A 57,671-nucleotide genomic window follows, 5' to 3' on the forward strand; every position below is an offset into this window, starting at 1 on the left:
TCAACTTGGTCTACCACTGCCAATTTAAAGGCAAGAGAATAATTTCGTTGGGTACGTTTACTGGTTGTTTTCATGACACTCTCCAATTTCATGTTGGATATGTGTCAACCTTATTTAGGACGGTACAACAATAATAAAAAAGGCGCTGGTGAGCGCCTTTTATCAAACCATGAAACCTAAAACCTAAGGAGGACTTAACTCCAATAGCTTAGCGTTAGCGCTGGCTAAGTCTAAGTAGCCGAAGAAGGTTGTGTCGGTATCACCCCAAACAGCTTGAGATTCAAACGAGCCCGCATCTACATCTGCCGCTAAAACAGGGACAGGTGTATTACCACTAGACTTAACAATGATTAAGCCTCCTGGGATCGGCTTAAATACCCAACCGTTTGGTAATAACTCTAGTGTTGTAGTTGTTACTTCCCATCCAGCTGCATCGAACTGGTTAACTAGGTACCAAGTTCTCGGATTACCTTCATCATCAAAAATTAAACTTTCATTTAAGGCTAAACGGTTATAGTCCCCTAGATTAGGAATTACCGAACTGTCAATTTCCGCGTAAGTTTTGCCTGCATCAATGGCTGTGCGCACTTGCCCAGTTAAATCCACAACATCAAGGCTTCCCCATTCAGGGTATTCGTGACCCAACCAAATACCGGTTGCACCTTTTTCCCACACTCGAACACTTTGGCCAATATTTTCATCATTAGCCGTAAATGCGTACTCATCTAATGGAATGTGCTGGTATTTACCGTAGTTAATCGACAAAGTGTCACTAATTTGGGTTTGTGTCGCTTGCCAGTTTTGGAACTCAATAGCTTCACCATCCAAGTCCGGCTGAGCATCATCTTTAGATGCATTTATAACCAAACGTTTTCCGGTAAGCTCTGTAACAACTTCCGCATTAACAACTTTCTTGGCTTCAGTATTTTCAAACCAATAATCTGTCAACATGTAAGGTGCATTCCACACATAATGCGAATACTCTTCAAAATTCTCCGTATCCGACATCAACATTGGGCCAGCAGTAGTTTCTACATTAGAAAGCGTACCATCTTCACAGATCGCAACCAAAATTGAGCCTACATCTAAGCTATCATTAATTTCAAAAGCAATTAACGACACTTTTTGACTGCTTAGTAGAATAGAGTTCGAGTAATCCCATTCCGTGTTAGGAACTAAGTCAACTTGGTCTCCATACCAATATAATGGGTTATCAGCATAAAATCTTAAGCTCTCATCTTCAGATGTAAGCTCAAAATTGAACACCTGCTCAGCGTCAGTAAATACTTTAGCTTGATACGTATTGTTCCCTACGTACTCGAATAATGTGCCATCTACAGAGGATGGGTTACCTGTACTGCGCAAGAATAGCTGCTGCTGAAGCGGCCCCAAATCATCCAATGGTTCCAAGTCACAACTTGCGTGATTAACATTCAGCCCAGCATAGTCAACTTCTATACTATCGATTTTAGTTTCCGCTAGGGCATACTTACTACGCTCGAATCTAAGAGGGCTTTGCGCAAATACTGAGCCATCTTTATTCACCACATCAAACTCAAAACAGCCGTAGCCCACTTCTGTGTATATATCAACATTGAACACCGCGCCCAACGCATCGACTGAACTAAATGCAATTGTCTCACCGGCTGCATTTCTGTCGGAATAGTCTTTGGTTAAGCTTTGGCAATATCCAGCATTTTCAGCTCGCAGGCTATAGCTTGCATATAGCGCTTCTAATTCGCTTTGGTTTAAGCCAGTGGTTTGCTCGCTAGGAAGAGTAAACAGCACGCTCACTCGTTCCCGTGGCATCGCAGCTTCTCTAGCTGCTTCCTCGGCAATAAGCGCATCCAATTTAGCTTGGGCGGCTGCTTGATTTAAATAACCATAAAAAGTTTGCTCAGGATCCCAATACATTTGAGATTCGAAGTACCCCTTATCAACATCAGCATCAATCAAAGGCACTGGGGTATAATTATCACGAGAGTAATAATCATCACTGTCTTCCAATTTTACGACCATTCCACCAGGTACAACATTAAAGCGCCAGCCATTCGGTAGTTGCTCTAAACCTGTCTCTTGCAGCTGCCATTCTCCTTCAAATTGGTTGACTAAGAACCACGTTCTCACATCGCCATTTGCTTGGTAAACAAAACTATCGCTAAAACGCAGTACGTTATAAGCACTCAAGCCTGCAACCACACTTTCATCAATTTCAGCGTAAGATAAGCCACTATCTAAGGCGGCTTTAATTTTACTATCGAGACCTTCTATTTCGGCAGAGTTCCATTCCGGATAGTCGTGACCAAGCCATAAACCCGAATCACCCTTCTCCCAAACTTTAACTGCTTGGCCAGGCTCTTCTTTAGTAAATGAATAGTTATCTAAGCCGTAGTGGTGATATTCATTAAACTCGAGGCTTAAAGTTTCGGATAGATCGGTAGTTGTATACTTCCAATCCTGAAACTTAATAGCTTTACCATCCTGCCCAAGTTCAGCCATTCCAGTATCATAACTGTATACGTAACGCCCACCAGAACCTTCCGATACCTTTAAACCATCAACTACTTTGCTTGATTCTTGGTAATCTTCCCAATAATTAGTAAGCTCACCTCTATCCCAACGGTATTGCGCATACTCTTCAAATACACCATTGATGCAACAAGTATAAACACTACCTCGCTTAGTGAACTCTCTTTCACCATTTGGCGTTAGCGTTTCTTTGGTGTAATCATTGATCGTTCCATCTGCGGAAGAATCTCTAAGCTCTTCATTTGAAACAGAGCCGTCAGCAAAAGTGGTCGTCACTTGGGTTCTTCTAAAGTAAGGCTCTAGTTCTTCTTTATCTAAAGACTCACTGATTCTCGTTTTTACTTGTTCACCACTTTCTAAGGTTTCAGACGAATGCGTCACTCTTTGAACCCATTCGATTTGAGAGAGGTTTCCAGCATTAACTGCTGCTTCAATATCTATATTGTCAAAGCTTTCATCATCATCATAGCCACCTTCGTCAATTGAAGAAGACTCATCATGGTAAGCAACATAGGAAAGTTGACCAGCTTCATCATGAGTTCCGACTCGGTAAACGCGCCCTTTAAACGTTCTAAGGTTGTCTTGGTTTAAATCGGTTTCCCAATAAAAATGGGCTGAATAAGTTCCATCAGCCAAATAGTTTTCGGTCCAGGATTCTTTTTCAAAAATCAGCGCTTCCTGATCCCCATCTAGCTTTCTTTTATAGTTAGCATCGGTGAGGTAACTGACGGACTCAGCCGCTACTTTTTTTGTACCGTCATCCAATAAGGTAGTAATTTTGCTTTGTTCAACTAGGAAGTAATCTTCTTTCCCAGCAATCCAATTTTTTCGACTGCTTCGCCGGGTGGTAACTTCTACCGTTTGGTTGTCTTCCAAATCCTGTTTAAGCTCTTGCTCTTTTTTAGCCGCTTCTTGACGTTCAGTAGTACGGTCAATCGCTTCTTTTGCTAAGGCTGCTTTAATCGCTTCACCTACCTCATCAGAAAGAAAGTCACCTAAAATAACCTCAACACCACCGTCTAAACCTAAGTCAGCTACCACCTTGGTTTTAGCCGCCATTAGCTCTTGATTAATTTGCTCAGCACTGACTGAACCGCTAGCCAGCAAGGTTAAGCTTTCTTTTAATTCATCAACAACTAGAGAAGTAAAAGGAGATATCGCTGCGCCGGTAGGATCTTCATTCTCGTCTAATTCAAACAGAGGAGGAGCTGACAACACAACTGGATTAGTAGAGAAATCTTCACCGGTATCCAGGTCAATGGCTCCATCACCCAATAGTGCGCGAATAGGGGCCGACTTCAAACTGGTAATATCAGCGCCCTTCAAAGCTAGAGTGTATGCGCCCGTGTTATCACTTATTGCACTGGGCTCATTTTCGTCTAACTCCCCATTGAGATTTAGATCCAAAAACACCACTGCGCCAGATACGTAACCATCAATAACTTTACCGCTCAAGGCTAATACACGGCTTACCGATAATTCAAATGGAGCCAATGAAGCAGTCTCCTTGCCATCGCTCACGCTAATAACGATGTCTGATACTGAGCCAATATCTTCGCGCGCGGGAGTACCAGATAACACCCCAGTTTGCTCATCAAAAGACGCCCAAGTAGGTTTATTGGTAATTGAAAAACTCAGGGTGTCATTATTTTCGTCAGAAGCGACAGGGGTAAAATTAAATGCCACTCCTTCATCTATACTCGACTGCGGCGTACCACTAATCGTTGGCGCGACATTCTTAGGGCTAGAATCACCACCTCCAGCGCCACAGGCGGTTAAAGAAAGTGAGATCGCGATCAACGACGCCAATTTTGACTTGGCATACTTCATATTAAGAGTCCTTTCCTAAAGCTTGCTGTTAATTTGTTTATAATTAGATTTTTTGGCCTACAAAAAGGCCATAAACATCAACATACTACAAATAACAAATGGCTTAACAAGCATACAAATAGGAAAAGAATCGATTATTAGTGACAAGTCAAAAAATAAGACAAATAAACTAATATAAAGATGATTTACCGCAATTGAGGGATAGAAACAACATCAAAATAATGCCACAGTCTCACACCGCGGCATTATTGATTACTTTAATATTATAGGGGTTGAGCCACTGTTATAAAGGATTATCTGGACAGTTACCACTAATGTAAAGCGGTACACCAACACCCGGGTCTATTGGAATAAGCTGAGGGCCGTTAGTAGCTTGCGAGCCCCAATATTCAGCAGGCAAGTTAGCACGTAAACCTTGGGCGAGGGTATAATCACAGAAGCCATTGGTATCTTGTGGCGGATGTTGAGCATAACCCGCCAAGCTTGATAAGGCTTCAAACAACGCAATTCGGTTTATCCAAATCTGTTTGCTGATCAAGCTAGGTTCAGGCAAACCAGGGTTCACCCCTATCACCGCTTGTCCATCTACCAACGCAACCACGTCTCCGCGAAGATCTTTAGTAAAGTTAACCGTTTCCCAGCCTCCGGCTGCTGCACCAATGAATTGATAATTGCCAGTAGCACCGCTACTTATATTACCAGCACCTAACTGTACCTGAGAAAAACGGCCAGTTGAGCCTACAAACAACCTATCGACTCGCTGCATCACTTCCACCGCCAAGCTTTGTACTAACTTTTCTTGCTGAGAATCAGGAATAGCATCGGCAAAGGGGCTTAATAAACGAAAGTTGCCCTGGTGTTCTTCACTTAAGCAATCAACAGTGGGTAACACACCAAGTACTTGCGCGGGCTGAATGGTTCTAAAATCTAGCTGGCAATCGGTTTTTTGCAGGTCTCCGTGTAAATCTAGCACCGTGTGGGGCTGAAACGCCAATGCTGCTGCCACCATGGCTTGGCTCTCTACTGGGCGAATGGGCTTATCAAGCTTCACATGGTGATAACGGTTTAAATCGTAACCACGACCAACAATGCCAATAAAACCTGCTTCAGAGTTTTCAGCAAATCCACCACCGGCTTGCGGATCAAGGTTTTGCCTAATGAGGGCACAGTTCTCGTCAATCACCGTGCCGGGAGTGGGATTGAAGTTACAACTCTGTGGATCTGGCTCCCCGCCATCAGGGTTCGCCCTTAATATAACCAATATATCAAGCTGCTCAAGAATACGCCTGCTGCTGTAGCCAAACCCAGCGCTTAACCAGCGCATAACAGTAAGTGCAGCTTCGGTACCGGCGGGTTCGTTGCCATGTTGCTGAGTAATAATCATCACTCGCTTGCCACTAGGGTTGCCCATTCGTATGCCTAGTAGCTCTCGCCCTTGGGTAGACCACCCAATATGCTCAGGGTTGGTATTACCTCGACCACCGTCGTCTACCGTGCAAACTACCGCCTGGCGAATACTTTGCGGCTCAACCTGCTCGCCACAAACTTGATAATTGATATCAAGATCTGTCGGTAGCGCTTGGTCGATATTCACAATACCTTGGTTATTATCGTTAATAATCAATGCCCCTGTTTGCACTGGCACTCGTGCGAAGTAAGGCATAAAACGCAGCTGAGTGCGCAGGTCTTGGTAGGTTGAGAGTCGCCAATAAGGGTTGTCGTGAACTGTCGAGTGAAACCTGGCAGAGGCAGTAGCACTTAAACCTAACAGCAAAGGCAGCAAAGGCAGCAAGCAAATTGAGCTAAATTTCATTGATCATCCTTGATAAGTGAGAGCTAGAGCAAACAAAGCTCAACTCATAGTCAAAAATAAATCATAGGGCTTTGGCTGTTTAATTAGTAATTAATTAATAATACTAATTATCAATTTGCTGTAATTTTTCCTTTGCAGTAAGTAGCTTAGCCATTTATTCATCGGCAGACAGCATACGAATTTCGCGCTGAGGAAAGGGTATTTGCACGCCAGCTTGTTGCAAAGCTTTAAACACAGCAAGGTTGGCAGAGAATTTTGTTTGATGGAATATCGGAGTGGGTACCCAAAAGCGGTAACTAATGTTTATGCCGCTATCGGCGAACGCATCAATGCCCACTTTAGTAGCTGGTGCGCTTTGCACCTCAGCAATGGTCGCCAAGGTGTTTTCAATCAAGGCGATGACTTGCTCGGGGTCACTGCCATAAGCCACGGCCACCTCACCTTCTACTAAACTATTTTGCTCAGTATTTTTAAGAATTTCCCCAACAATATGGCGATTAGGAATGGTCACGCGTTCGTTGTCTTCGTTCACCAACACCGTCGTCGCCAAATTAATTTCTTCTACGATACCGGTGTAGCCTTTTACGGTGATAGTGTTTTTAAGCACGAAAGGCCGCGTAAGAATAATCGCCAAACCCGCACCATAGTTAGATAAGGTACCTTGAATGGCTAAACCTGCGCCAAGAGAAACAGCACCTAATGCCGCCACAAATGGCGTAATACTTACCCCAAGTTTACCCAAGGCAATAATCACCGTCATGCTAATCAGCAATATCTTCACCACATTAGCGATAAAGTTAGCCAAGGTAATGTCTAAACCTTTACTGTCTAAGGTTTTGAATAACCACTTAGCGACTTTAGAGGCAAACCACAGCCCCAATAGCACAATAATAATTGCGCCCACTAGCTGGAAGCTATAGCGCACCATAAAGTCGACAATAGTTTGATATACCGATTCGAGCTGGGCGAGTTCTTGGTCAATCATTTAGCATTCCTTGCAGGCAGAACAAACAGTGAGCAGACTTGCTGATTAATCATGCTCTTAGTCAAGTTTACTCGTTAAATATTAGCTTGATAGGATAATTTTTGCATGTCACTTAATCATTTACTGAAGCGCGCAACGGGATGTGAAAAATCGCTCTCGATCTAGTTTGCCCTCTCTACTCGCGGTAAGCTGGTTTTTATGGCTAGCGATTAAAAATACTTAATGACAGAAACTCTCTCTCTTCAACAAGCTAGAAAACTGGTACTGCACGCTCAGCTCTTGCCGCCAACAGCAGCTCGCGGCAGCGCAATAGATGCCAGCCTAGCCGCCATTGAGCAACTCGCTTATGTACAGATAGATACTATCTCAGTGATTCAACGCGCTCATCATCACACTCTGTGGAACCGCAACCCTCGTTATCAAGTAGAGCACCTAGATCGATTGGTTAAAGATAAAAAGGTCTTTGAATACTGGTCGCATGCGGCGGCTTATTTACCCATGCGTGATTACCGCTTTAGCTTGCCACGTAAACATGCCTTTGCCAGCGGTCAGCAAAAACACTGGTATAACAAAAACACTCAACTGATGGACGCGATATTAAAGCGCATTAGCGAAGAAGGGCCATTAATGGCCAAAGATTTTGAGCACCATGGTAAAAAAACCGGTGACTGGGCCAGCAAACCAGCTAAACAAGCGTTGGAGTGTTTGTTCATGCAAGGCGATTTAATGGTGCCTTACCGTCAAAACTTCCATAAGGTGTATCAGCTTACCGAACGAGTCCTACCAACAACTATCAACACATCTGTTCCCAGCCAAGAAGAACATAGCCGCTTTTTAGTCACCTCTTACTTACGCGCCAATGGGTTAGGCCAAGCGTCTGAAATGGTGTACTTGTTAAAGAACAATAAAAAGGCAATAGAGAGCACCTTAAACGAAATGCTGAATAGCGGCGAAGTCGATAGGTTTAACGTTAATGGGCATCACTATTTTGCATTGCCTGCATCGCTAACCTTACTGAGCAAACCGCTAGCACGCAGCAAACTTAAAATTTTGTCTCCCTTCGACAACTTGCTGATCCAGCGTAAACGTATGCAAAAGCGGTTTGATTTTGACTATTTAATTGAGTGTTACGTGCCTAAAGCTAAACGCCAATACGGGTATTTTTCTTTGCCTATATTATGGGATGGTCGCTTAGTAGCGCGAATGGACTGCAAAGCTCAGCGTAGCAGCCAAACCCTGCATATTTTCAACTTGGTATTAGAGCCTTGGCTAAAAAGGCTCGACGCCTTTAGTTTGGCTTTAGTGAAAGAACTGGCGATGTTTATGCGCTTTAACCAGTGTACTGCTCTGCACTTATCTATTAGCCAAGCTAACGCCAAGCATCTGAATACTACTTTAATCAGCCAGCTAACAGCCTTTGGTACAATTTAATAAGCTATCGGCTTCCAATGGTTAGCCACCAACATTTAAAGCAGCGGGATTACCTCGCCCAAATGCGCTAGAATATGCTTGGCTCGGCGCTTAACCTCATCATTAGCTTGCAACATATCTGGAATCATTATCGCCTGGCAACCTGCGTCTAACGCCGCTTGCATACCGTTATTCGAGTCTTCTAATACCAAGCATTCGGCTGGCGGTAATGCCAAGGCTTCACAAGCCAACAAATAACAATCAGGGTAAGGCTTGCCACGACTCACATCTTCCGAAGTAATCACGCGTTCAAATTGCTCTAAAATGGGAGAGCCGGAAAAATAATGCTTAACCTCCGCCACACCAGAGGAGGTCACCAAAGCACAACGAATGGCTCGTTGCTGTAAATAGCCAAACAACTCGGTAAAACCAGGTTGGTAAGTTACCCCGGCAGCACACAAAGCGTGAAAGTGCTTATCTCTTATCGCTTGGTATCGCTGCAAATCCAGTTCAGCACCAAGGTGTTGCACTAACATTTGTTCACAGGCTGCATCAGGCACGCCAATAAAATACTGATACAAAGCATCGCTCAGCTCTAAGCCTTGCTCTTTAGCGGCATATTTCCAACTGGTTTTATAGATGCTTTCGGTATCAAAGATTAAACCATCCATGTCAAACAACACTGCGTTAATCATAAGTGAAAACTCCCACAACCAAAGAATGTCGATAAAGCATCATTATTGCTCGAACCTTTCATTACCAATACTAAAACGCCAAAGAAAAAACACTACAAAAATGTAATTTAACTACAAAATAGCCATGCTAGGCTCAATAAACGAACCGAAACAGCTCAACAAATGAACTAATCAATACCTAAACTAGGCTTGGAATTTAATTTATGAGATATAGATCGCAATCAATCCACCAAGCACCCACTAGCAAAGGGTGATACGCATCACCTTAATATTTACTTAAAAGTCACTTAAATTGGCTTGTAAGTTACCAACGCACAAATGACGTGACGTTAATCACTAATTATTCTGGTTACACCCAACCAAAAAGAGACCTGTATCACAAAAACCCACTGAGAGTAGGCAAAATGAAATCTTATGCTAAATTTACATCAACTTGAGAGACACCCAGCGGTCCTTCAAGGACCGACAAACAAATTCATTAAAGGGACAATTCTATGCTATCCCCAGATGCAAAGATTAAAGTACAAAACTTTGGACGCTTCCTCTCCAACATGGTGATGCCGAACATTGGCGCCTTCATCGCTTGGGGTTTTATTACTGCACTATTCATCCCAACCGGTTGGCTACCAAACGAAACGCTAGCCTCTATGGTTGGCCCAATGATTACCTACTTGCTACCACTATTGATTGGTTATACCGGCGGTAAAATGGTTGGCGGCGATCGCGGCGCGGTTGTGGGTGCTATTACAACTATGGGTGTAATTGTAGGTACCGACATTCCAATGTTTATGGGTGCGATGATTGTTGGCCCACTTGGTGGTATCGCCATTAAGAAATTTGATGCAGCGGTTCACGGTAAAGTGAAAAGCGGCTTTGAGATGTTGGTAAACAACTTCTCTGCCGGCATTATCGGTATGATTTGTGCCATTCTTGCTTACTTAGTGATTGGCCCAGCGGTTAAATTGCTGTCTGCGGGTTTAGCTGCAGGCGTTAACGCCATGGTTGAAGCGGGTGCGTTACCACTAGCCTCTATCTTTGTAGAGCCAGCCAAAATCCTATTCTTGAATAATGCGATTAACCACGGCATCTTCTCGCCACTGGGTATTCAGCAGTCAGAAGAGTTTGGTCGCTCAATCTTCTTCTTGATTGAAGCAAACCCTGGTCCAGGTCTTGGCTTACTTATCGCTTACATGGTGTTTGGTAAAGGTAACGCTAAGCAGTCTGCAGCGGGTGCGTCTATCATCCACTTCTTTGGTGGCATCCACGAAATTTACTTCCCTTACGTGTTAATGAATCCACGTCTTATCTTGGCGGTTATTGCCGGTGGTATGACAGGTGTATTCACACTGACTGTATTTGACGCAGGTCTGATTTCTCCAGCATCACCAGGGTCTATTTTTGCGGTACTACTAATGACACCGAAGTCAGGCTTTGTAGGTGTGATTCTATCGGTAATCGCTTCTGCTGCAGTGTCATTCATTGTTGCTTCGCTGCTGCTTAAAACCCAAGCTGATACTGGCGAAGACGATTCACTTGAACAAGCAACAAGCCAAATGCAAGGCATGAAGTCATCTTCTAAAGGCCAATCTGGTGAAGCAGTAACTGCAGACATGGCGTTGGTTAACAAAATCATAGTAGCGTGTGATGCCGGTATGGGCTCTAGCGCGATGGGCGCCAGCTTACTGCGTAAGAAAGTTGAAGCTGCCAACCTCAATATTGAGGTCACCAACTTAGCCATTAACAACCTGCCAAACGACGCAGACATTGTGATTACTCACAAAGACCTAACCGACCGAGCGCGAACTCATGCGGCGCAAGCACAGCATATATCTTTGAATAACTTCTTAGACAGCGCACTTTACGACAACTTAGTCAGCGAACTAAGCACTGCACAGGCGGCTCCAGCAAAAAAGGCTGAAACGCCAGCAGACACAAGCTCTAGCGAATCAGGAACGCTTAAGCTTTCAAAAGAAAACATCTTTTTGGGAATGGAAGCAAAAACCAAACAAGATGTGATCCAGTTTGCTGGTGAACAACTCGTGAAGCTGGGCTACGTGGAGGCCGATTACGTGCCAGGCATGTTAGCTCGCGAAGAACTAGTCTCTACCTATCTTGGCGAATCTATTGCTGTTCCACATGGAACAATTGAAGCAAAACAATTCGTTAAAGCCACTGGCATCGTGTTCTGTCAGTTCCCAGAGGGCATCCGCTGGGGTGAAGACGAAGACGATATTGCCAAAATGGTGATTGGTATTGCAGCGCAAGGTGATGAACATATTCATGTGATTACCGCCATTACCAACGCATTGGACGACGAAGAAGCAATTGAATGCTTAAAAACAACATCAAACCCGGATGATGTGCTTCGAATCCTAAACGGCAAGTAAGCCTCATTCTTTTTTAATACCTACGGAGGCCAAAAACAATTTTGGCCTCCTGTTTCAGTTTTACAGTACTATTTTCGGGACATTTATTATGAAAGCATTACATTTTGGCGCCGGTAATATTGGCCGCGGCTTTATTGGCAAATTATTAGCCGACGCAGGCATCGCCGTTACCTTTGCCGACGTAAACGAAACCGTTATTTCCGCACTACAACAACGTGGCGAGTACCAGGTTAAGGTAGTGGGCGAACAATGCACTTTAGAGCCAGTAAGCAAAGTTACCGCGGTAAATTCAAGCAGTGCAGAAGTGGTTGATTGCGTGGCAGAATCTGACCTTGTGACCACCGCGGTAGGGCCAACAGTATTAAACATTATTGCTAAAACCATTGCCCAAGGCATTGAGAAACGCTTGCTAACCGGTGTCACTCAGCCAATGAACATTATCGCCTGCGAAAACATGGTACGCGGTACTAGCCAGCTAAAAGCGGAAGTACTTAAACACTTACCCCCTGCTTTACATGCGCAAACAGAGCTTTTGATCGGTTTTGTTGACTCAGCAGTGGACCGCATTGTGCCACCAGCAGAAGCCGGTGAAAGCGACCCATTAGCGGTAACCGTAGAAACCTTTAGTGAGTGGATTGTTGACCAGACCCAATTTAAGGGCAACATCCCCGACATTAAAGGCATGGAATGCACCGACAACCTAATGGCCTTTGTAGAACGCAAACTGTTCACTTTAAACACCGGCCACCTCATCACCGCTTATTTAGGTGTAATGGCGGGTCACGAAACCATTAAAGATGCCATTGAAGACCCAGCCATTAGAGCTGACGTTAAAGCCGCCATGCAAGAAAGTGGTGAAGTGCTGATTCGCCGTTATCAGTTTGACCCAACGGCGCATGCTGCTTACATAGAAAAAATTCTTGGCCGCTTTGCCAACCCTTATTTGCGTGACGAAGTAGACCGCGTAGGCCGCCAGCCTATTCGTAAACTCAGCCCACAAGATCGTTTGATTAAGCCACTAAACGGTACTTTGGAATATCAGCTACCCAACAGCCACCTAATTAAAGGCATAGCGGCTGCGTTCCATTATCAAAACGATGACGATCCACAAGCAGTAGAACTGCAAGCAATGTTCAAAGAAAAAGGCTTCTGCGACACACTTGCGCATTATTCAGAGCTGAATAGTAGCGACGAAGTTGTTAAACTAGCCGAACAAGCGTATTTAGCGTTGAAATAATGAATCAGCCAAGTGCCACTAATGTGGCACTTTGTTATTACCGAGACCCTATGCCTATTCACCCCACAAATGAAGCTGAGCTATTAGAAGCTATTGCTGAAGCAAGCAGTGCTAGCGAGTGTTTAATGGCGGCGTACGACGCCCTTGATGACACCGTAGACACCCTGCTAAAAAGCATCTTCAACAAAGACGACTATGCCGTTAAGTTTGCAGTAGACCCCTTGTTGAAAAATGATGGCCCGCTGGGCGATATTATGCTGCGTGCAAAGCTAATTTTGGGTTTAGGAGTGATTTCTCAGGAGATTTACGAAGACATCGAAATTTTTGTCACCCTAAGAGAGTGGACAAAAATTCAAGATGAGAAGGTAAGTTTTACTGAAATAGACATTCTGTTCGAACTTAACAAAGTGCACGCTATTCAACGGATTATGCCCATTGAAGAAGACCTTGCCAGGCTTAACAAACTTAGCGGTCCAATGTACGACATGCATCTTGCTCGTCATAATCAAAAAGTGCGGTCAACCATCGTTTTAGCCATTACCGACATGGTTGCCTATCTATGTCGCGACAATGTGTTAATGCAAACCATGATGCGCTAACCCTCACTTTGTAACAGGCAGGGATGCCTAGTCTCTCGCGCAATTACCAGGCAACACTCTCAAACCCGTGCCGCTAGAAACGACGATTTAAACCTGCAATAAATTGGCGTCGGTCTCCACCAAAGCCAACATACTCCACCATTACCGACCAATACGCATTAACGTTGAAGTTACCGCCGACCAGTCCTTGCCATTTATCTTTGTTCTCTTGGCGAATCTTATAGTCTATGGATAAATCAGTACCAGGAACCGGCTGATTACCCTCAATACGTAACTCGCTGTCTAAATAGCTCACGCCACCATACAAGGCCAAGCTGCGATCGTCTTCAAACTGGAACAATTTTCCCACTCGCGGCACCGCGCTAAATACCACACCGTCGCTGCTGGTTCGATCCATATCTGCATAGGTAAAAGTAAGTGGTACAGCCACAAAGTAGCTTCGCCAACCACCAGCTAGCACGGTGCCAATGCTATAGCTGTAACCCGATACATCTACATTTACATTAAATGGTACCGTTTCTTTTCCTTCTAGAACGCGACACACTGGGTGGCTAATAATGCCTGAACAGTCAATCTCTAGCTGCTCTAATAAATCGTCACCATTGAGTGCAAAATTAACGTTGGCGTCACCGCTTATCCGGCCAAAGGTGCCAAATACGTTCATGAAAGGAAACAGCCAAGCATCCACTTTAATTTGCGGAGTAGAGGTGCTGTTATCATTGTCGCTAAAGGCCACGAAATCGATCGGTACTTTATTTCCACCGCCACCTGGGCCAACTTCTAATTCATCAAGATCCATGTGCTGGTAAGTATCTACGTAAATCAAACTAATGCCGATAGGCATGGGTAAGTCGTAACCTAGGTCTACGACACGCTGGCCGTAAAAGGGCAATACACGGTCCCATTTTCTTGGCGCATGTTGCTTTTGAGTGCCGCGAGATTGGCTGTCTTTCATTGGCAGAGTGATTTTGTTTAAGCCGCTATCGGTAAGTTCTTCATTACGCGAAACGTTCACTAACATCGCTGAGCCAGACAGGTTTGCGCCGCCATCATTCACCACGTAAGCAGGTACGTCATACTCGTTTACATTCATTGTTGTAGCAAACGTTTGGCCGCTTTCACCCAATCGCCATTCTGCCGACACTCCTGTGCCCCAACCGCCTTGATCAAAGGCATCTAAACTTTGTTGGTTTTCAAATAAGGCTATAAGGTAGTAATTACTGAGGCCTAAACCTAAGCCAACATCGTAACGTTCCACATCCATGTAACTAATGCTGTCGTCTTGATTATTATACAAAGCACCTAGTCCCTGAGACTTGCCCAATATAGGTACTTTAAAGCTGGATAATTCAGAACTAAAGTAACCAGCAGAGTTAGCGACTTCTTGCTCTAGCTCAGGTTGTAACTCAAGCAAGCGCTGCAGACCTACGTCGGCACTTTGCTCGACTTGTTGGCGAACTTCTTCACGCTCACCTGAGGGGATAAGGGTTTTGGTGGAGCATGCGCTTAAGCCCATGACTAACAATAAACTCAGGCCGAACGACGGGGTTAATCTCATTACAATCCTTATAGGGAATGAAGTGCTTCCTGCTGCTTCTACTCAAACTATCTCACTAATTACTTTAGCGGAACAAGCTGCTCTTGAACATAATCGCCATCAATTTACTGATTGAAAAAACAGCTAATTAAGTAGAACTATGAGGCAAATTGGTAGTGAAACATTGCTAGCCAACTGGGCTAGTGATGCGCATACAGGTAAATGGGGCAGGATAATGACAGGTGATTAAATCTCTTCAAGGTAAATTTTAAATATTTGTTCATTGCCAGATAGCGTAATCATTCCATCGTTATATTTAGGTGGCCCAAAACGCCCTTTAACATTGTTGCTAATACCAACGGCTTCACGAGGAATACCAAGCCAATTGGTATCTAACTTACCATTGGCATTCTCGTCATAATAAACACTAATGGCACACTCTTCTGGCAGCGAGCCACTAAAGGTAAACCTAAGCTGGTTATTGCGAATGTTACTAGCAGCATTGGTTTTTATAATAAAAGCGGTTTTAAGATAGCTGTCTTCTGAGTCCCATACGCTGACCACTATTTGCCCTTTTCCTGCCTTAATCCCCAAGATATCTATGTGGACATCTGCGGCGACCACAAAAAATGGAACAAAACTTAATAGATAAATTAGGCGCTTCATAAGGCTTATATTGAACGATATAGATAACGCCAATGATAAGCCTCTACGACTAATTTGTAATGCTGATTTCGCAGCTACCCGCTTACTTGCGTTGAATGATTACCCTACAGCTTGGTTCTATTCAGCCTCAGCACAGCCAACATCAATAGCAGGCCAAAACCTACACTACCGCCACCACTGTCTGAATCCGGTGTGGGCTCAGGATCAGGAGTCGGTTCTGGGTCCGGCGTAGGATTTGGGTCCGGCGTAGGGTCTGGGTCCGGCGTAGGGTCTGGGTCCGGCGTTGGGTCTGGATCCGGTGTTGGCGCTGTTGTTTTATCTTTTATGCTTACCGTTACAGAATCATTAGTGCCTGCAAGGGCATTAATCAGCGTTCCCATGCTAATCACTAGCGTTTCGTCACCTTCAATCAGCTCGTCTGCTAGTACTCGAAAAGTTAAAGAGCCTTCAGTGCCAGCGTTAATCACTAAGCTACCAGCAACCAAGTTGTGGTCACTGCTATCGGCAGTGCCGCTCAAGGTATAGGGAATGGTCACTGGGTAAACCCCTGCGTCACTAGACAGCATAACAACAATTGTTACCTGTTGATTCTCTTCAACCTCCAAACTGCTAACACTAAAGCTAGCCAGCGGCACTTCTACCGCAGGATTTACACAATCTTCTCCAGGAAGCCCATAACAACCATTACCGGTTGGGCCTAGCTGTCTATCCCAGGTTATGCCCGCTATCCAGTTTTCGTTATCTCCACCTTTCTCGTAAGCGCCAACATCAGGGTTACCATCGGTAACATCGTCGGTAATACCCGCAATAACACGGCCAGCATCAATAGGGGCAGAGCTGGCTTTTAAGCGAAAATCGCCATTGGCATAATCGACAAAAGGAGATTCGGCCGTGGTTAAGTTGTTCTGCTTGTCTGATTGCGGTTCCCACGAGTCTTTATCAGACAAGTTGTTCCAAACATTCACATTAGAAAACGCGGTACCGTCTTTATGCCACGCCCCCATAGTGGCACTGCCATTCCATAGAGTGTTGTTATAAATGTTTATGTCGGTACCATTCCAATTAATTTGAATATTCGACCACTCGGTATTCCAAATCACATTGTGGTGAACCTCAAAACCTTCGGCGTCGTTATCTAAATAGATACCAGCCGCTTTGCTTTTACTACCCGATGAATAAGCATCGTGCAGCCAGTTGTGGTGGATCTCGGTATTGCTAGGGCCGCCCACGGTGTAAAAAAGGCCGCAATCATCGGCAATCAAATTACTACGAGAAATGTCGTTAAACGCATATTCAGCATTGTTATTAAAGGCTTGCATAGCATCTCGGCCACCACGGGTAATGGTGTTTCTTAGTACCTTGGTATTGTTGCCACCACGAGCGTTAATAATCGCGTCGTAATTGCCCAAGTAGTTAAAATCGTGAATATAAGAATCGAGAATTTGGGTATTTTCACCAGAATCATAAATACCAGTACCAGAGCCAAAGCCAATCTCACTTTTCTCTATCACGTTGTTTACGCTGTTAAACTGGTTCCAGTCACTACGAATATTAACGCTTTGATTATCTGACGAAAAACCCGACACCACCCCTAGAGTGTAGTTGCCGTACAAACTGGTCACGCCATAAATATGGTTGTGCGAAGCACCACTAGTAATCTCAATTGAGCCACCAAATACCGCAAGATTTTTAATATGAATATAACTGCGTGCAGATAAATCGATAGTGGTTTCACGCTTGCGCATTTGCACTTGGTTTTCACTTGGCATCACGCCATCAGGCAGCTGCACATAAAGTTTGTTATTATCGCCATCAACATACCATTCGTTTTGATAATCTAATGCTTCTTTAATCCCTTGCAGGAAAAAGTCACCGCCATCGGCAGGGGCATGAAAAGTGCGGATCCAAGTGGGATTTTTGTCTAGGCTAAAACTCACTTGAGTGGTGGTATTGCTGGTAATAAAGGCGCGCCAAGTTGTCCAGCCAGAGCCCGGTTTATCACCGTAAAAATAAACAGAGCCCCCCTTCGACCAATCCGCATCGGGGATCCCCGGTGAATAGTCTAAATAAGCATTATCAGCTACCTCAGCGACACTACCACCCGTGTTTCTTAGCGAGTTTTGAGTAAACGGGTCGCCGTCGATATTGTTCGGCCAGCGCGCTAAATCCATGGCAGTATTGCCTTGCATCACAAAGTTCGATTGGCCTAAATCCCAAGCAACATCGGCAACATAAATATTTGCCGAGTCTTCGGTCCAGTTATTTACCGCTTCCATGGCGGTAATGACTACTTTTTCATCTTGATAAGACTGAAACACAATCGGGTTTGACTCTACCCCTGAATGACTCGGCCGTAACACCTCATGATAAACACCTTCTCGAATGTTCACGGTATCGCCAGCAACCGCTATTTGCGCAGCTTTAGCCAAGCTTAGAAAAGGCGTAGCAATAGAGCCGTCGGCGGCATCATCGCCGCTTGGCGCAACAAAATAGTCAGCAGCATGAGATAAATGTGAAAGCGTGATTAAGGCGATAAATGTCGATATGTGACTTAGCTTAAAGGACACTGATAGATTCCCGTCTTTATTGTGTTCCATGTTAATTGGCGAAACAATATACTAAATGGAATCGACTATCAATTTATTATAAAACAAAGACTTAAATATGATCAGCAACTATTAAGAGTTTAATATTGACGGACAATAGTAACTATTCAAAAGTCGCCATACGCTGGCTAGATTTTTAGACATGGCTAAGTAAAGGTTTGATCGGCGAAGGCCGTATTGGAGTTTCCGTATTAGCAACAATGTGGAGGGTAAAATTACCGCCTTTACAATGGGCAGCAAAATCGAAATTTTTCTGTATAGCCGCAGGCGACACCGATTGGATTGTTATGTGTTATTGCACTTTCTAATTCTATTTACTTCGATTAACTCTCCGCTCATTGATACAAAAAATAAATTGCCATTTTTATACATGACTTCTAGCTTAGAGCTAAACATACCTGCATGAACCACATTCTCAGGAATTGGCTCAGCGGAAAAATAGCTCTCAGTGTCTTTATCCTGAACAATTATACAGCCGCCCCAGCCCCATACTAATTTTGTACTATTGCCACTACTAGCAACCCACGATTTATTTGGATTTGAAGTAGCAAAAATCGTTATGTCCGATACCGCTTGGTTTTTCAATGAGGCATACAGCATTGCTGGGCAGCCTGTTAAATTCATTGCAAGAACTAAAACAATAATTACTCTAATCATATCTACAACTGACCATATAGCTCCTGACTAACCCGCACGGTACCTTCGCGTATACTTTTCAAAGCAAAAATGCCAAACGTTGAGTGTCGAGTTAAACGCCTTGATAAATATTTAGTGCGACAAACTCATATATTTTTCAAATTTCGAGTTAATAGTTCTGAGTTGTGTATTAAACCATTTTTTGTAAGGAACCAAGTTCTGACCATTAGATTGAGCTTTTCCATCTTCAACCCATTCATTCGCGTCTACTGTACGAGTCCAAATTTCATCGACATAAGCTTTGATTTCATCATCAAACAAAAATTCAGCCCCTTTTGTACCAGCAATAAACTTATCACGCTGTGACAGATCAACGCCTTAGTGCAATTTCCTACAGTGGAGACAACTCAAGACAATAAAAAACCCTGCAGCGTTTACCACTGCAGGGCTTTGAAGTCTTAATTAGGTTTGTGCCTATTCCACTGTAACAGCTTTAGCTAAGTTACGTGGTTGGTCTACGTCGGTGCCTTTAATTAGCGCTACGTGGTAAGACAACAGCTGTAGAGGCACGGTGTAAAGTACTGGCGCTACTAACTCGTCTACATGCGGCAATTCTAATACGCGCATGGTTTCGTCACTGCTAAAGCGGGCGTTTTGGTCTGCAAATACATACATTTGGCCGCCACGTGCGCGTACTTCTTCAACGTTTGATTTAAGCTTCTCTAGCAACTCGTTATTTGGTGCAACAACCACTACCGGCATATCGGCGTCAATTAACGCTAATGGGCCGTGTTTTAACTCGCCTGCTGCGTATGCTTCTGCGTGAATGTAAGAGATTTCTTTAAGCTTAAGCGCCCCTTCCATTGCAATTGGGTATTGGTCACCACGTCCTAGGAACAAGGTGTGCTCTTTATCGGCAAAATCTTCCGCCAACTTTTCAATAATTTCGGAAGTGGCTAATACCTGCTCAACCTTGGCTGGCAGTAATTTAAGCTCGGCAATTACTTCTGCTTCACGCTCGGCAGTTACGCGGCCTTGTAAGCGGCCAATACCTAAAGTAAGTAGCAATAGCGCCACCAACTGAGTAGTAAAGGCTTTTGACGATGCTACGCCAATTTCTACGCCAGCTTTAGTCATAAAGGCTAGGTCTGATTCACGCACTAGCGATGAACCTGGTACGTTACAAATGGCCAAGCTAGACATATAACCGAGCTCTTTAGCAATACGCAGCGCGGCAAGTGTATCAGCCGTTTCACCTGATTGAGACAAGGTAACAAACAAGCTATTTGGACGAACTACCGATTGGCGGTAACGGAACTCGGAAGCAATTTCTACGTTACAGGTTACGCCAGCCACAGCTTCTAGCCAGTAGCGAGCAACCATGCCTGAGTTGTACGAAGTACCACAGGCAATAATTTGCACATGTTCTACTTTAGATAGCAGTTCGGCGCCGTTAGGGCCAAACTCTTCAATATTCACACCATTTGCCGAAACACGTTGATCTAGCGTTTGGCGTAATGCACTTGGCTGTTCAAAAATCTCTTTTTCCATAAAGTGACGGAAACCGGCTTTACCGCCGGCATCGTGCTCTACCGTAGACTCGGTAATTTCACGCTCTACTGGCTCACCGTTTAAGTCAAAGATTTCTGCGCCAGCGCGCGTCACTTCGGCTACGTCGCCTTCTTCTAGATAACTAAAGCGGCGAGTAACAGGCAACAATGCCAGTTGGTCTGATGCAATAAAGGTTTCGCCAATACCGTGGCCAATCACTAGTGGGCTACCAGAACGAGCAACAACAATACGCTCAGGGTCGTTCTGATCTAGCACTACTGTACCGTAAGCACCTTCCAGTTGAGGTACTGCGCGTTGTACTGCTTCACGCAGTGAGCTAGCGGTTTTTAGTTCGTGGTGAACCAAGTGAACAATCACTTCGGTATCGGTTTGCGAGGTAAAGGTATAACCCAAGCCACGTAGTTTTTCACGTAACTGGTCGTGGTTTTCAATAATACCGTTATGTACTACCGACAAAGTATCACTAGAGATGTGTGGGTGAGCATTTACTTCACTTGGCTCGCCGTGAGTCGCCCAACGGGTATGTGCAATACCAATGGCACCATTTACTTGTGATTCGCTTACTGCGTCAGATAGCTCTTTCACTTTACCTAAACGACGCACACGTTGCAGTTCACCCGCAGCGTTAATTACCGCAACACCGGCAGAGTCATAACCGCGGTATTCTAAACGGCGTAAGCCTTCTACTAAAATTTCAGCAATGTCACGTTGAGCTACTGCTCCTACAATTCCACACATAGTTCTTCTTTCCTTGTCGGTAAATTTATTTCGCTATAACCAGATTAACGCCTTGAGCACGAATTTGCTCGGCGATGGCTGGGTCTAACTGATTGTCTGTGACTAAAGTTGAAATTTTGGACCATGCCAACTCTAGATTATGAATTCTGCGGCCAATTTTATTGGATTCGGCCAATACCACGACTTCTCTTGCAACTTCTGCCATTACTTGGCTTAAACCCACCAGCTCATTAAAGGTAGTGGAACCACGCGCTACATCAATACCATCGGCACCAATAAACAATTGGTCGAAGTCGTAAGCGCGCAATACTTGCTCGGCCACTTGGCCTTGAAACGCCTCTGAATGGGTATCCCACGTGCCACCGGTCATCAAAAGGGTGGGCTCGTTTTCCAGCTCACGTAAGGCACCTGCGATGCTTAAAGAGTTAGTCATTACCACTAAACCTTCTTTGCCAGAGAGCTCCGGTAGCAAAGCCGCGGTAGTGCTGCCGCTGTCGATAATAATGCGATTATGGTGGCGTATTAAACCGGCAGCCGATTGCGCAATCGCTTGTTTTTGCTCTGAAACTTGTTCTTCATCGGGTTCGTTGATCAACTCTTTAGGAATAGGCACAGCCCCGCCATAACGCCTTAGCAACAAGCCATTTGCTTCTAAACTCGCTAAGTCCTTTCGAACCGTAACTTCTGATGTTTCAAAAGAGTGAGCGAGCTCGTCAACCTTTACTTCACCGAGTTCGGCAAGCTTTTCTAAGATTAAGCGACGACGCTGTTGGGTGTTTCGTTTGATCATATTACCAATGGTTAAGTTTCGAATCGAAACTTATTATAGTGAAGCGAAACTTAAGATCAAGGTTGAAATGTTAATGTTTTGATTTTTCTGCTTGCTTGGTCGGCGGGGCAAATAAAACACGCCAGCGTTGTTTAAACGATAAACCCATTACGTTCACTTCTTTAAGCATTGTTCGCCACTCTTTAAAGGTCACGACCAGGGGATTAAAGCTATTGATTGGCTGAGTGATGCCGTATTCAACCGCTTACTGTTCCTTCTCAAAACTGCCAAACAATTTATCCCAAATAATAAAAACGCCAGCATAGTTTTTATCAATATATTGCGGGTTGCGCCCATGATGCACCCGATGGTGTGATGGAGTATTAAATAGCCACTCCAAAGGCCCTAAGCTTTTAATGGCTTGGGTATGCACAAAAAACTGTAAACCTAAATTAAGCAGCACCACAAAAACCACCCATTTAGGATCAAAGCCAATAATGACCAAAGGCAACCAAAACAGCCACATACCGGCTAAGGGGTACATTAAGCTTTGCCTAAACGCGGTACTAAAATTCATATTCTCGGAACTGTGGTGTACTACATGCGCAGCCCACATCCAGCGTACTCTATGGCTAGCGCGATGAAACCAGTAGTAGCAAAAGTCTTGAGCCAGTACCAAAGCAACAAAACTGAATACGTTCATTTCTATTTCAAAGAGTCGCCAAGCAAATAGCATTAAATACAGCTGGCTAATCAACAAACCGGTAAGTAAATCGCTGAGCTGATGCATACCGGCTAACACAAAGTTGCACAGCACTTCTGTAGGTTTGTAACGGGCAGACTCCGCCAAGTGCTGGCATCTATCCCCCCAATACCACTCTGCCACCATGCATAGAACAAACAGCGGCGCGAGCACCAACAACAAATATTCTGGGTGGCTAATAAGTATAGTAACATCCACGGATAACTCCTTATTTAGCTACCAGCGCGCAAAATGGTCTTCGCTTAAGCCCAGCACTTTATCTAAGCGATGCTGCTGACCGCATTGATCCACAAGCACTCCACTAAAATGCCCAATGTATTGGCGAAAGTTACTCTTTAACAACCAAAGATTGAGCCGTTCTTGGCGGCAATTGAGCGGGCTGAAATGTAAATCAATGCGCCCATCTGCTGAGTAGATATGCCAATCTATAGGTGCTTGCTCGCTGCCACTGGCTGGCACTCTGGTGAACTCAAAATGAACTGGGCCTAGCAGCTGCTTTTGTCCGTCTATCCACAGTACATTTTCGTTAAAGCCGGTTTCGTTTACGCCTGCTGCGAGGTTTACTCCCAAACACACATCGTTTAACTGAGCCGATATGCTTGCCCAGCGCCAGCTAGTTTCACGGCGCATATACCCAGCCGAGAAATCGTAACCGGCCAGAGCATCATTTAAGTGTTGGGCTTCTCCATTTATGCTTAAATTGCCGCTAACGCACAAGGCATTATGTTTTTGGGTGTATGTCCAACCGTTATAAGCAGTGGGGCTACACATAGCCATAACTTGATCGGAGTGCTGACACACTAGCTCTAATTCAGCACTTAAAAATGGCGTTTCTACCGCCAGCTGCCATTGGCCATTTTTGATAGTAATACTGAGAGTGTTTTTGCCATTAATGTAAGCGCGGCTGTTCATGCTACTGGGCTCGGTGCCATAAGCCAGTCCGTAGGGCTTTAACCAACTCACTTCTTGCAAGGTTTGCTTAGCAATGTTGTACACATAACAAAAGCCACTGCCTAAATAGCGAATGTCGGCAATCGCAAAACCCAAAATGTAGTGGGCAGTTTTTACGCTAACAAATTGAAATTGCTTGTAGTGAAAATGCTTCGCCCAGGCTGAAGCAGGTTTATCCATGCTGCTTAAGTATTGGAACTCTGCCAAACCAAGCTGCGCTATTGGCTGATTAAATTGACCATATTGCACCTTACCCGAATCATCAATTAAGCAATGAGGCGCTGCTTTCGTTTCAATCTCTCTCAAGTTTTCTTTCAACACCGCACGCTCACCATTACAAATCATTAACATTTACTTAGCTAAGCAGATATTGAGTAAACATTCTAAAATTGTTATTCAAGTCTGTGAGCGAGCTAGCAGCATCGGCGAGGTTGTTCTGTTGCTTTCCCTAATTAATCTGCCAACAGTCAAAAATACAGAGCATTTATTCACCAAACCCTCACGAGGCAGCCCAAAACACCAATAAATGTGACAATGAAAACACTTTCAACCTTTATTGTGATCTAGATCGTGCAAATTTTGTGGATCAAGTCACCTTTTGTATTCACAATCCAGCCAGATTTTTTAGCATCTAGTTTTACTAGGTAAACACCCTCCCAGCAGTAAGTCAGTTTATGAACACAAACAAACCTAAATTACGCTTTTGGCAAATCTGGAACATGAGTTTTGGATTTCTTGGTATTCAATTTGGTTTTGGTTTACAAAATGCCAACGTAAGCCGAATCTTTGAAACGCTTGGCGCTAGCATCGACCAAATCCCTATTCTTTGGTTAGCCGCTCCTGTTACCGGTTTACTCATTCAGCCAATTATTGGTTACATGAGTGACCGCACCTGGAATGGCTTAGGCCGCCGCCGTCCGTATTTCTTAGCAGGCGCGATTATGTCGTCGCTGGCCTTAATCATTATGCCTAACTCACCTTACCTGTGGATTGCCGCCGGTATGCTGTGGATTTTAGATGCGTCGATCAACATCTCTATGGAACCATTTCGCGCATTAGTGGCTGATAACCTACCTAGCGAACAACGTACCCAAGGTTTTGCCGTTCAAACCTTCTTTATTGGTGTAGGTTCGGTTATCGCTTCGGCCATGCCTTACGTGCTAGCCAACTGGTTTGGCATTGCTAATACAGCGCCAGAAGGGGTTATTCCGCCGTCGGTTAAAATCTCGTTCTACGCTGGTGCCGTAGTGTTTTTTGGTGCTGTTTTGTGGACAGTGCTAAAAACCAAGGAATACAGCCCAGAAGAAATGGAGCGTTTCGAATCAGCCGAGCCTGAGCAAGAAAGCGGAGATGGTTTTGCCGCGGTATGGGCCGATGTGAAAAAAATGCCTGCCACCATGCGCCAATTGGCCGTGGTACAGTTTTTCTCATGGTTTGCTTTGTTCGCTATGTGGATTTACACCACCTCAGCAGTAACCAGCAGTGTTTATGGCGCAACCGATACTTCTTCAGCCTTATACAATGAAGGTGCAGACTGGGTAGGTTTATGTTTTGCGATGTATAACGGTGTTAGCGCTTTAGCCGCCTTTGCCTTACCTTGGCTAGCTGCTCGAACTAGCCGTAAAGTCGTTCATGCTTTATGTTTAACGCTGGGCGGTGTAAGCCTTGCTGGCATGTACTTCATTAACGATCCTAAAATGCTAATGATTAACATGGTTGGGATTGGTTTTGCTTGGGCGAGTATTTTATGTATGCCATACGCTATTTTAGCCGGTTCGTTACCGAGCAAAAAAATGGGCTTCTTCATGGGTGTATTTAACTTCTTCATTGTTATCCCACAAATTCTAGCGGCTGGTATATTAGGTTACTTTACCCGTGAATTCTTTGGTGGCGACTCAATGATGGCCTTAGTACTAGGTGGCGCATCTATGGTGGTAGCCGCGGTTGTTACTTTAGGTGTTACCGACCAAGATGACCCACAACTTGCCAACGACGACAGTAACGTAAATCAAGCGCAAACCGCTTAGTTTACGCAACAGGCGAGGGTTATCTCTCGCCTATTTTTACTCTCTACTACTCCGCTTTAAGATCTAAACCCTGCCAGTAAACGTAACTATTGTTGAACCTTTACCATGAGGAATCAGCACATGAGTGACCATACCTTTAAAGTTGGAATGAACTGCATCTACGAGAATGGCGAAGCCGTAATTGATAAGTTAGATGAAGTTAATCGAGTAGCCCTAATTCGCGACCAACACACTGGCAACCTGCATACTCGGCACACCTACGAGCTTTATCCAGACGATGCCCAGTTTCATAGTGACAGCGATACTTACTACTAAATTTAGCAGGTTCAAAAACTGAAAAGCCGAGCATTGCTCGGCTTTTTAATCTGAATAACGGGAAGCTTATTCCGCATCCCACTCAAAGTCTGGAGCTTCATCTGGGTTGGCGCGATACTTTAATTGCATACCATGTAGGAAGTTACGCATAACTTGGTCTTTACACAAACGGTAATGTTTGTGGTCAGATTTGCGGAAAAATGCACTTAGCTCATGCTTGCTAAGTTGAAAACCGGTTAAGCCTAATACATCCAACATATCTTCTGCTTTTAGGTTTAAAGCAATTTTCAGCTTCATTAGCATAATGTTGTTGGTTAAGCGTTTTTCAGGCTCTGGTTGAGCACCTTCGCGCTTGCCACGTTTGTCGTTGATTAAACCGTTTAAGAAAATGGCTAAGGTTTTATCGCTTAAATTTTTGTAAGCGGAATCATCTTCTTTTTTTAACCAATCACTTACTTCTGCGCGGCTCACTTTCAAATCAGCTTGGGCGAAAATGGCAATCATCTTGTTATCGTTGAAGTTAAAGCAATAGCGAAGACGGCGAAGAATATCGTTATTAGTCATGCAAAAGTCCTGAATCAAATAGAAGGGCAGTCATGCTGCCTTAAAAACCAGCAGGAGTTTACGCGATAGTGAATCAAGTAGATAGGCTAATTCCTGCTTATTTATTGAGCGTAGTCAAAGGCTAACACTTAAGCGAGTTAGTCTATAAATATGGCTTTACTATTAATGCTGTCCGGTAGCGTTATGTTATAACGCTCTAACTGACTGCGACTGAATAAATAACGGCCTTTTTCTCCGGTTTTAGGCCCAAGACTATGCGGCACCACATTAGTGGTTAAAATGGTATGTGCTAGCTCTGCGGCTAGCCTCCCTTGCTCAAAACCAAATAGCACTAAACCACCAATGGCTTTATCTTTTCCTATGGAAAAATCCCAGAAACCAAAGGGTGGAACAGAGGTGTTTTTTGCCGACCACGCTATCACTTGCTCGGCAGGAACATGCTTATTCTTATCGTCTCTTAGCGTATGATATAGGCCAAATACAACCGCATCAAACCCCTCTTCCTCTAGATGATTAATACTATCTTGCCACTCGCTCCAAGAGCTCATCAAGCGTAATTCAAGCTTTATCCCAGACACATTTACTTGGGTATTTCCGCCAAATGTTTCTTTTAATACGGTTTTGGAGGTGGTGCTATCGTCAAACAGTATTAACATCCGCTTAGGCGGCTCATTCATAAACGTACTCACCGTGGCCACAGTGCGCTTTATTAATGGCCGCTCTAACACTCCAGTTATATTTTTCCGCTGGTGAACATGATAACTACGGGGATTATTGTTAATGCCTAAATACACCACTGGTAGCTTGGTTTTAGCAAACCTTGGACCTAGGTATTTAAGCGCGTTATCGTCACCGAGTATCACGAGATCTGGCTTTAGGTCTAGGTAACGCTGCCACGCCATTTCTCCGCGGCTACGATGACGTGAACTGGGGATCCGTTTGGTATCCATTTGAAAGTAACTGAGTTGGTAGTCGTCGGCCAATACCGACTCTAAGCCTTTAATGTAACTTTGGTCCCATGCGTATTCCTGATGATAGCTTTCAATCACCAAAATATGGGGCTTAGCCATTGCTACCAGCGGCAGTAGCAACAATAAACTAATAGTGAATAAACGGCTCAACTTTGTCACTAAGCATCTCATTAATAAGCACTAAACCTAAGTATAGTCAATGCCAATAACCGACACTGACTATTCATTTTCCAGTTTACAAGTGATCTCGCTGGTGGGCTTTATTTAAGTATAAAATAGGCCCGACAGGTACCACCCTAGTAGGATTAACCATACCATGGCTTTGATAATAATGGCGTTTGATATGTTCAAAATTGATGGTTTCAGCGATCCCCTCTATCTGATAAAGCTCACGCATATAAGCATCAATATTGGGGTAATCAACAATACGTTTTAAATTACATTTAAAATGCCCTACATAGACCGCATCAAAACGGATCAAGGTGGTGAATAAACGCCAATCAGCTTCGGTGAGTTGCTTGCCGGTTAAGTAACGCTGTTTAGCTAAGATCTGCTCAATAAAATCTAAGCTTTCGAATAAAGGATACAAGGCCTCTTCGTAAGCTTCTTGAGTAGTCGCAAAACCTGCTCTATATACACCATTATTTACGCTGTGATAAATACGCTGATTAAGCGCCTCAATCTCTGCACGCAGGGCTTGCGGGTAATAATCACCGGCTTTAGCGCCAACGTCATCAAAGGCTGAATTAAACATGCGAATAATGTCGGCAGATTCGTTGGACACAATAGTTTGCTGCTGTTTGTCCCACAATACTGGAACCGTTACTCTGCCGCTATAGTTGGCATCTGCTGCGGTATACACTTGGTGCATAAACTCCGCCTGATTAATTGGGTCACTCACCACTCCTTCACCAGGGGCAAAAGTCCAGCCGTTCTCACCCATAAACCAATGCACCACCGAGTAATCAATCATCTGCTCAAGGCCTTTGAGTTTGCGAAAGATCATAGTGCGATTAGCCCATGGGCAAGCATGCGATACATACAAATGATAACGACCCGCTTCTGCCTTAAAACCCTCTTTACCACTAGGGCCAGCGCTACCATCGGCCGTTACCCAATTGCGAAATTGCGCTTCACTGCGTACAAAGCGCCCTTTGTTTTCTTTGGTTTCGTACCACTTATCTTGCCATTTGCCATCAACTAATAGACCCATTATTTACTCCTAAAATTGTTCGCGACTAAAATTTGTTGTTTTGAAAATCATCAAAGGCCTGTAGCACTTCTTCACGCGTATTCATTACAAATGGCCCGCCCCAAGCGATCGGTTGATTAATCGGTTCTCCGGTTACCACTAACACTCGGCTAGCCTGCTGGCTCTGTAAACGTAGCTCATCCCCTTCGCTAAGCACTCCAAGCTGGTAAGCCTTAATCGCTTGTTTGCTTTGGCCAATGGTCACTTCACCTTCAATCACATAAACAAAGCCATGATGATGTGTTGGCAACGCTAGATTTAGGTCAGCACTTTCCACCAAGCTTATATCTAAATAACTGGCCGCTGTTTGCTGGGTTTGCACCGCTCCCTTAATGCCGTTCGCCAGCTCGCCTGCTACTACCCTTATTACGTTGCCTTGCTCGTCTTGGCTCACTGGAATTTGCTCGGCACTTAATTCTTGGTAACCCGGCGCTGACATTTTGTGCTCGGCAGCTAAGTTAACCCAAAGCTGAAAGCCCTTAAGCAAACCATTTTCTTGTTCTGGCATTTCTGAATGAATCACCCCACGCCCGGCATTCATCCACTGCACGCCACCCGCTTCTATCACACTCTCGTGGCCAGCATTATCTTTGTGGCGCATTCGGCCATTAAGAATATAGGTTACCGTTTGAAATCCCCGGTGAGGGTGCTCGGGAAATCCCGCTAAATAGTCGTCAGGCTTATCCGATTCAAAGCAATCCAGCATTAAAAAAGGATCTAAGTGCTTAAGCTGAGCGTTACCTAGCATTCGCGTCAGTTTTACCCCTGCGCCGTCGCTAGTGGCTTGGCCAGCCACCACTTTCTCTAGCTGTCTCGAGTTCTGCATATGTCCTCCTAAGCTCTACGGTTATCGAGTGAATATGCACCCGCGCCATGAGCGACGAGCAATAAAAAACCACCAGCGATAGCAACATTTTTCATCAACATAATCATTTGAATTTGATCGTCAGGATTAAAGTGAAATAACAACCCACTTACTACGCTAAAACCGGCTAACAAAAAAGCAATCGCACGGGTTTTCCAGCCCACTAAAATAGCTAATCCGCCCACTAACTCAAGCGCAATCACCAACGGTAATAACATGCCAGGTACTCCCATTGCCTCCATGTAAGCTTGGGTGCCGGCGTAGCCAGCAATTTTCCCGTAACCCGACACAATGAAAATTAAGGCCAGTAATAAACGGGCAGTTGGTTGGCTAATTTGTTGTAGTGCGTTCATAACATTATTCTCCTGGTAATTTGGGCTTAAGCCCAATGCTTGAGAACAGATTAGTGTTGTTTTAATAAGCAATAAACCGTGCAATCGGCAATTCATTGTTCCTATAATGGCAACAATACTTTGATACAAAATAAAGGAAGATAGCCGTGGGCCAATTAGAAGAGATGCAAGTCTTTGTGCGGGTGGTTGAAGCGGGCAGTATTAGCCGTGCCGCAGAGCAATTGGGTGTGGCCAAGTCGGTGGTGAGTCGTCGATTAAGTGCCTTAGAGCAGCGGGTGGGCAGCAATTTAATGCAACGTACTACGCGCAGTTTAAGCCTAAGTGACAGCGGCCAGCAATTTTATCAACGTAGCTTAGTCATCCTTGATGAAATTGCTCAACTTAACCAAGAGGCCAGCTGCCAAGAACACACTCTAAGCGGCAGTTTGCATATTGCGGTGCCTTTATCCTTTGGTTTGGCTCACTTAAATAGCGCGTTTGATACCTTTATGCAGTTGCACCCAGGAGTGAAACTAAAAATTAGCTTAGCCGATAGCCAGCACGATTTAGTGGCAGAGGGCATTGATATCGCCTTGCGGATTGCTGAACTAAAAGACTCCAGCCTTAAAGCGCGCAAAATTACCCCGATCAACTTTGTATTAGTCGCTGCCCCGCATTACCTAAACAAACATGGCCGTCCTAAACATGCCCAAGATTTAGCTGAACATCAAATACTGCACTATAACCATCGTCCAGCGCCGAGTTGGCAACTAATAGACCAACAGGGCAAGCAACATAATGTTCATTATCAGCCGCATATTAGTGCCAACAATGGTGATTTTTTAGGGGACTTAGCCATTGCAGGCCACGGTATTGCGCTTGCGCCTAATTTTATTGCATGGCAAGCAATTGCCAAGGGGGAATTGGAGGTAGTGTTACCGCACTATAGTTTGCCCTCGCTGTTTGCATGGGCAGTCTATCCCAATACTCGCCATTTGCCGCAACGCAGCCGAGTAATGATAGATTTTCTCAGTGAACGCTTTGGTTTAAACCCTTATTGGGATCAGGCCTTAAACCAGCATTTAGCGTCGTTAAATGACGCTAAACAGTAAAGCCAATCTATTTATCCTTGGCTTTACAACCGCAATCACTTATCTATCAAAAAGCGCTGTATTCTATGCAGTTTTTATGATTACCTTGCAGCTCAATAATAATTGACCCTGGCGAGCATTCTGCGTCATCAGCGGTCCATATAAATGCCCTAGTGTAACGACCTATTCGCGATACAAATTAGTTTTTTAACTGGTAAGGAAAGTGTTATGCCAATTGTTTTTGATTACTTCTTCACGGTGCAAGTTGCGCTACTGATTTTTGCACTGTTCGTGCTTAAATCCTCGATTAAATTTGTACCTCAAAATGAAGCGTGGGTGATTGAGCGTTTCGGTAAATATCAGTCAAGCAAAGAAGCCGGATTAAACTTCCTCATTCCAATGATTGACCAAGTATCAGCTCGTCGCTCGCTAAAAGAGCAAGCTTACGATGTGCCTAGCCAAGCGGCAATTACTAAAGACAATATTTCATTGTCGGTAGACGGTGTATTGTACTTTCGCGTACTTGACCCATACAAAGCTACTTACGGCGTAGAAGACTACGTGTTTGCGGTAACTCAACTAGCACAAACCACCATGCGTTCAGAAATTGGTAAAATTGAGCTGGATAAAACCTTTGAAGAGCGTGATGCGCTTAACGCCAAAATTGTTACCCAAATTAACGAAGCATCGGCTTCTTGGGGTGTAGCAGTATTACGTTACGAGATTAAAGACATTACGCCACCGGCTTCAATTATGGATTCAATGGAATCGCAAATGCGCGCCGAGCGTGAACGTCGTGCTAAAATTCTGGAGTCGGAAGGTGAAAAAGCTGCTGCCATTAATATTGCTGAGGGTGAAAAACAAGCCCGCGTATTACAAGCAGAAGCAGAAAAACGTGAGCAAGTACTTAGCGCAGAAGGTGAAGCCGAAGCCATTATTGCAGTGGCTAATGCCCAAGCTAAAGCCATCACTACGGTGGGTGAGTCAGCAGCTACACCTGAAGGCCAAAAGGCGATTCAATTAGATCTTGCCACTAAGGCGATTGAAGCCAAACATGCCATTGCTAAAGAATCGAGTGTAGTATTGTTACCGGATAGCAGCACCGAAGCAGGCTCGCTAGTAGCTCAAGCTACCACCATTCTTAATACGCTAAATAGAGGCTAAACCATGGCTGAATTGTTTGCCAATCACATTCCGCAAATCTTAATTGCACTGGGCATTGTTCTACTCACTGTTGAAGTAGTGATTATTGGTTTTGCCACGTTCATTTTGTTTTTTGTAGGCTTGTCGTTGGTAATCACCGGCTCACTGATTTGGTTAAACATACTGCCCGATACTTGGAATAGCATTTTGCTCGCCAATGCAGTGTTAAGCTCGTTGTTAGCAGGCGTATTGTGGAAACCAATGCGCAAGTTACAAAATAGCTCAGACGATAAACAAGTGAGTAGCGATTTTGATGGTCACCGTTTCTTCTGTCACCAAGAAATTGATAAGCGTGGTTTAAGCACTTACAAACACTCTGGCATTAGCTGGACCTTAAAGAGTGAACACACCATCGCAGCAGACACCGAAGTAGAAGTAGTGCGCGCAGAAGTGGGCACCTTTTGGGTGAAAACAGTCGACTAATAACCCTAGAGCCCAGCGTTAAACTGGGCTTCTATTTACGCCGCCATTAATGCAAAGCCCTATCGAGTGTGCTTAACTAGCTATAGTTTCTTTGCATATAGGTTTCCCCACATGTGGCAAGCGCTAAGTAAAATCTTGATCTTATCTTCTAGCTTTTGGTTAATTGCCTGTAGCAGCATGGTTCCCAACGACCCGCCTAAAGTAAACTTAGTCTCGGTAATCCCTACCTCTGGTGACAGCATGACACCGAGCTTTGATATTAACTTACGCGTGGTAAACCCCAACAAACAAGCCTTAAGTTTAGCCGGCGCGGTATACACGCTGTCACTAAACGGCCATGAAGTGGTCACTGGCGCAACCAGCGATTTACCAGAAGTACCGGGTTACGGTGAAGCTAATTTTACCCTGCCAGCGCAAGCAAATTTAATCGCGACTTTCCGCCTACTAGGCTCTTTAGTGCAACTAAAAAGCCCCGAACTGGATTACAAAGTAGATGTAAAACTGGACATAGGAAGCTTATGGCCAGCGGTTAACTTAACCGAGAAAGGAACATTTAAGTTAGAAGACTTGGGCCAACAATTGAGCTCGAGTGTTCAATCACTTTAAGTGACTGAGTACCTCACGGAGTAAACCGTTCAATCCCAGCGCTCTGTTACTTTAATCAAGTGATAACCAAACTGCGTTTTTACTGGCCCTAATACTTGGTTTAACGGGCCAGAAAACACCGCTTTATCGAAACTTTTTACCATTTCACCTTTCACAAACTCACCCAAGTCGCCGCCTTCTTTGGCTGATGGACAACAAGAAAATCGCGCCGCCATGGCTTCAAAACTAGAACCCTTGTTGAGCTTTTCTACTATCTCATTGGCTTTCTTTTCTGAGCTAACAATAATGTGCTTGGCGCGCGCCTTTGCCTTTGCCATAAGTCCTCCCAAATGACTCTGTGGAAGTTATACCGCGCCCCCAAAGATTGGACTAGACTTTGAGCAATAAAAAACAAAAAACGTAAGTAAAAGCTTAATTAACTTATTAGCTCACATTATTTTTAGCCGCATCCAATTAATATTTTAATAACATTAATTTCTTTATTCATTAAATCAACAAGGTGTGAATGAACAAACATTCTAACTACTGGTCGTGGACACGTAATATCTTAATTATTGGTTCCTTGGCGGTGTTAGCGGCAGCGCAGTGGTTACCCAGTAAAAAACTGCTGCTTTACCCCCGTGCTGATATGATGATCGATCTCTTTTCCGACAAAAATAATGGTGGTAATTCTTATGCTTATTGGCTTACCAGTAATCAAGAGTTGGTCTGTGACGTAGAGGATAGCGCCATTCCGGCCAAATATTGCGGAGTGAGTATTAAGTACCATTCTCAGGCGGCAGGTGAATCCGGCGATAAATACTTAGGGTTACGTAACATCGACCTTAGCGACTACGACAAGGTTAATGTCGACGTAGTGTTTGAAGGTCCAAGTACCGAGTTACGCTTTTTTATGCGCGGCACAGAGGCAACCAACGGCAACGATTTATCTAGCGCCAAGTTTATGTTTACTTATTTTAAGCAAAAGGAGCTTCACCAAGTAGCCAGCGCCCAGTTGAGCCACTTTTCTATTCCTGCATGGTGGCTAAACCGCTTTTACCAATCGCGTGAAGACTTCCAGCTAGACTTTTCGTCAATTAAAGAAATCTCCTTTGATATCCCCTCAACAGCAGCAGACGGTTTGTATAAAATAGAGCTGTTCAAGGTAGAAGCGGAAGGTAAATGGATCAGTAACGAGAGCCTGTATGCCGGTATTATTTTCATCTGGTTAGCGTACTTTAGCGCTGAGTGTTGCCGTTATATTCTCCATCAAAAAAAGCGTTTAACCCAATCCATACACACCTTAGAACAAGATGTAGATGAGCTAAAACATAGCGCCAGCAACGACCAACTTACTGGTGTGCTTAATCGTCGTGGTTTATTAGATAGCGTTGAAGAACATCCGCTGACTGGCGAAAACCACTATTTGTTTGTTTTTGATATTGACCACTTTAAAAAAATTAACGACCGCTATGGCCATAATAACGGTGATGAAGTATTACGCTTTTTTGCTCGCCAACTTAGCGCAGCCATTCGTAGCCAAGATATTTTTGCTCGTTGGGGTGGAGAAGAGTTTGTACTGGTATCGCAACACCCACATGAAGTAGATGCCTTTAACTTTGCTGAACGTTTACGCGAACTGATTTATCGGCAAGATTTTTTACTGTCTAGCCAAGGTAAACAGCAACACATAAAACTCAGCATGAGCATTGGTTTAACCCGAGTAAATAAAGATGAAGCCTTTAACCATGCATTCAATCGAGCCGACGGGGCTTTGTACCAGGCCAAAGATAGCGGCCGAAATCGCTCTCAATTAGCCAGCTAAACTTGCCAGTTAATCGGCTGCTTGTTTTGCTGTGTTAATAGTTGATTAGTTTTAGAAAAGTGCCCACACCCCAAAAAACCACGATGTGCCGATAAGGGCGAGGGATGCACCGCACTCAACACATGATGTTTGGTGGTATCAATAACCTTGCCTTTCTTTTGCGCATGCGCTCCCCACAACAAAAACACCACACCTTGGCATTGCTGGCTAATCTGCTTAATCACAGCATCGGTAAAGGTTTCCCAACCAAACTTAGCATGAGAATGAGCCTTAGCTTGTTCCACGGTTAACACGGTATTTAGTAACAATACGCCTTGATTAGCCCAAGCACTCAAGTTGCCATGCTGTGGAATCTCAAAACCAGAGATATCGGCAGCGAGCTCTTTGTAGATATTGCGTAAAGACGGCGGGATTTTAAGGCCTTCGGCCACACTAAAGCTCAAACCATGCGCTTGGCCTTTGCCGTGGTAAGGATCCTGGCCAAGAATGACCACCTTTAACTGATCTAAATGGCAGGCATCAAAGGCAGCAAAGACTTGTGACTCGGGCGGGTAAATAACTTTGCCCAACTCACGTTCAGCTGCCACTCGGGCGAGTAATTGCCGGTAGTACTCTTGCTGTTGCTCAGTCTCGAACAAGTGTTGCCAAGTTGCCACGTAATCACCAATGTTATGTCTAAAAATACCGACTAATAATACCCTTTAGCCAAGACAAAACCTCAACTAATAAAGCTCTGGTACAAAACTTTGTTCGTTAATCGGTACTCTCACATAATCTTTTTTGTCGATCGGCGGCAATACAATCTCGGCATGTTCTAAATCTTGGTAATCAATTTGCGATAAAAAGTGGCTAATACAATTTAGCCGCGCACTTTTTTTATTGTCTGAGTTAACCACCCACCATGGCGAATGTTTGGTATCGGTATAAGCAAACATTTCATCCTTAGCTTGTGAATAAGCCACCCAGCGGGAGCGAGACTCTAAATCCATAGGGCTAAACTTCCAGCGTTTCATGGGGTTTTCTATACGCTCTAAAAACCGTTTCTCTTGCTCTTCATCGGAAACCGAAAACCAATACTTAATCAAAATAGTGCCAGAGCGAATCAACATTCGCTCAAATTCGGGGCAGGCACGCAAAAAATCTTGATGCTGTTGGTCACTACAAAAACCCATCACTTTCTCTACACCTGCTCGGTTATACCAAGAACGGTCAAACAGCACTATTTCACCCGCAGCCGGTAAATGTGCTACATAACGCTGAAAATACCATTGGCTTTTCTCGCGTTCGTTAGGAGCAGGTAAGGCTGCAATTCGGCAAACCCGAGGGTTAAGCTTTTCTGCTATCCGTTTAATCACGCCACCTTTACCCGCAGCATCACGCCCTTCAAAAATCACCACTACTTTCAGGCCTTCGGCAACCACCCATTGCTGCAATTTCACCAGCTCAGTCTGTAATTCTGCCAAGCGTTTTTCATAAGACTTCTTATCGATTTTAGCTGCCATAAACGAACTCACCTTTAATGTTGATAAACAAGCAATACTCGACTGCCAAATAAAAACAAAAATGAATTAATACAATGAGTTAAATTTAGCAGCTACACAGCCATTTGCCACAAATCAAGCCACGAAAAACGCTTAGCAATACAAAAACAAACAGAATCATAGGATTAGCCGGCGATTTTCCAAGCGCGGGTACTTTAAAAAAAACCACAAAATGGTAACCTTAGGCGCCTTTATACATTCGTTAAGAATTCAACATGGCAATTACCGGCACTTTATACATCGTTTCAGCCCCTAGCGGCGCAGGTAAATCAAGCATGATCAATGCTTACCTTTCTCGCCACCGCGCTTATCCTGCTCAAGTGTCTGTATCTCATACCACGCGTACTTCACGCCCTGGTGAAATTGATGGTAACCACTATCACTTTATTGACCACGCTGAATTTAAAAAGCTGATTAGCGAACAAGCATTTTTTGAATACGCTGAAGTATTTGGCAACTTTTATGGCACCTCTCGCCATACCATTGAAAAAACCCTGGCCGAAGGCATTGATGTATTCTTAGACATCGATTGGCAAGGCGCTCGCCAAGTAAAACAAATGATGCCAGAAGCAGTATCGGTATTTATTTTGCCGCCTAGTCGCGAAGAATTAGAGAATCGTTTACACATGCGCGGACAAGATAGCCCTGATGTTATCAAGAAGCGCATGGACGAAGCAGAAAGTGAAATGTCTCATTACAATGAGTACGATTACTTAATCATTAACAGTAATTTTGACGAAGCATTAAGTGAGCTTACCGCCATTATTACTGGACAAAGATTACAAACCCGTCAGCAAGCCGCTAAACACCGCGACCTGTTAGATGAACTTTTATCGAAATAATCACGTTAAATGCTAGCTAATCATCATAAGATCGGCTAGGATCTTGCGTCATTTTTAGTCAACGGAGCTGTGCATGGCACGAGTAACAGTAGAAGATGCAGTAGAACAAGTCGGCAACCGCTTTGATCTTGTCCTTATCGCCGCACGTCGCGCGCGTCAGATCGCAGTAGAAGGCAAAGACCCTCTAGTTGAAGTAGATAACGACAAACCAACCGTTATCGCTTTGCGTGAAATTGAAGAAGGTTTGATCACCACAGAAACAATGGATGCTCAAGACCGTCAGGAACGTCAGGAACGTGAAGCCGCCGAATTGGCAGCCGTTGCCGCTATCGCCGATAAACGCATCTAGTCCGTACCCGTCTATAAAATTACCGTGCTGGGTTTACTCTGCACGGTAAAACTCCCATAATTCCATTCAATCATATCTATTTCTGCGCTCCTCCGCTGATGAGGTAATGTTTGTACTTATTCGAAAGCCTGCGCGAAGTCGCCTCAAGTTACTTAAGCGAAGAACACGTAACACTATTACGTGACGCCTATATATTGGGCAAAGATGCCCATGAAGGCCAGTTCCGCTCTAGCGGCGAACCTTATATTACTCACCCGCTGGCTGTTGCCCGCATTCTTGCTGAATTAAAACTGGATCATCAAACTCTTGCCGCCGCCGTGCTGCACGACACTATTGAAGATACGCCAGTGACTTACGAACAGCTTCAAGAACAATTCGGTACCGAAATTGCCGACTTGGTAGAAGGTGTCAGTAAACTCGATAAAATTAAATTTCGAGACAAAAAAGAAGCGCAGGTAGAAAACTTTCGTAAGATGATGATGGCGATGGTGCAAGACATCCGCGTAATCCTTATCAAACTTGCCGATCGCACCCATAACATGCGTACTTTAGGGTCATTGCGCCCAGACAAACGCCGTCGTATTGCGCGCGAAACACTGGAGATTTACGCACCTATTGCCAACCGCTTAGGTATTCATAGTATTAAGAATGAGTTGGAAGAGCTTGGTTTTGAAGCGCTTTACCCAATGCGTTACCGCGTATTAAAAGAGTCGGTAAAAAATGCACGCGGTAACCGCAAAGAGCTGATCAACGGCATTCATCAAGAACTACAAGGCCGCATTGAAGAAGCGGGCATTGAAGCCGATGTAAGTGGCCGTGAGAAAAACCTCTACAGCATTTACAAAAAAATGGTTAGCAAAGAGCTGCAATTCCATGAAGTTATGGATATTTACGCTTTTCGTATCATTGTAGATAGCCTAGACACCTGTTATCGCGCATTAGGCTTAAGCCACAGCCTCTACAAGCCACGTCCAGGTAGATTTAAAGACTATGTAGCGATTCCCAAGGCGAACGGCTACCAGAGCCTTCACACGTCGTTAGTTGGGCCGCATGGTGTGCCAGTGGAAGTACAAATTCGTACTGAACACATGGACCAAATGGCCGACAAAGGTGTGGCCGCTCACTGGTCTTATAAACAGACTGACGAAAGCTCAAGCACCACCGCGCAAATACGCGCTCAACGCTGGATGCAAAGCTTGTTAGAACTGCAGCAAAGTGCCGGTTCTTCTTTCGAGTTTATTGAGAACGTTAAAACCGATTTATTCCCTGACGAAATATACGTATTCACTCCAGAAGGCAAGATTATTGAATTGCCTACTGGCGCAACCCCGGTTGATTTTGCCTACGCGGTGCATACCGATGTTGGCCACGCCTGTGTTGGCGCGCGGGTAAATCGCCATCCTTTCCCGCTAAGTAAAGCACTGAGCAACGGCCAAACCATTGAAGTGATTACCGCTCCGGGCGCTCGCCCAAATGCAGCATGGTTAAACTTTGTGGTAACCGGTAAGGCGCGCGGTAAAATTCGCCAATTACTGAAAAACCAACGCCGTGAAGAATCGGTAAACTTGGGCCGTCGCTTACTAAACCATGCCCTAGGCAGCGTGAAGTTAGACCAGATAAACCCTGAGTCTTTAGAGCAAGTATTAAAAGATTTAAAAGCTGAGTCGCTAAATGACTTGCTGGCAGAAATTGGTTTGGGCAATGCCATGAGTATTGTGGTGGCCCGTCGCTTGTTAGGAAACACCGATGAGCTAAGCCACCAGAGCAAAGGCAAAATTGCCATTCAAGGCGCCGAAGGTTTACTGCTTACCTACGGCAATTGTTGTCGCCCAATTCCTGGCGACCCAGTCGTTGCCCACATTAGCCAGGGCAAAGGCTTAGTGGTGCATTTAGAAGCCTGTAAAAACATTAGTGGTTACCAAAAAGAACCTGATCGCTACATCAACGTTGATTGGTCGAAAGATGCTGCGGCTGAAGCTGAATACAAAACTGAAATGCGTATCGACATGGTTAACCACCAAGGTATTTTGGCCAGTTTAACCAATGTAGTGGCCTCCACCGGCGCCAACATTGTAAACATCGTTACCGAAGAAAAAGAGGGGCGGGTTTATACCGTTGACTTACTGGTAACCACGCATAGCCGAATTCATCTTGCCGATATCATGCGTAAAATTAGGGTAATGCCTGAGGTATTACGCGTAGTGCGCTTAAGAAACAAGTAACGAGAACACCATGACACCAGAACGCTATCAACGCATTCGCGCAATGTTAGATGCCCGCCAAACCGATTTAACCATCTGTATGGAGAATGTGCATAAACCCCACAACCTATCGGCGATTGTGCGTACCTGTGACGCTGTTGGCGTAGACCACGTGCATGCTGTATGGGAAAACTACCAAGACGAATTACGCCGAGGCACTGCCACTGGTAGCCAAAACTGGGTTAACGTACATAACCACGAAAACATTGACGATGCGGTGGCTCAAATGCGTAACAGTGGCATGCAAATTCTTGCCACTAACTTGTCTGAAAGCGCCGTGGATTTTCGCGAAATAGACTATACCAAGCCTACCGCCATTTTAATGGGGCAAGAGAAATACGGCATTTCTGATAAAGCCTTAAGCTTGGCAGACCAAGATATTATTGTGCCAATGGTGGGCATGGTTCAGTCCCTAAATGTATCGGTAGCCAGCGCCCTCATTTTGTATGAAGCACAGCGCCAACGCGAAAATGCCCAAATGTATCAAGGCCCAAGTTCAGTGCCCGCAGAAGAGCAAAACCGAATTATGTTTGAAGGCGGTCACCCAATTTTTGCAGAAGCTTGCCGACGCAAAGGGTTGCCGATTCCGCAAATTGATGATGAAGGCCAAATTGTCGCTAATGATGCTTGGTGGGCCAAAATGCAAATGAGTAAAGAGGCGTGGGATCACTTAGATGATGAGTAAATGATACGAATTAGAGTTATTACTTTAATTTGATTTTAAACTTGTTAGTAAATTGATCTAAATTAAGCCCAAAACATCAACCTTATCTGAACATAGTTGCACTTAAATCGAGAAGTGAAACTATGTTCAGTAAAATAAAAATCCCCCATCTATTTCTACTTAGTTCAGCACTGGTGCTACTGGTAGTGTGTATACAATCTTGGACCAATACCCATACACTTAAGCAAACACTCTACCAAAGCTACGAAACTCAACTTAGCACCAACTTAGATTTAGCCACCAGCCTAGTATCACACTACCAACAGCAGCAAAACACCCTGGGACGCGAAGAAGCCCAACGGCAAGCGTTGGCGGCGCTGGCAAAACTGCGTTACCAAGGCAATGAATACTTTTGGGTGAATGACTTAGACCTGAAACTATTAATGCACCCAATTCGCCCTGCCAGCATTGGCCGAGATATGAGCCAAGTGCGTGATGCCAAGGGTTTAGCTCACTGGCAAGCGATGCGCGATACAGTGAGAAGAAATGGCGAAGGCGCAGTTGAATACAACTTTTTACACCCGCAAACGCAAGTGATGCACGCTAAGCTGTCTTATGTAAAACAAGTTAATGATTGGAACTGGATCATTGGCACCGGCGTATACATTGACCGAATCGAAGACGAACTCAATAGTGTGTACTTATTCACCTTACTACGCCTTGTGTGTGCTTTTGGCCTATTTGGCATAGTGGGTGTATTAATCAGCCGCAGTCTAAAGCGACAAATGACCCAATTATCCAGCGCCATTGACCACCTAGCGGCGGGTAACTATAACCATTCCATTCACATTGAAGGCAATAACGAGTTATCAGAGATTGGTGTAAAACTAGAAAGCCTACGCCAACAAACCCAAGGTTTACTGCAGGACGTAAAAGCCTCAAGCGACAACTTGCTGGATGCCAGTACTGAGCTAGCCTCAGCCACTCATACCACTCGCCAAAATACTCAAACCCAATTTGGCGAAATCGACCAAATTGCGTCCGCCATGACTGAAATGAACAGCTCGGTTGAAGAAGTGGCCAGTAATAGTGCCGAGACGGCTCAAGTATCCAAGCAAACTGTAGAGCTTGCTCAAACAAGCTTAAAACAACAACTCAACACCGTGCAGCAACTTAACCAACTGTCGCAGCAAATGGCCTCAGCCAAACCTGCAGTAGAAGAGTTACGTGAGTGCAGCCAAAACATCGGCTCTGTGATTGATGTGATTAATGCTATTTCTGAACAAACCAATTTGTTAGCGCTAAATGCCGCTATTGAGGCCGCTCGAGCAGGTGAACAGGGGCGAGGTTTTGCGGTAGTAGCTGATGAGGTGCGTAACTTAGCTTCACGTACTCAGCAGTCAACCGAAGAAATCATGCACACCATTGGGCAGTTGCAGCAAGTATCGGAAACGGTCGAAACAGAGATTGTTGGCACCACTAATGGCTTAGCTGAGCAGGCCGAGCAAGCTCAGAAAAACATTCAGCAAATTGAACAAATTGAGCAAATGGTGTCTGGATTAGAGCAACGTAACCAACACAATGCAGTGGCAACCGAACAACAGCGCCAAGCCACCGATGAAATAGCACAAAATATTGTTGTATTGCGCGACGGTAGCGAAGCGAACGCGGGAGCGGCGCAGCAAAGCCAACAGGTGCATAGTCACTTAAGTGGTGTTGCAGAGGCTCTGAGTTTACACCTCAAAAACCTCCGTTTTAGCTAAATTAACTATTCGGCTGGAGGAGCGTCGTCTTCTCTAGCCTTAGCATATTTAAACTCGTAATCATCTGAAAATGGCGAGTTGTAGCCCCACACAATGGGTTCACCAACTTGTTTGTCTACCCAGATAAATGGCGTGACTAAGAATCGTGGCGCCTCTAAACGGATGCCGTTCTCTTCAGCTTTGTATAAAGAGCTATTGGTGTCGCACCTTACCGTTAGCATCACCAAAATGATGATGAATAACCCTTTCCAAAAACCGTTCATAGTTCTCCCTAACTGTTCTTATTTAGTGCACTAAAATGTGCTATTCAGCTTTTAACTGCCAAAGTGGCGCTAAAGCATGGTGTAATTGAGCCACTTGCTGGGCTTTTTCTTGCTCACTATAAGGCTTAGCGGGTAGTTTTCCCCATATAGGCTGCGGCCAAAGAGGGTCGTTATGATAACGAACTACGTGATGAACATGCAGTTGTGGCACCATATTACCTAAAGCAGCCAAATTAAGCTTATCTCCCTTATAAAGCTTGATAAGCGCTTCACTCAAGCGTTTAGATTCTCGCCAAAACTGTGCCTGTTGGCAACTATCTAATTGATATATATCACCAATATCATCTTGCATAGGCACTAAAACCAACCATGGAAATTGACTATCGTTAATCAGTAATACTCGAGACAATTCAAAATCGCCGAGCCAAATACCGTCTTTTTGCAGTTGGGGGTGTAAAACAAACTCACTCATGTGGCAATCCTAATGGTGAAACTAAACAGCGTTCAATGACAGTTACTATACAGTGGTCTGCGTTTCGCTTATCAAAAAAAATGCTAGAATGGCGCCAACCATAATTTAAGCTGATTTAAATCTCAATAACTACCGACCCTAGGCTATCTATAGAGCTATATCGATCACTATGTTACGTTTTTTGCCTACACCTTTTTTAACATTGCTTTCAGCAAGTTTAGCCATCATCAATACCGCCTTAGTGGGCTCATTGATTATTGTTTGTGGCCTTATCAAACTGCTACTGCCTAAGCCGCTATACCCATTGATAGGAAAAGTCACCAACCAACTAATGTGGTGTTGGAGTGAAATAAATCGTGGAATTTTTCGGCTAGTAAACAACACAGAGTTTGTTATTGAAGATAACAGCCAACTGAACAAAAACAGCTGGTATTTGATGATATGCAACCATCAAAGCTGGGCCGACATCGTGTTGTTATGCATGCTTTTTGGTTCGCGTATTCCCATGCCTAAGTTCTTCTTAAAACAGCAACTTTTATACGTACCCTTTGTGGGCTTGGCTTGTTGGGCGCTAGATATGCCATTTATGCGCCGCTACTCACGCCAGTACTTGCTTAAGCACCCAGAAAAGCGCGGTAAGGACTTAGCCTCTACTCAACGTTCTTGTGAAAAGTTTAAAAACAGTCCCACCACTGTGATTAACTTTGTCGAGGGCACGCGATTTACTCAAGGCAAACAACAAAATCACAGTACTTATCAGCATCTATTACCTCCCAAAGCATTGGGCATTGCTTACACGCTTTCGGCTTTAGGCGAACAATTTGACCAGATTATTGATGTTACTTTGGCCTATCCAGGCACTACCGAGCAACACCCGCCCTTTAAGGCTTTGCTGGCAGGTCGGCTAGATAAAGTGGTGGTAAAAATAGACACCATTAACATTGGCAACGAATTACGGGGCGACTACCTGCAAGACAAACACTTCAAACGCCAGTTTAAACTGTGGTTAGATGACACATGGCAAAACAAAGATCAGTATCTACAATCCGTACTAAAAAACTAACTGCCGCCAATTTGCAGCCATGACAGCCTGATTTTACTGCTATTTTTATAGGAGTGAACTGTTAGGGAGAGACAACTTGCGTATCATCTTGTTGTTCTTGTGCTGCTTTATTAATGCTAGCTGGGCTGAAGATTATAGCCCTTGGCTTAAAGAGTTTCGTCCATCCAGCCTCAGCCAACAACAACAAATTGAAGAGCTTGCTTGGTTTAAACAAGCCGCCAAACCCTTTCAAGGCATAACTATTCGCGCCATCTCCGAGCGTATCAATACTCACTGGTATGAAGCCACCGTCATTGCCCCACTGTTTTACCAACTCACTGGCATTAAAGTGATTCACGAACTTAGCAGCGAAGACGATGTGGTAAAAAAGCTGCAAAGCCAAATGGATTTAGGCATTAACTATTACGATATATATGTCAGCGATAGTGATTTAATTGGTGGTCATTTTCGCTCAAACAAAGTTCTCAGCTTAAGTGAATTTATGCGTGAACAAGGTAAGCAAGTCACCCTGCCCAGCCTAGATGTGAATGACTTTATTGGTTTGGCTTTTACCACTAGCCCTTATAACGAAATACTGCAGCTACCTGACCAGCAATTTGCCAATCTATATTGGTATCGCCAAGATTGGTTCGCTCGCCCAGAACTGCAGCAACAGTTTAAAGCCATTTATGGCTACCCGCTTGCGGTACCAGTGAATTGGTCGGCTTATGAAGACATCGCAGAGTTTTTTAGCAAGCACGTAAAACAGATTGACGGCCATAAAGTGTATGGCCATATGGACTACGGTAAACGCGACCCTTCATTAGGCTGGCGCATTTCTGATGCTTGGTTATCTATGGCGGGTATGGGCGATGTAGGCTTGCCTAACGGCCTTCCTGTTGATGAATGGGGAATTCGCCGTCATGGGTGCCGCCCAGTAGGAGCCAGCGTTAAACGCGGTGGCGCACTGGATTCGCCAGCAGCCATTTACGCAATACAAAAATACGTAGATTGGCTAGTGCGCTATGCCCCACCAGAAGCACAAAAAATGACCTTTAGTGAAGCCGGTGCAGAAATCGCTAAAGGCCATATTGCCCAACAAATTTTTTGGTATACCGCCTTTACTGCCGATTTAAGTCACCCAGACTTATCCATTACCGACGACAATGGTAAACCCTTATGGAGAGTGGCACCTTCACCACGCGGCGCTTACTGGCAGCCGGGCATGAAATCAGGCTACCAAGACGTAGGCGCATGGACCTTACTCAAATCTACTCCGCTAAAACGCCAGCAAGCAGCGTGGTTATACGCCCAGTTCAACGTGGCCAAAACGGTATCTTTACGTAAAACCATGGTAGGGCTAACCCCTATTCGTGAAAGCGATATTATGTCTCCCGAGTTTACCCAGCGCTCTGAGGAATTAGGGGGCTTAGTTGAGTTTTATCAAAGTAACGCGCGTAACGAATGGACCCCAACCGGGCTTAATGTCCCCAATTACCCCGCATTATCGGCTTTATGGTGGCAATACATAGGCCGCGCCAGTGACCAGAAGGAAGATGTAAGTAAAATCATGCAAGAGTTAGCCAAAAGCATGGATGCGGCGCTCGCTAAAATAAGCCATGAAACCAGAGGCGCTTGCAGCCCTAAGCTAATATCAAGCCAAGACGAAGCCTTATGGCTAGCCCACCCGGGCTCACCAAAACCCAAACTGGAAAATGAAAAACCGCCTGGCAAAACCCTCGCTTACTCGGAGTTGATTAAACAATGGCAACCCTAGTTAAGTTGTTGGTAACCAGCCTATTGCTCTCCAGTCAAATGCTTAAAGCCAGCGACTTAGTATTTAATACTTATATCGATCCACCTTACGTTTCTCAAGGTGATGAAGGCGTCACAGGCATCAGCATCGATATTCTTAAACTACTAAGACAACATAGCCAACTAAACATAGAGCTGCACTTACTGCCGCTTAAACGCGCTTACGCAGTAGCCTTAGATTCTGCAAACCAATGTGTATTTGCTATTGAACGAACGCAATCTAGAGAGAGTTCTTTTATTTGGATAAGCCCAATGTTTATTAGTCGTTACGCTATTTACCAGCGTAAGTTGCATGCTAAACACTTAGCCAGTCTTGATGATTTAACTAAGCTACGCATTGGCAGCTACTCTGGCAGCGGTGTAGGTGAATACCTCACTAGCTTTTCAATCACGGTTGATTTGGCTAAAACCAACTTAAACAGCGCCAAAAAACTTACCCGCCACCGCACCGGTGCTTGGGCCAGCGACATATTGTCTGCGGCCTATATTGCCCAACAGTTTGATTTAGATATCTCACCTAAAAAGTACCATTTTTATAGCGCGTTGCGGGCCATAGCGTGCAACAAAAACAGTGACTTAGGGGTATTAGACAAGCTGCAAAAAAGCCTGAATCAACTACAAAAGAGCGGCCAAATAGGGCAAGTATTAAGTAAATATGAACAGCAATATCAAGTAGATTTAGGTTTATAACACCCATAAAAAAGCAGCCACATAAGGCTGCCTTATTAGCTATATCAAGTAAACTTAACCTTTAAGGTTAGCCAAATAGCTAACTAATTCATTTAACTCTTCAATTGATTTAACTGAACCGGTATTTACTTGGTACTTACCGTTAACAACTAATGCAGGCACGCCGCGAATTTTATAGTTAATGGTGTTCTTTTCCATTTGCGAAACCATGCCGTTCACCACAAAGCTACTCGCTGCACTATCAAACTTCTTGCCGTCTACGCCGTTAGCAACAAAGATACTGCGCAAGTCGTCGCGACTGGTAAAGTTTTGGCGTTTGTTATGAATTGAATCGAAGATCGCATGGCTAATCGCTGGCTCTACTTCTAGCATTTCAGCTGCAGCAAAAGCACGAACCATTTCTTCACCCATTGAACCACCAATAAAGCTTACGTGATTCTTTTTGAAAGCGACGCCTTCAGGCAAAGATTTTTTAATGCTCTCAGCCACTGGCTCAAATTTAAAACAGTGTGGACAGTAGTACGAGAAAAACTCGATAACTTCTGGTTTAGCAGTAGCCGTTTGTTTAATTACGTCGTAATGCGTGCCTTCTTTAAAATCAGCCGCCATTGCCATTGGTAATGCGAGCATTGCCATTAAACCAATCAGTAACTTTTTCATCACCCTGTATTTCCTTCCAGTGAATTCATAAAAAACCGAGCATAATGATAAGCATTCGCTCGGTCAATCGCAGACTATAGCCTTGACACTAATTTACGTATTCCAAGATCCCATTTCAAACATTACTTTGGTATCTGATTCACGATGAATAAGTTCAGCATAATGCTGTTCAATTTGGCTACGTCTAATTTTTAAGGTGGGAGTGAGCAAGGCGTTATCGACATTCCAATCTTCTTCCACCACCATAACGTGCGACAGCTTAGCATGGCTTTCGAGGTGTTCGTTGACCTTATTTAAGGTTCGGTTAAGGCTAGCTTCAATTTGTGCCTGTGAGTGCTGCTTCATTTCTGCAGCTAACACCACTAGAGCACAAGGTTGAGTCATTGCGCTACCCACCACGCACACTTGTTCCACCATGGAATTTTCCGACACGCTCTGTTCAATAGGAACAGGGGCAACGTATTTTCCTTTCGCAGTTTTAAAACTTTCTTTTAAACGACCAATAATTTTTACATAGCCATCGTCATCTAGCGTGCCTTTGTCACCGGTATGCAGCCAGCCATCAACAATTGATTCTTCGGTAAGATCGGCGTGTTTATAATACCCCTGCATCATGCCATTGCCTCTGGCGAGGATCTCTCCCTGCTCAGATATTTTAATCTCTACGCCCGGCCCAGCTTTGCCAATGGTGCCTATTTTATCGCTGCGGAACGGTACATTAAGCGTGCCGTAAGCCAGGTTCTCTGTCATCCCCCAAGCTTCAGAAATATTCAAACCAATCGACTGATACCAACGCAGCAACGAAGGGGCTACAGGGGCACTGCCACAGCCTAAAATCCGCGCTTTGTTTAACCCCAAGGCTTTTTTAATTTTGCGTTTAATCAAGCCTGATACTAAAGGAATAGCCAGCAGTAACTTAAGTTTCTTAGGTGGCAGTTTTTCAAATACCCCTTGCTGAAAGCGAGCCCACAAGCGCGGCACCGAAATAAACAAAGTAGGTTGCACACTGCGCAAGTTATCAGGAAAGGTGTCTAAAGACTCTACAAAAGACACGCTAAACTGGCCGTTAAAGAGGCTAGTGCCTTGAATGTACACACGTTCAGTAATATGCGCCAAAGGCAGGTAAGACATCACTCGGTCTTCGCTAGAAGCTTCTAATACCTCAATCAGTTGTTCACTGGCGAAACGGTAAGCAGCAAAGCTGATTTCAGCGCCTTTGGGGTCACCCGTACTGCCCGAGGTGTAGATGATGGTCATAATGTCATCTTTATCCCACAGGTGATTTTTTTCTATCACTGGCAGATCATTTAACCAATCTTGCCACTGAATATGGCAAGGCATGGTGGGGTAAGGCATCGCCACGGTTTTTAAACCAATCGGCACTGCAGAGGCTTGTTTACCCCACTCATCTAACTTACCCACAAACAGCAATTTTGCTTCACTGTGTTTAAGTACAAAGGAAATGGTATCGACACTGGCGGTAGAATAAATAGGGATACTGATGCAGCCAGCCATGATAATAGCCAGATCAGCAATAAACCACTCAGCACTATTTTTAGCCAGAATGGCGACCTTGTCACCGGGCTCTAAGCCCTCAGAAACAAGGCCTTGAGCAATTTGCCCAGCTTCTCGGGCCACCATAGCCCACGTTTTCTCATGATATACGCCATCAATAGGCTGACGGAGGTAGACGCGCTGTGGATCCTGCTTTTGCCAATGCATCATTGCATCAACGGGGGTGACAAAATTTGTCATTCACAACCTCGTTACAAGTTATTCACCTTTTATATCAATCCTATACGGCTAGCGGCAGGATGCCAGCATAATTCGAAAATATGCGAGAGTAATGTGAACAAACACTCTGTTTAAGGCCAATTTTTGAAAGGGTTTTGGCTTAATTGAGAGTTGTAGTATTGAGTTTGTCCCGTCACCTCTTGGCCAAGCCAACTGGGCTTTTCAAAGCATTCTTGCTCACTCCCGAGCTCTACTTCAGCTACCACTAAACCGTGGTTATCGCCAGCAAATACATCCACTTCAAAAATGTGCTGAGCCACGGTGACTAAGTAGCGCACCTTATCAATGGCGCCCGGCTCGCACAGCGTTAATAGTTGCTCGGCTTCAGCCAGTGGAATCTCTTTTTCCCACTCGTAACGGCTTAAACCCGATTCATTGCTGGCACCTTTTATAGTGAGAAAACCTTGCTGGCCGCGAATACGTACCCGCACGGTACGCTGTTTATTGCTATTTAAGTAAGCTTGTACAATGCGAGTATGTGAGCTGGCTTGAGCAATAAAATCATCACTATTTACCAGAAACTTTCTTTCAATTTCAACACTCATAAGCGCTCCTAGTAAGCGGGTGTTAAAGATAAAGGCGGTTGCTGCAAAGCGGATAACTGCTCTTTAAGTGCCAGTATCTGGTCTTCCCAGTAACGTTGCGAGTTAAACCAAGGAAATGCGCGCTGAAAAGCGGCATCTTGCCAGCGACGCGCCAACCAGCCCATATAGTGAATCATGCGCATAGCGCGCAGCGGTTCAATAAGGCTTAACTGGCTCATATCAAACTCACAAAAAGCTTCGTAGCCCTCTAGCAAAACTTCTAGCTGTAAACGGCGCTCGTTATCATCACCTGCTAGCATCATCCATAAATCTTGAACCGCTGGGCCATTACGGGCGTCATCCAAATCCACTAGCATCGGGCCATCTCGCCACAAAATATTGCTGGGGTGGCAGTCACCATGCAGGCGAATAATCGATTTAGGTTGGTAAGCTGCTTTGGCGGCCTCGGCCACTTGCTCGGCAATGGTAAAAAACGGCAGGGTTAAACCTTCAGGCAGCCAATCCCGCAAAAACTCTAGCGGTTGGTCGAGCATTTCTTCGGTATTAATTGATAAACGGTGCTCAAATAAAGTTGTACCTACCTTTTGGTGCATCCGCCCTAGGTATTGGCCAACTCGCTCAATTTGGTCAAGATTATCTACCTCAAAGCCGCGCCCACCAACACTAGGGAAAATAGTAAATAACCACCCTTGGTATTCAAACAAGGTGCGGCCATCAACCACCAGCGGTGCAACAATGGGCACATCCACTTCAGCCATTGATAAGCTAAATTGGTGCTCTTCAATAATTTGCGCTTTGCTCCAGCGTTCCGGGCGGTAAAACTTCACCACATAACGCAGATCATCTTCCGCTTTAAACTGATAAACCCGGTTTTCGTAAGAGTTTAAGGCAAGTAAACCGCTGCTGGGGTAGATCCCCTGAGATTCAATAGCATCGAGGATTAAATCGGGATGCAGTTCAGCAAATAGAAAGGCGCTCATGGCTCGGCAGTGTTACAAGAGGTTATCGGCGCAGTGTAGCAGTAAAACAATCAAGCTCGCAGCACAAAATTCCGACAAAGAACAGCTTATTCCTCATATGGCTTAATCCACCAATCACTAGAGTCATCTATTTTTCGTCTTAACAGTTGAGGGTGATTTTGATCTTTAATTATCTGATATATAGGAATAGTTTTTTTGAAACTAAAAGCAACGATATTGTGAATCGCTCTTTTTATTGGCTCACTAGTTTTCAAGCCGAAAGTAATGCTGGTAAGAAACTCATCCGTAAATCCTTGCATCGAGTTTCCTCTCCCTCTAATTATTCTCCACTCCTTTTCATAAGCCCAATCGGAAGTTTTTACAGACAACATATTAAATAAAACATTTTGCTGTATTTCAGGAGTGCCACCTAAACCACACATAGCATAAAGCTCATAAGCATTGTTCTTAATACTTTCGGCTTCAAAGTATCCTACTTTTCTAATGCTTGTTGATAGATCTTCATATAAACCAGTGCGTGAAAAAAGCTCTTCTAGAGGGATATCAACTAAATTCATCGGTCTTACACCAAAACACACTCCCTTGTGTTCATTGGAGTAATGCGCCCACATTCTCATATCATCTGAAACTTCAGATAAAGATAAAACCCCCATTTCAGTCCTTGCTACATGGAGGGTTGATACAAAATCTCTTACCTCTTTCTGCAATTTACACGATGGTTCATCACCTTCAAAAAGCTTATCAAACTGGCCTTTACTCAATGTCATAGCCAAGTTTTTATTTCGTTCTAAATATCCTTGATACTGTTTCCATATAGAATCCTTGTTTACTTTTTTATCTTCAAATTTGATCAAAGAATCAAAAGGATCATTAAGTTTTTTAGGTGAGGAAAACCAAATACCTCGGTTAAGGATTGTGAGGATAGTATTAAGATTATCTTCGCGATATTTAAATAACTCTGGTGGAGGCACAAGGACCCTTACTTAGTTTTAGAATTTATATTGTTAGCGTAAATGCTTGAACCACGATGTAAATACAACTTGCCCACGCTACCGCCATCACTAGCGAGCGTAATGTGGCTAAGCCGTAAACATATACCACCGGATGCACTAAGCGAGTGGCTAGAAACAACAACGCGGGGATTTGAATAAGCTGAAAATCGAGGCCAGCGAGTTGGGCAATCAGTAAGCTACCGGCAAAGAGGATAATAGCCTCCCAGGCATTTTGCTGGGCGGCATAAATCCGTTGACCAAAACTGTTTAACTGGGCGGCTTGTTGGCGCGGATTAAGATTATCAACCCGCCCCAATTGACGTTTTCGTACCACCGAGCCACATGCTGCCAATAGATAAGGCAGCACCAGCAAGGTGGCAAAACAAGCCAATACCAATCGCATACTGCTTAGCCACCACTAATAAAGCGGCTAGCTTGAATAAACTGGTCGTCACCGCTTTCTAGTACAAACTCAATATCAACAATCGAGCGTTTAAACAGGTAAGGGTCACTGGCTAGGGTAATAGGCACACTAAACACCTCACCACCTGGCACCGTAACAATTTGCTGGCCAATCCACTCTACCTCTTCAAAACCACGCACATTTAAATGAAATTCACGAGCATTAGAAGATTTATTAATCACTTTCAGGGTGTAAGAGTTTTCCACTAAGCCTTCGGAGTTTTCGGTATACAAAGCGCCCCGGTCACGCAATACATCTAACTGCATTGGTTTAACACTAAACAGGGTAAAGACGAAGGCCACTAACATTAGGGTGAGTACAACACCGTAACCAATCAGCTTGGGTCGCAAAATATCAGTTTTTTGCCCAGCCAAATTATGCTCGGTGGTATAACGAATCAGCCCTTTTGGATAATTCATCTTCTCCATCGTTTGGTCACAAGCATCAATACAAGCACCACAGTTAATACACTCGTACTGCAAACCTTCGCGAATATCGATACCCGCAGGGCACACCTGCACACACAAATCACAATCAACACAGTCACCTAAACCCAAGGCTTTAGGGTCGGCACTTCGCTTACGCGGGCCGCGGCTCTCTCCGCGCTCGGTGTCGTAAGCCACAATAAAGGTGTCTTTATCAAACATCGCAGACTGGAAGCGCGCATAGGGGCACATGTGAGTACACACAATGGTACGCATCCAACCGGCATTTGCGTATGTAGCCACGGTGAAGAAAATCACTGAGAAGTTAACGGCACTGCTGGCATTAAGCGTGAAGAAATCCCTCCACAACTCAGTAACAGGCACAAAGTAGGCAGCAAACGACAAGGCGGTAAATACCGACACACCTATCCACGCGGTATGTTTGGCGGTTTTTCGCCATATTTTATTGAAGTTCCAACTGGACTGATCGAGCCGCTTCCGTTTGTTGGCACTCCCCTCTATTTTTTCTTCAAACCAAATAAAAATAAAGGTCCACACCGTTTGTGGACACAAATAACCACACCACACACGGCCTAAAAAGGTGGTAATAAAAAACAAGGCAAAGGCGGCAATAATGAAAAACCACGCCAACAAGAGTAAGTCTTGCGGCCACAAGGTTAAGCTAAAGAAGTGATATTGGCGCGCACCCATATCCAACAAAATAGCTTGGCGATCCCCGTAAGGAATAAACGGTACAATCACAAAGGCGGCGATAAACACCCAGCCCATGTATTTACGCAAACGCTGAAATACGCCTTTTTGCTCGCGCACATAAATTTGTTCTTGGGGATTATATCGATCAACCGGCGCGCGCTTTTTAGCGGCTTTGGGTTTTGGGCTCACATCTTTTACAGGAATTCGTTCACTCATCACTCAATCCTTTTGAGGGAGGCACTGGTGGAACTGATGCCTTTGCTTAAGCAAAAACGGGCAATTGAGAAACAATTGCCGCTTAAGACATTACACTTTTACGCCGCGTGCTTTAAGTAAAGCAGTTTTAAAATCATCTTCACAATCTTTAGCGATGCCAGGAATCATGTCCTCTTTACCAATGGTTAGCATTTTTAATTGGTAAATCAGCACGTCGTCGGTAAGTTCACTCATTGGTTTGTCAAAACCTGCTTGGTCGGCGATTTGAGTGATAATTTCCACTAAGTTTAACTCCGGTTGTTGTTTCCAAACCGGCGTGAGTAAATCGATTAATTCTTCAATACGATGTAACTGCATACTCATTATACTTCTCCACGGGCGGCCACTACAGCTTGGTTTCTGCCTAGCTGCTTGGCTCTATATAGGGCCTTGTCGGCCTTGTCTACGATCTCTTTGGTACTTTGCTGGGCTACCGGAATTAAGCACGACACACCAATACTCACGGTAACATAGCTGGCTGCGGCCGAATATTCGTGGCGTAGCTGCGCCTCGGCCAATAGTGTTCTTACTCTTGCGGCAACTTGCAATGCACCTTTGGTATCGGTGTTGGGCAATACCATTACAAATTCTTCGCCACCATAACGCGCCACGATGTCATCTTCACGCTGCAGCGCTTCGGTGAACAAGTTGGCCACCATAGTTAAGCATTGGTCGCCAGCAACGTGCCCGTAATGATCGTTATAAGGCTTAAAGAAATCAACATCGATCAGCAATAAACTCAAAGAAGTATTGGCTCGGCTACTTAAACGCCAGTGCAACGATAAGGTTTGCTCGAACACCGCACGATTATACAAACCGGTTAGCGAATCGCGCTCACTTTGGCGGCGCATAATAGCGTGGCTGTCTTCCAGCTCTAAGGCTTTAACGCGGTTAAGCGCCCCTTCGGAAAAGTTGTCTTTAACTAAGGTTTCAGCGCGGCGCAATACAATGTTGAGCTGCGCCCAGCACACCAGCAGCACTAAAAAAGCCACCAGTTCAGTTTTTTCGCCGCCAACCACACTCACTAGCAAGGCCAATAAAATGGGGATGCTAAAACCATTAAAGCTACGAATACTCAGTAAATTTGGCACCACCACTAAAGATAATAGGGCGCCCACCAGCACTACTAATAATAGCCGTTCCGCACCTGCCAACTCTGGCATAAACAATAAAATGCCCACTCCCCACAATACTCCGCTACTGGTAGCGAGGCTAAAATAGCGGGTTAACTGGGAAGACGGTTGAGCATCAGAGGAAAAGTCTGTTTGATAACGGGCAAAAAAGTAAAATGCCGCCGACAGTACCAGCATAAACACTAACCACAACATATGAGAATTAGACTGATAATGTGGCGTAAACAAACCCCACCAAATCAGGCTATACACTGCGGTCATTATTGCCACCAGCCGCCCATTGTTGAGCAAATAGCGAGCGTTTTCAGTGTTTACTTGTAGCTGCACATTGCGCAAAAACAGACCCCTTACAAGGAGTGGCGAATAATTTGTGTGCATTGTAGCAATAACTAGAACAACGAGAACAGAAAAACCCTCGCTCACATCAGCTTAAAACACGAGGCGAGATCACAAAATTTTGATGGTGATTTCAGTTAGCAATGACTTTAAGGCCTGGCTTGCTGGTTGTTCCGTAAATGTCTTTTTTATCAGAAGAAATAGCGCAAGCCCCACAACAAACAACTAAAAGGGAATAGCCCTCAAAAACTCAGTCTCACACCTTTAGTTCTGCAAGTTAAAAGCAGCTAATTTAGGGTAGCTCCTTACATATGGGCATTGTTAAATCTCCACAAGGCAACTTAATCAGCCAGCCGTTGCCTGCCAAAAACTGTTGTAGTTAGGCACATTCACCACAAATCCATTAAACTTAGCTAAAATAAATCGCAGGCTTGATAACAATATTGATCTGATTGCTTGCGTCCTTTTTCCCAGAAAGGGTAAAGTGCTACCCGCAAGTATATTGGTCAATAATCTTGCAACTCGGTCAACTAGGTAAAGCATCTAAGGAACAAGGTCAATGCTGGACAATATTAATCCAACTACTACACAGGCTTGGAAAGCGTTACAAGCACATTTCGAAACACAAAAAGAGGTTCAACTTAGCGAGCTATTCGCCGCTGATTCAGACCGCTTCAACCGTTTCTCTGTATCGTTTAACGAGCAAATCTTGCTAGATTACTCAAAAAACTTCATCACCGAAGACACCATGCAACAATTGTTTGCCCTAGCCAAAGAAACCAAGCTAGACAGCGCAATTAAAGCCATGTTCTCGGGCGAGAAAATCAACCAAACTGAAGGTCGCGCCGTATTGCACACCGCACTACGTAACCGCAGCAATACCCCAGTAATGGTAGACGGCGAAGACGTAATGCCGGGTGTAAACGCAGTGCTAGAGAAGATGAAAGGCTTCTGCGCAAAAATTCACTCTGGCGAGTGGAAAGGTTACACCGGTAAATCAATTACCAGCATTGTAAACATTGGTATTGGTGGTTCTGATCTTGGCCCAGTAATGATTACCGAAGCGCTAGGTGCTTACAAACTTGAGCACATTACTACCCACTTTGTATCGAACGTAGACGGCACTCACATTGCAGAAACACTTAAGCAAGTAGACCCAGAAACCACATTATTCTTGGTTGCCTCTAAAACCTTTACCACCCAAGAAACCATGACTAACGCACACAGCGCACGTGATTGGTTCTTAGCAGCCGCCAGCGACGAAGCACATGTAGCGAAGCACTTCGCCGCGCTATCTACCAACGGTAAAGCCGTAGCAGAGTTCGGTATTGATACCGACAACATGTTTGAATTTTGGGATTGGGTAGGCGGTCGTTACTCTTCTTGGTCGGCAATTGGCCTTTCAGTAGCGCTAACCGTGGGTTTTGATAACTTCATTGAGTTGTTAGATGGCGCACACGCCATGGACAAGCACTTTGCAGAAACCGAACTAGAGCAAAACTTGCCAGTTATCTTGGCCTTGCTAGGTATTTGGTACAACAACTTCTACGGTGCAGAAAGCGTATCTATTTTACCTTACGACCAATACATGCACCGTTTTGCTGCTTACTTCCAGCAAGGCGACATGGAGTCTAACGGTAAAAATGTAGACCGCAACGGCAACCCTGTAGACTACCAAACTGGCCCAATTATTTGGGGCGAACCAGGTACCAACGGACAGCACGCGTTCTACCAACTAATTCACCAAGGTACTAAACTGATCCCTTGTGACTTTATTGCACCAGCGCAAACCTACAACCCACTGTCTGATCACCACTCGAAGCTAATGTCTAACTTCTTCGCCCAAACCGAAGCCTTAGCTTTTGGTAAGTCGCGTGAAACCGTAGAAGCAGAGTTAGTAGCTGCGGGTAAATCACCCGCCGAAGTAGCAGAGCTAGCACCATTTAAAGTATTCACCGGTAACAAACCAACCAACTCAATCTTGGTTAAGAAAATTACCCCGTACTCTTTAGGTGCCATGGTAGCGATGTACGAACACAAAATCTTTGTACAAGGCGTAATCTGGAACATCTTCAGCTTCGACCAATGGGGCGTAGAATTAGGTAAGCAGCTAGCTAACCAAATTTTACCAGAGCTAAAAGACGGCGAATCAGTAGATAGCCACGACAGCTCAACCAATGGTTTAATTAACGCCTTTAAAGCCTGGAAATAAACCTCCGCTTTAAGTCACGCGTTAAATGCAAAAAGCTGGCCTAGGCCAGCTTTTTTTGTTTCACGAACTTCTAAGCGAAAAAACCTCTAAGACCTTATCTTTTTACACCCGCATCAATTCTTTCTTTTTAGCTTCAAATTCAGCGTCTGATATCACCCCTTTTTCTTTCAGTGAATGAAGTTTTTCAATTTCATCAGCCACACTACTGAATGAAGGAGCTTGCTTTACCGGTACGATAAAACACCAAATTAAGGCAATTAACCAACCGACTCCCCACAGCAATC

The 57,671-nt window shown here is 44.5% G+C and carries 52 protein-coding genes and 1 pseudogene (1 of these 53 running past the window's edge); 20 read left to right on the top strand and 33 right to left on the bottom strand.

Features of this window, described 5'->3' with window-relative positions:
• Positions 1–183: 183 nt before the first annotated feature.
• The 3 genes from FFR00_RS11040 to FFR00_RS11050 form a co-directional block, all read right to left on the bottom strand.
• The gene (locus FFR00_RS11040) at positions 184–4,359 is read right to left on the bottom strand and encodes a putative Ig domain-containing protein (RefSeq protein WP_137673462.1); all 4,176 of its coding nucleotides are present in this window, start codon (positions 4,357–4,359) and stop codon (positions 184–186) included.
• A 283-nt stretch (positions 4,360–4,642) separates the two neighbouring features.
• Positions 4,643–6,172 (bottom strand): M14 family zinc carboxypeptidase, encoded by a 1,530-nt coding sequence (locus FFR00_RS11045; RefSeq protein ID WP_201798735.1) that lies wholly within the window; start codon positions 6,170–6,172, stop codon positions 4,643–4,645.
• 154 nt (positions 6,173–6,326) lie between these two features.
• Positions 6,327–7,157, bottom strand: coding sequence for a mechanosensitive ion channel family protein (locus FFR00_RS11050; RefSeq protein ID WP_137673463.1), 831 nt, complete (start codon positions 7,155–7,157; stop codon positions 6,327–6,329).
• A 222-nt stretch (positions 7,158–7,379) separates the two neighbouring features.
• Between FFR00_RS11050 and FFR00_RS11055 the strand changes: the two genes are divergently transcribed.
• Complete coding sequence (locus FFR00_RS11055) at positions 7,380–8,588, top strand: winged helix-turn-helix domain-containing protein (RefSeq protein WP_137673464.1); 1,209 nt, start codon at positions 7,380–7,382, stop codon at positions 8,586–8,588.
• 35 nt (positions 8,589–8,623) lie between these two features.
• Here the strand turns inward: FFR00_RS11055 and FFR00_RS11060 are convergent, their stop codons facing one another.
• The gene (locus tag FFR00_RS11060; RefSeq protein ID WP_137673465.1) at positions 8,624–9,262 is read right to left on the bottom strand and encodes an HAD family phosphatase; all 639 of its coding nucleotides are present in this window, start codon (positions 9,260–9,262) and stop codon (positions 8,624–8,626) included.
• A gap of 494 nt (positions 9,263–9,756) precedes the next feature.
• Between FFR00_RS11060 and FFR00_RS11065 the strand changes: the two genes are divergently transcribed.
• The 3 genes from FFR00_RS11065 (at position 9,757) to FFR00_RS11075 (ending at position 13,485) form a co-directional block, all read left to right on the top strand.
• Entirely contained in the window at positions 9,757–11,649 is a 1,893-nt protein-coding gene (locus FFR00_RS11065) for a PTS mannitol transporter subunit IICBA (RefSeq protein ID WP_137673466.1), read from the top strand.
• Between the two features lie 88 nt (positions 11,650–11,737).
• Positions 11,738–12,886: a mannitol-1-phosphate 5-dehydrogenase gene (locus FFR00_RS11070; RefSeq protein ID WP_137673467.1), complete on the top strand. Its 1,149-nt coding sequence runs from the start codon at positions 11,738–11,740 to the stop codon at positions 12,884–12,886.
• A complete protein-coding gene (locus tag FFR00_RS11075) occupies positions 12,886–13,485 on the top strand; it encodes an MltR family transcriptional regulator (protein ID WP_201798736.1) in 600 nt (199 codons plus the stop codon). Before FFR00_RS11070 ends, FFR00_RS11075 begins: the two co-directional genes overlap by 1 nt.
• Positions 13,486–13,558: 73 nt before the next feature.
• Here FFR00_RS11075 and FFR00_RS11080 read toward each other — a convergent pair whose 3' ends face one another.
• From FFR00_RS11080 to FFR00_RS11120, 9 genes and pseudogenes are all read right to left on the bottom strand, one after another.
• Complete coding sequence (locus tag FFR00_RS11080) at positions 13,559–15,043, bottom strand: hypothetical protein (protein WP_137673468.1); 1,485 nt, start codon at positions 15,041–15,043, stop codon at positions 13,559–13,561.
• Between the two features lie 225 nt (positions 15,044–15,268).
• Entirely contained in the window at positions 15,269–15,688 is a 420-nt protein-coding gene (locus FFR00_RS11085) for a DUF2141 domain-containing protein (protein ID WP_137673469.1), read from the bottom strand.
• A 104-nt stretch (positions 15,689–15,792) separates the two neighbouring features.
• The gene (locus tag FFR00_RS11090) at positions 15,793–18,255 is read right to left on the bottom strand and encodes a right-handed parallel beta-helix repeat-containing protein (protein WP_235836209.1); all 2,463 of its coding nucleotides are present in this window, start codon (positions 18,253–18,255) and stop codon (positions 15,793–15,795) included.
• Positions 18,256–18,579: 324 nt separating this feature from the next.
• Positions 18,580–18,951, bottom strand: a complete 372-nt coding sequence (locus tag FFR00_RS11095) for a hypothetical protein (protein ID WP_137673470.1) — start codon at positions 18,949–18,951, stop codon at positions 18,580–18,582.
• A gap of 111 nt (positions 18,952–19,062) precedes the next feature.
• A complete protein-coding gene (locus tag FFR00_RS11100) occupies positions 19,063–19,251 on the bottom strand; it encodes a hypothetical protein (protein WP_137673471.1) in 189 nt (62 codons plus the stop codon).
• 153 nt (positions 19,252–19,404) lie between these two features.
• Entirely contained in the window at positions 19,405–21,240 is a 1,836-nt protein-coding gene (gene glmS / locus FFR00_RS11105) for a glutamine--fructose-6-phosphate transaminase (isomerizing) (protein WP_137673472.1), read from the bottom strand.
• 25 nt (positions 21,241–21,265) lie between these two features.
• Positions 21,266–22,030, bottom strand: coding sequence for a DeoR/GlpR family DNA-binding transcription regulator (locus tag FFR00_RS11110; protein ID WP_137673473.1), 765 nt, complete (start codon positions 22,028–22,030; stop codon positions 21,266–21,268).
• Positions 22,031–22,100: 70 nt separating this feature from the next.
• Positions 22,101–22,970, bottom strand: a pseudogene (locus tag FFR00_RS11115) (sterol desaturase family protein).
• Between the two features lie 18 nt (positions 22,971–22,988).
• Positions 22,989–24,068, bottom strand: a complete 1,080-nt coding sequence (locus tag FFR00_RS11120) for a DUF2804 domain-containing protein (RefSeq protein WP_137673474.1) — start codon at positions 24,066–24,068, stop codon at positions 22,989–22,991.
• Between the two features lie 329 nt (positions 24,069–24,397).
• Here FFR00_RS11120 and FFR00_RS11125 point away from each other — a divergent pair, with 329 nt between their 5' ends.
• On the top strand, positions 24,398–25,750 hold the full coding sequence (locus FFR00_RS11125; protein WP_137673475.1) for an MFS transporter: 1,353 nt from the start codon (positions 24,398–24,400) through the stop codon (positions 25,748–25,750).
• A gap of 120 nt (positions 25,751–25,870) precedes the next feature.
• Positions 25,871–26,065, top strand: a complete 195-nt coding sequence (locus FFR00_RS11130) for a hypothetical protein (RefSeq protein WP_137673476.1) — start codon at positions 25,871–25,873, stop codon at positions 26,063–26,065.
• A 66-nt stretch (positions 26,066–26,131) separates the two neighbouring features.
• Here FFR00_RS11130 and FFR00_RS11135 read toward each other — a convergent pair whose 3' ends face one another.
• The 5 genes from FFR00_RS11135 to FFR00_RS11155 form a co-directional block, all read right to left on the bottom strand.
• Complete coding sequence (locus tag FFR00_RS11135) at positions 26,132–26,629, bottom strand: DUF1456 family protein (RefSeq protein WP_137673477.1); 498 nt, start codon at positions 26,627–26,629, stop codon at positions 26,132–26,134.
• 137 nt (positions 26,630–26,766) lie between these two features.
• Positions 26,767–27,759: an ABC transporter substrate-binding protein gene (locus tag FFR00_RS11140; RefSeq protein WP_235836210.1), complete on the bottom strand. Its 993-nt coding sequence runs from the start codon at positions 27,757–27,759 to the stop codon at positions 26,767–26,769.
• Between the two features lie 76 nt (positions 27,760–27,835).
• The gene (locus FFR00_RS11145; protein ID WP_137673479.1) at positions 27,836–28,813 is read right to left on the bottom strand and encodes a glutathione S-transferase family protein; all 978 of its coding nucleotides are present in this window, start codon (positions 28,811–28,813) and stop codon (positions 27,836–27,838) included.
• Positions 28,814–28,838: 25 nt separating this feature from the next.
• Complete coding sequence (locus FFR00_RS11150) at positions 28,839–29,678, bottom strand: pirin family protein (protein ID WP_137673480.1); 840 nt, start codon at positions 29,676–29,678, stop codon at positions 28,839–28,841.
• Positions 29,679–29,686: 8 nt separating this feature from the next.
• Positions 29,687–30,070 (bottom strand): DoxX family protein, encoded by a 384-nt coding sequence (locus FFR00_RS11155; protein WP_137673481.1) that lies wholly within the window; start codon positions 30,068–30,070, stop codon positions 29,687–29,689.
• 146 nt (positions 30,071–30,216) lie between these two features.
• Here FFR00_RS11155 and FFR00_RS11160 point away from each other — a divergent pair, with 146 nt between their 5' ends.
• From FFR00_RS11160 to FFR00_RS11175, 4 genes are all read left to right on the top strand, one after another.
• Complete coding sequence (locus FFR00_RS11160; protein ID WP_137673482.1) at positions 30,217–31,161, top strand: LysR family transcriptional regulator; 945 nt, start codon at positions 30,217–30,219, stop codon at positions 31,159–31,161.
• A gap of 207 nt (positions 31,162–31,368) precedes the next feature.
• On the top strand, positions 31,369–32,304 hold the full coding sequence (locus FFR00_RS11165) for an SPFH domain-containing protein (RefSeq protein WP_137673483.1): 936 nt from the start codon (positions 31,369–31,371) through the stop codon (positions 32,302–32,304).
• A gap of 3 nt (positions 32,305–32,307) precedes the next feature.
• A complete protein-coding gene (locus FFR00_RS11170) occupies positions 32,308–32,766 on the top strand; it encodes an NfeD family protein (protein ID WP_137673484.1) in 459 nt (152 codons plus the stop codon).
• Positions 32,767–32,877: 111 nt separating this feature from the next.
• Entirely contained in the window at positions 32,878–33,372 is a 495-nt protein-coding gene (locus FFR00_RS11175) for an LEA type 2 family protein (RefSeq protein WP_137673485.1), read from the top strand.
• A gap of 29 nt (positions 33,373–33,401) precedes the next feature.
• On the opposite strand, the gene FFR00_RS11180 is transcribed toward FFR00_RS11175, so the two are convergent.
• Positions 33,402–33,689: a peptidylprolyl isomerase gene (locus tag FFR00_RS11180; protein WP_137673486.1), complete on the bottom strand. Its 288-nt coding sequence runs from the start codon at positions 33,687–33,689 to the stop codon at positions 33,402–33,404.
• Between the two features lie 188 nt (positions 33,690–33,877).
• On the opposite strand from FFR00_RS11180, the gene FFR00_RS11185 reads away from it, so the two are divergent.
• Positions 33,878–35,176, top strand: coding sequence for a GGDEF domain-containing protein (locus FFR00_RS11185; protein ID WP_137673487.1), 1,299 nt, complete (start codon positions 33,878–33,880; stop codon positions 35,174–35,176).
• Here FFR00_RS11185 and ung read toward each other — a convergent pair.
• Positions 35,173–35,832, bottom strand: coding sequence for a uracil-DNA glycosylase (gene ung, locus FFR00_RS11190; RefSeq protein WP_137673488.1), 660 nt, complete (start codon positions 35,830–35,832; stop codon positions 35,173–35,175). The two genes, FFR00_RS11185 and ung, sit on opposite strands and share 4 nt — an antisense overlap.
• 66 nt (positions 35,833–35,898) lie before the next feature.
• Positions 35,899–36,678: a polyphosphate kinase 2 gene (ppk2, locus tag FFR00_RS11195; RefSeq protein WP_137673489.1), complete on the bottom strand. Its 780-nt coding sequence runs from the start codon at positions 36,676–36,678 to the stop codon at positions 35,899–35,901.
• Positions 36,679–36,932: 254 nt separating this feature from the next.
• On the opposite strand from ppk2, the gene gmk reads away from it, so the two are divergent.
• The 5 genes from gmk to FFR00_RS11220 all read left to right on the top strand — a co-directional run bounded on the left by gmk (position 36,933) and on the right by FFR00_RS11220 (position 42,596).
• Positions 36,933–37,559, top strand: a complete 627-nt coding sequence (gmk, locus tag FFR00_RS11200) for a guanylate kinase (RefSeq protein WP_137673490.1) — start codon at positions 36,933–36,935, stop codon at positions 37,557–37,559.
• Positions 37,560–37,632: 73 nt separating this feature from the next.
• Positions 37,633–37,908, top strand: coding sequence for a DNA-directed RNA polymerase subunit omega (gene rpoZ / locus FFR00_RS11205; protein WP_137673491.1), 276 nt, complete (start codon positions 37,633–37,635; stop codon positions 37,906–37,908).
• Between the two features lie 110 nt (positions 37,909–38,018).
• Positions 38,019–40,130, top strand: coding sequence for a bifunctional GTP diphosphokinase/guanosine-3',5'-bis pyrophosphate 3'-pyrophosphohydrolase (gene spoT / locus FFR00_RS11210; RefSeq protein ID WP_137673492.1), 2,112 nt, complete (start codon positions 38,019–38,021; stop codon positions 40,128–40,130).
• A gap of 10 nt (positions 40,131–40,140) precedes the next feature.
• Positions 40,141–40,854 (top strand): tRNA (guanosine(18)-2'-O)-methyltransferase TrmH, encoded by a 714-nt coding sequence (trmH, locus tag FFR00_RS11215; RefSeq protein ID WP_137673493.1) that lies wholly within the window; start codon positions 40,141–40,143, stop codon positions 40,852–40,854.
• Between the two features lie 122 nt (positions 40,855–40,976).
• Entirely contained in the window at positions 40,977–42,596 is a 1,620-nt protein-coding gene (locus FFR00_RS11220) for a methyl-accepting chemotaxis protein (RefSeq protein WP_137673494.1), read from the top strand.
• A gap of 5 nt (positions 42,597–42,601) precedes the next feature.
• On the opposite strand, the gene FFR00_RS11225 is transcribed toward FFR00_RS11220, so the two are convergent.
• Both FFR00_RS11225 and FFR00_RS11230 read right to left on the bottom strand, forming a co-directional pair.
• Entirely contained in the window at positions 42,602–42,859 is a 258-nt protein-coding gene (locus FFR00_RS11225; protein ID WP_137673495.1) for a hypothetical protein, read from the bottom strand.
• A gap of 40 nt (positions 42,860–42,899) precedes the next feature.
• Positions 42,900–43,331: an HIT domain-containing protein gene (locus FFR00_RS11230; RefSeq protein WP_137673496.1), complete on the bottom strand. Its 432-nt coding sequence runs from the start codon at positions 43,329–43,331 to the stop codon at positions 42,900–42,902.
• 169 nt (positions 43,332–43,500) lie between these two features.
• Here FFR00_RS11230 and FFR00_RS11235 point away from each other — a divergent pair, with 169 nt between their 5' ends.
• The 3 genes from FFR00_RS11235 to FFR00_RS11245 all read left to right on the top strand — a co-directional run bounded on the left by FFR00_RS11235 (position 43,501) and on the right by FFR00_RS11245 (position 46,878).
• The gene (locus FFR00_RS11235; RefSeq protein WP_137673497.1) at positions 43,501–44,394 is read left to right on the top strand and encodes an acyltransferase; all 894 of its coding nucleotides are present in this window, start codon (positions 43,501–43,503) and stop codon (positions 44,392–44,394) included.
• 76 nt (positions 44,395–44,470) lie between these two features.
• On the top strand, positions 44,471–46,150 hold the full coding sequence (locus FFR00_RS11240; RefSeq protein ID WP_306766885.1) for an ABC transporter substrate-binding protein: 1,680 nt from the start codon (positions 44,471–44,473) through the stop codon (positions 46,148–46,150).
• A complete protein-coding gene (locus FFR00_RS11245) occupies positions 46,138–46,878 on the top strand; it encodes an ABC transporter substrate-binding protein (protein ID WP_137673498.1) in 741 nt (246 codons plus the stop codon). The genes FFR00_RS11240 and FFR00_RS11245 overlap by 13 nt, the downstream gene beginning before the upstream one ends.
• Positions 46,879–46,932: 54 nt before the next feature.
• On the opposite strand, the gene FFR00_RS11250 is transcribed toward FFR00_RS11245, so the two are convergent.
• From FFR00_RS11250 to FFR00_RS11290, 9 genes are all read right to left on the bottom strand, one after another.
• Entirely contained in the window at positions 46,933–47,538 is a 606-nt protein-coding gene (locus FFR00_RS11250; protein WP_137673499.1) for a thiol:disulfide interchange protein DsbA/DsbL, read from the bottom strand.
• 93 nt (positions 47,539–47,631) lie between these two features.
• Positions 47,632–49,293 (bottom strand): AMP-binding protein, encoded by a 1,662-nt coding sequence (locus FFR00_RS11255; protein WP_137673500.1) that lies wholly within the window; start codon positions 49,291–49,293, stop codon positions 47,632–47,634.
• Positions 49,294–49,403: 110 nt separating this feature from the next.
• Positions 49,404–49,877, bottom strand: a complete 474-nt coding sequence (locus FFR00_RS11260) for a CYTH domain-containing protein (protein ID WP_137673501.1) — start codon at positions 49,875–49,877, stop codon at positions 49,404–49,406.
• Positions 49,878–49,885: 8 nt separating this feature from the next.
• Positions 49,886–50,857 (bottom strand): serine/threonine protein kinase, encoded by a 972-nt coding sequence (locus tag FFR00_RS11265; protein WP_137673502.1) that lies wholly within the window; start codon positions 50,855–50,857, stop codon positions 49,886–49,888.
• An 86-nt stretch (positions 50,858–50,943) separates the two neighbouring features.
• Positions 50,944–51,828 (bottom strand): DUF2971 domain-containing protein, encoded by an 885-nt coding sequence (locus FFR00_RS11270; RefSeq protein ID WP_137673503.1) that lies wholly within the window; start codon positions 51,826–51,828, stop codon positions 50,944–50,946.
• Positions 51,829–51,853: 25 nt separating this feature from the next.
• A complete protein-coding gene (locus FFR00_RS11275; RefSeq protein ID WP_137673504.1) occupies positions 51,854–52,252 on the bottom strand; it encodes an MAPEG family protein in 399 nt (132 codons plus the stop codon).
• Between the two features lie 5 nt (positions 52,253–52,257).
• Positions 52,258–53,667, bottom strand: a complete 1,410-nt coding sequence (ccoG, locus tag FFR00_RS11280) for a cytochrome c oxidase accessory protein CcoG (protein WP_137673505.1) — start codon at positions 53,665–53,667, stop codon at positions 52,258–52,260.
• 90 nt (positions 53,668–53,757) lie between these two features.
• On the bottom strand, positions 53,758–54,030 hold the full coding sequence (locus FFR00_RS11285) for a YihD family protein (RefSeq protein ID WP_368411619.1): 273 nt from the start codon (positions 54,028–54,030) through the stop codon (positions 53,758–53,760).
• On the bottom strand, positions 54,030–55,166 hold the full coding sequence (locus tag FFR00_RS11290) for a GGDEF domain-containing protein (protein WP_235836215.1): 1,137 nt from the start codon (positions 55,164–55,166) through the stop codon (positions 54,030–54,032). The genes FFR00_RS11285 and FFR00_RS11290 overlap by 1 nt, the downstream gene beginning before the upstream one ends.
• A gap of 568 nt (positions 55,167–55,734) precedes the next feature.
• Between FFR00_RS11290 and pgi the strand changes: the two genes are divergently transcribed.
• Positions 55,735–57,387, top strand: coding sequence for a glucose-6-phosphate isomerase (pgi, locus tag FFR00_RS11295; RefSeq protein ID WP_137673507.1), 1,653 nt, complete (start codon positions 55,735–55,737; stop codon positions 57,385–57,387).
• A gap of 102 nt (positions 57,388–57,489) precedes the next feature.
• On the opposite strand, the gene FFR00_RS21820 is transcribed toward pgi, so the two are convergent.
• Positions 57,490–57,671, bottom strand: the 3' portion of a protein-coding gene (locus FFR00_RS21820) for an SHOCT domain-containing protein (RefSeq protein ID WP_137673603.1). Its footprint extends 97 nt past the window's final position; only the last 182 of its 279 coding nucleotides appear in the window; the start codon falls outside the window, past its right edge; the stop codon is at positions 57,490–57,492.

The organism is Agarivorans sp. Toyoura001 (genome assembly GCF_005405585.1).
Taxonomy (GTDB): Bacteria; Pseudomonadota; Gammaproteobacteria; order Enterobacterales; family Celerinatantimonadaceae; genus Agarivorans.

What these genes read in the sequence shown, in the direction of transcription:
- FFR00_RS11275 (WP_137673504.1), bottom strand. Translation starts at nt 52,252, where the DNA reads ATGCGATTGGTATTGGCTTGTTTTGCCACCTTGCTGGTGCTGCCTTAT.
- FFR00_RS11055 (WP_137673464.1), top strand. Translation starts at nt 7,380, where the DNA reads ATGACAGAAACTCTCTCTCTTCAACAAGCTAGAAAACTGGTACTGCAC.
- FFR00_RS11165 (WP_137673483.1), top strand. Translation starts at nt 31,369, where the DNA reads ATGCCAATTGTTTTTGATTACTTCTTCACGGTGCAAGTTGCGCTACTG.
- pgi (WP_137673507.1), top strand. Translation starts at nt 55,735, where the DNA reads ATGCTGGACAATATTAATCCAACTACTACACAGGCTTGGAAAGCGTTA.
- FFR00_RS11110 (WP_137673473.1), bottom strand. Translation starts at nt 22,030, where the DNA reads ATGATCAAACGAAACACCCAACAGCGTCGTCGCTTAATCTTAGAAAAG.
- FFR00_RS11250 (WP_137673499.1), bottom strand. Translation starts at nt 47,538, where the DNA reads ATGAAAAAGTTACTGATTGGTTTAATGGCAATGCTCGCATTACCAATG.
- FFR00_RS11235 (WP_137673497.1), top strand. Translation starts at nt 43,501, where the DNA reads ATGTTACGTTTTTTGCCTACACCTTTTTTAACATTGCTTTCAGCAAGT.
- FFR00_RS11045 (WP_201798735.1), bottom strand. Translation starts at nt 6,172, where the DNA reads ATGAAATTTAGCTCAATTTGCTTGCTGCCTTTGCTGCCTTTGCTGTTA.
- FFR00_RS11220 (WP_137673494.1), top strand. Translation starts at nt 40,977, where the DNA reads ATGTTCAGTAAAATAAAAATCCCCCATCTATTTCTACTTAGTTCAGCA.
- FFR00_RS11155 (WP_137673481.1), bottom strand. Translation starts at nt 30,070, where the DNA reads ATGAACGCACTACAACAAATTAGCCAACCAACTGCCCGTTTATTACTG.
- glmS (WP_137673472.1), bottom strand. Translation starts at nt 21,240, where the DNA reads ATGTGTGGAATTGTAGGAGCAGTAGCTCAACGTGACATTGCTGAAATT.
- FFR00_RS11230 (WP_137673496.1), bottom strand. Translation starts at nt 43,331, where the DNA reads ATGAGTGAGTTTGTTTTACACCCCCAACTGCAAAAAGACGGTATTTGG.
- FFR00_RS11040 (WP_137673462.1), bottom strand. Translation starts at nt 4,359, where the DNA reads ATGAAGTATGCCAAGTCAAAATTGGCGTCGTTGATCGCGATCTCACTT.
- FFR00_RS11170 (WP_137673484.1), top strand. Translation starts at nt 32,308, where the DNA reads ATGGCTGAATTGTTTGCCAATCACATTCCGCAAATCTTAATTGCACTG.
- FFR00_RS11070 (WP_137673467.1), top strand. Translation starts at nt 11,738, where the DNA reads ATGAAAGCATTACATTTTGGCGCCGGTAATATTGGCCGCGGCTTTATT.
- FFR00_RS11125 (WP_137673475.1), top strand. Translation starts at nt 24,398, where the DNA reads ATGAACACAAACAAACCTAAATTACGCTTTTGGCAAATCTGGAACATG.
- FFR00_RS11245 (WP_137673498.1), top strand. Translation starts at nt 46,138, where the DNA reads ATGGCAACCCTAGTTAAGTTGTTGGTAACCAGCCTATTGCTCTCCAGT.
- FFR00_RS11145 (WP_137673479.1), bottom strand. Translation starts at nt 28,813, where the DNA reads ATGGGTCTATTAGTTGATGGCAAATGGCAAGATAAGTGGTACGAAACC.
- FFR00_RS11095 (WP_137673470.1), bottom strand. Translation starts at nt 18,951, where the DNA reads ATGATTAGAGTAATTATTGTTTTAGTTCTTGCAATGAATTTAACAGGC.
- gmk (WP_137673490.1), top strand. Translation starts at nt 36,933, where the DNA reads ATGGCAATTACCGGCACTTTATACATCGTTTCAGCCCCTAGCGGCGCA.
- FFR00_RS11185 (WP_137673487.1), top strand. Translation starts at nt 33,878, where the DNA reads ATGAACAAACATTCTAACTACTGGTCGTGGACACGTAATATCTTAATT.
- FFR00_RS11260 (WP_137673501.1), bottom strand. Translation starts at nt 49,877, where the DNA reads ATGAGTGTTGAAATTGAAAGAAAGTTTCTGGTAAATAGTGATGATTTT.
- FFR00_RS11285 (WP_368411619.1), bottom strand. Translation starts at nt 54,030, where the DNA reads ATGAGTATGCAGTTACATCGTATTGAAGAATTAATCGATTTACTCACG.
- FFR00_RS11255 (WP_137673500.1), bottom strand. Translation starts at nt 49,293, where the DNA reads ATGACAAATTTTGTCACCCCCGTTGATGCAATGATGCATTGGCAAAAG.
- ppk2 (WP_137673489.1), bottom strand. Translation starts at nt 36,678, where the DNA reads ATGGCAGCTAAAATCGATAAGAAGTCTTATGAAAAACGCTTGGCAGAA.
- rpoZ (WP_137673491.1), top strand. Translation starts at nt 37,633, where the DNA reads ATGGCACGAGTAACAGTAGAAGATGCAGTAGAACAAGTCGGCAACCGC.
- FFR00_RS11120 (WP_137673474.1), bottom strand. Translation starts at nt 24,068, where the DNA reads ATGATTTGTAATGGTGAGCGTGCGGTGTTGAAAGAAAACTTGAGAGAG.
- FFR00_RS11065 (WP_137673466.1), top strand. Translation starts at nt 9,757, where the DNA reads ATGCTATCCCCAGATGCAAAGATTAAAGTACAAAACTTTGGACGCTTC.
- FFR00_RS11130 (WP_137673476.1), top strand. Translation starts at nt 25,871, where the DNA reads ATGAGTGACCATACCTTTAAAGTTGGAATGAACTGCATCTACGAGAAT.
- FFR00_RS11080 (WP_137673468.1), bottom strand. Translation starts at nt 15,043, where the DNA reads ATGAGATTAACCCCGTCGTTCGGCCTGAGTTTATTGTTAGTCATGGGC.
- FFR00_RS11050 (WP_137673463.1), bottom strand. Translation starts at nt 7,157, where the DNA reads ATGATTGACCAAGAACTCGCCCAGCTCGAATCGGTATATCAAACTATT.
- FFR00_RS11175 (WP_137673485.1), top strand. Translation starts at nt 32,878, where the DNA reads ATGTGGCAAGCGCTAAGTAAAATCTTGATCTTATCTTCTAGCTTTTGG.
- trmH (WP_137673493.1), top strand. Translation starts at nt 40,141, where the DNA reads ATGACACCAGAACGCTATCAACGCATTCGCGCAATGTTAGATGCCCGC.
- FFR00_RS11075 (WP_201798736.1), top strand. Translation starts at nt 12,886, where the DNA reads ATGAATCAGCCAAGTGCCACTAATGTGGCACTTTGTTATTACCGAGAC.
- FFR00_RS11150 (WP_137673480.1), bottom strand. Translation starts at nt 29,678, where the DNA reads ATGCAGAACTCGAGACAGCTAGAGAAAGTGGTGGCTGGCCAAGCCACT.
- FFR00_RS11085 (WP_137673469.1), bottom strand. Translation starts at nt 15,688, where the DNA reads ATGAAGCGCCTAATTTATCTATTAAGTTTTGTTCCATTTTTTGTGGTC.
- ccoG (WP_137673505.1), bottom strand. Translation starts at nt 53,667, where the DNA reads ATGAGTGAACGAATTCCTGTAAAAGATGTGAGCCCAAAACCCAAAGCC.
- FFR00_RS11265 (WP_137673502.1), bottom strand. Translation starts at nt 50,857, where the DNA reads ATGAGCGCCTTTCTATTTGCTGAACTGCATCCCGATTTAATCCTCGAT.
- FFR00_RS11180 (WP_137673486.1), bottom strand. Translation starts at nt 33,689, where the DNA reads ATGGCAAAGGCAAAGGCGCGCGCCAAGCACATTATTGTTAGCTCAGAA.
- FFR00_RS11225 (WP_137673495.1), bottom strand. Translation starts at nt 42,859, where the DNA reads ATGAACGGTTTTTGGAAAGGGTTATTCATCATCATTTTGGTGATGCTA.
- FFR00_RS11060 (WP_137673465.1), bottom strand. Translation starts at nt 9,262, where the DNA reads ATGATTAACGCAGTGTTGTTTGACATGGATGGTTTAATCTTTGATACC.
- FFR00_RS11135 (WP_137673477.1), bottom strand. Translation starts at nt 26,629, where the DNA reads ATGACTAATAACGATATTCTTCGCCGTCTTCGCTATTGCTTTAACTTC.